Origin of the sequence: Thalassococcus lentus (assembly GCF_028023555.1) — a bacterium.
Taxonomy (GTDB): domain Bacteria; phylum Pseudomonadota; class Alphaproteobacteria; order Rhodobacterales; family Rhodobacteraceae; genus Thalassococcus_A; species Thalassococcus_A lentus.
Map to the genome: position 1 here is coordinate 847748 of NZ_JAQIOY010000001.1, position 56443 is coordinate 904190.

54 protein-coding genes and 1 tRNA gene (1 of these 55 only partly in view) are annotated in these 56443 nt (G+C 57.3%); 28 read left to right on the forward strand and 27 right to left on the reverse strand.

The genetic code is table 11. The annotated features are described in order from the left end of the window. Nucleotides 1-247: 247 nt before the first annotated feature. The 4 genes from PFY00_RS04165 to lgt all read right to left on the reverse strand — a co-directional run bounded on the left by PFY00_RS04165 (nucleotide 248) and on the right by lgt (nucleotide 3220). Entirely contained in the window at nucleotides 248-388 is a 141-nt protein-coding gene (locus tag PFY00_RS04165) for a hypothetical protein (RefSeq protein WP_271431241.1), read from the reverse strand. Between the two features lie 134 nt (nucleotides 389-522). Continuing rightward, nucleotides 523-1278, reverse strand: a complete 756-nt coding sequence (pgeF, locus tag PFY00_RS04170) for a peptidoglycan editing factor PgeF (protein ID WP_271431242.1) — start codon at nucleotides 1276-1278, stop codon at nucleotides 523-525. Next, nucleotides 1275-2339, reverse strand: coding sequence for a class I SAM-dependent methyltransferase (locus PFY00_RS04175; protein ID WP_271431243.1), 1065 nt, complete (start codon nucleotides 2337-2339; stop codon nucleotides 1275-1277). The genes pgeF and PFY00_RS04175 overlap by 4 nt, the downstream gene beginning before the upstream one ends. Beyond that, nucleotides 2336-3220 carry a prolipoprotein diacylglyceryl transferase gene (lgt, locus tag PFY00_RS04180; protein WP_271431244.1) on the reverse strand — a complete coding sequence of 295 codons (885 nt, stop codon included), beginning with the start codon at nucleotides 3218-3220 and terminating at the stop codon, nucleotides 2336-2338. The genes PFY00_RS04175 and lgt overlap by 4 nt, the downstream gene beginning before the upstream one ends. 92 nt (nucleotides 3221-3312) lie before the next feature. Between lgt and PFY00_RS04185 the strand changes: the two genes are divergently transcribed. Next, nucleotides 3313-3555 (forward strand): accessory factor UbiK family protein, encoded by a 243-nt coding sequence (locus PFY00_RS04185; protein WP_271431245.1) that lies wholly within the window; start codon nucleotides 3313-3315, stop codon nucleotides 3553-3555. A gap of 108 nt (nucleotides 3556-3663) precedes the next feature. On the opposite strand, the gene PFY00_RS04190 is transcribed toward PFY00_RS04185, so the two are convergent. Then, nucleotides 3664-4518, reverse strand: coding sequence for a CobW family GTP-binding protein (locus tag PFY00_RS04190; protein ID WP_271431246.1), 855 nt, complete (start codon nucleotides 4516-4518; stop codon nucleotides 3664-3666). Continuing rightward, nucleotides 4518-6143 carry an amidohydrolase gene (locus tag PFY00_RS04195; RefSeq protein ID WP_271431247.1) on the reverse strand — a complete coding sequence of 542 codons (1626 nt, stop codon included), beginning with the start codon at nucleotides 6141-6143 and terminating at the stop codon, nucleotides 4518-4520. Before PFY00_RS04195 ends, PFY00_RS04190 begins: the two co-directional genes overlap by 1 nt. Before the next feature lie 120 nt (nucleotides 6144-6263). Here PFY00_RS04195 and PFY00_RS04200 point away from each other — a divergent pair, with 120 nt between their 5' ends. From PFY00_RS04200 to PFY00_RS04225, 6 genes are all read left to right on the forward strand, one after another. Then, nucleotides 6264-7169 carry a LysR substrate-binding domain-containing protein gene (locus PFY00_RS04200; RefSeq protein WP_271431248.1) on the forward strand — a complete coding sequence of 302 codons (906 nt, stop codon included), beginning with the start codon at nucleotides 6264-6266 and terminating at the stop codon, nucleotides 7167-7169. A gap of 103 nt (nucleotides 7170-7272) precedes the next feature. Next, complete coding sequence (locus PFY00_RS04205; protein WP_271431249.1) at nucleotides 7273-8829, forward strand: ABC transporter substrate-binding protein; 1557 nt, start codon at nucleotides 7273-7275, stop codon at nucleotides 8827-8829. A 147-nt stretch (nucleotides 8830-8976) separates the two neighbouring features. Continuing rightward, nucleotides 8977-9951: an ABC transporter permease gene (locus PFY00_RS04210; RefSeq protein ID WP_271431250.1), complete on the forward strand. Its 975-nt coding sequence runs from the start codon at nucleotides 8977-8979 to the stop codon at nucleotides 9949-9951. Then, nucleotides 9948-10826 (forward strand): ABC transporter permease, encoded by an 879-nt coding sequence (locus PFY00_RS04215; protein ID WP_271431251.1) that lies wholly within the window; start codon nucleotides 9948-9950, stop codon nucleotides 10824-10826. Before PFY00_RS04210 ends, PFY00_RS04215 begins: the two co-directional genes overlap by 4 nt. Beyond that, nucleotides 10823-11791: an ABC transporter ATP-binding protein gene (locus PFY00_RS04220; protein ID WP_271431252.1), complete on the forward strand. Its 969-nt coding sequence runs from the start codon at nucleotides 10823-10825 to the stop codon at nucleotides 11789-11791. The genes PFY00_RS04215 and PFY00_RS04220 overlap by 4 nt, the downstream gene beginning before the upstream one ends. Then, nucleotides 11788-12756, forward strand: coding sequence for an ABC transporter ATP-binding protein (locus PFY00_RS04225; RefSeq protein WP_271431253.1), 969 nt, complete (start codon nucleotides 11788-11790; stop codon nucleotides 12754-12756). Before PFY00_RS04220 ends, PFY00_RS04225 begins: the two co-directional genes overlap by 4 nt. Before the next feature lie 12 nt (nucleotides 12757-12768). On the opposite strand, the gene PFY00_RS04230 is transcribed toward PFY00_RS04225, so the two are convergent. From PFY00_RS04230 to dapF, 5 genes are all read right to left on the reverse strand, one after another. Further along, nucleotides 12769-13461 (reverse strand): CDP-alcohol phosphatidyltransferase family protein, encoded by a 693-nt coding sequence (locus PFY00_RS04230; protein WP_271431254.1) that lies wholly within the window; start codon nucleotides 13459-13461, stop codon nucleotides 12769-12771. Between the two features lie 118 nt (nucleotides 13462-13579). After that, nucleotides 13580-14260: an FMN-binding negative transcriptional regulator gene (locus PFY00_RS04235; protein WP_333908191.1), complete on the reverse strand. Its 681-nt coding sequence runs from the start codon at nucleotides 14258-14260 to the stop codon at nucleotides 13580-13582. Between the two features lie 56 nt (nucleotides 14261-14316). Further along, nucleotides 14317-14745, reverse strand: a complete 429-nt coding sequence (locus tag PFY00_RS04240; protein ID WP_271431255.1) for a hypothetical protein — start codon at nucleotides 14743-14745, stop codon at nucleotides 14317-14319. A 53-nt stretch (nucleotides 14746-14798) separates the two neighbouring features. Beyond that, nucleotides 14799-16055, reverse strand: coding sequence for a tRNA (N(6)-L-threonylcarbamoyladenosine(37)-C(2))-methylthiotransferase MtaB (mtaB, locus tag PFY00_RS04245; protein ID WP_271431256.1), 1257 nt, complete (start codon nucleotides 16053-16055; stop codon nucleotides 14799-14801). Next, nucleotides 16052-16885, reverse strand: coding sequence for a diaminopimelate epimerase (gene dapF / locus PFY00_RS04250; RefSeq protein ID WP_271431257.1), 834 nt, complete (start codon nucleotides 16883-16885; stop codon nucleotides 16052-16054). The genes mtaB and dapF overlap by 4 nt, the downstream gene beginning before the upstream one ends. A 129-nt stretch (nucleotides 16886-17014) precedes the next feature. On the opposite strand from dapF, the gene PFY00_RS04255 reads away from it, so the two are divergent. Beyond that, nucleotides 17015-17090 (forward strand) — tRNA-Lys (locus PFY00_RS04255). A 404-nt stretch (nucleotides 17091-17494) separates the two neighbouring features. Next, complete coding sequence (locus PFY00_RS04260) at nucleotides 17495-18406, forward strand: dihydrodipicolinate synthase family protein (protein WP_271431258.1); 912 nt, start codon at nucleotides 17495-17497, stop codon at nucleotides 18404-18406. A 13-nt stretch (nucleotides 18407-18419) separates the two neighbouring features. Here the strand turns inward: PFY00_RS04260 and PFY00_RS04265 are convergent, their stop codons facing one another. The 4 genes from PFY00_RS04265 to PFY00_RS04280 form a co-directional block, all read right to left on the reverse strand. After that, nucleotides 18420-19634, reverse strand: coding sequence for a CaiB/BaiF CoA transferase family protein (locus PFY00_RS04265; RefSeq protein ID WP_271431259.1), 1215 nt, complete (start codon nucleotides 19632-19634; stop codon nucleotides 18420-18422). Beyond that, complete coding sequence (locus tag PFY00_RS04270) at nucleotides 19624-21141, reverse strand: tripartite tricarboxylate transporter permease (protein ID WP_271431260.1); 1518 nt, start codon at nucleotides 21139-21141, stop codon at nucleotides 19624-19626. Before PFY00_RS04270 ends, PFY00_RS04265 begins: the two co-directional genes overlap by 11 nt. Before the next feature lie 12 nt (nucleotides 21142-21153). Further along, on the reverse strand, nucleotides 21154-21636 hold the full coding sequence (locus tag PFY00_RS04275) for a tripartite tricarboxylate transporter TctB family protein (RefSeq protein ID WP_271431261.1): 483 nt from the start codon (nucleotides 21634-21636) through the stop codon (nucleotides 21154-21156). Nucleotides 21637-21712: 76 nt separating this feature from the next. Continuing rightward, nucleotides 21713-22693: a tripartite tricarboxylate transporter substrate binding protein gene (locus tag PFY00_RS04280; RefSeq protein WP_271431262.1), complete on the reverse strand. Its 981-nt coding sequence runs from the start codon at nucleotides 22691-22693 to the stop codon at nucleotides 21713-21715. Between the two features lie 107 nt (nucleotides 22694-22800). On the opposite strand from PFY00_RS04280, the gene PFY00_RS04285 reads away from it, so the two are divergent. The 3 genes from PFY00_RS04285 to PFY00_RS04295 are packed head-to-tail and all read left to right on the forward strand — an operon-like array spanning nucleotide 22801 to nucleotide 25819. Next, nucleotides 22801-23466, forward strand: a complete 666-nt coding sequence (locus PFY00_RS04285; protein ID WP_271431458.1) for a response regulator transcription factor — start codon at nucleotides 22801-22803, stop codon at nucleotides 23464-23466. Continuing rightward, nucleotides 23463-24839, forward strand: coding sequence for a sensor histidine kinase (locus PFY00_RS04290; RefSeq protein ID WP_271431263.1), 1377 nt, complete (start codon nucleotides 23463-23465; stop codon nucleotides 24837-24839). Before PFY00_RS04285 ends, PFY00_RS04290 begins: the two co-directional genes overlap by 4 nt. Then, entirely contained in the window at nucleotides 24809-25819 is a 1011-nt protein-coding gene (locus PFY00_RS04295) for an ABC transporter substrate-binding protein (RefSeq protein ID WP_271431264.1), read from the forward strand. Before PFY00_RS04290 ends, PFY00_RS04295 begins: the two co-directional genes overlap by 31 nt. Nucleotides 25820-25838: 19 nt before the next feature. On the opposite strand, the gene PFY00_RS04300 is transcribed toward PFY00_RS04295, so the two are convergent. After that, nucleotides 25839-26447 (reverse strand): protein-methionine-sulfoxide reductase heme-binding subunit MsrQ, encoded by a 609-nt coding sequence (locus PFY00_RS04300; protein ID WP_271431265.1) that lies wholly within the window; start codon nucleotides 26445-26447, stop codon nucleotides 25839-25841. Nucleotides 26448-26586: 139 nt separating this feature from the next. On the opposite strand from PFY00_RS04300, the gene PFY00_RS04305 reads away from it, so the two are divergent. Then, nucleotides 26587-26841 (forward strand): hypothetical protein, encoded by a 255-nt coding sequence (locus tag PFY00_RS04305; protein WP_271431266.1) that lies wholly within the window; start codon nucleotides 26587-26589, stop codon nucleotides 26839-26841. Between the two features lie 30 nt (nucleotides 26842-26871). On the opposite strand, the gene PFY00_RS04310 is transcribed toward PFY00_RS04305, so the two are convergent. The 3 genes from PFY00_RS04310 to PFY00_RS04320 all read right to left on the reverse strand — a co-directional run bounded on the left by PFY00_RS04310 (nucleotide 26872) and on the right by PFY00_RS04320 (nucleotide 30444). Further along, entirely contained in the window at nucleotides 26872-28188 is a 1317-nt protein-coding gene (locus tag PFY00_RS04310; RefSeq protein WP_271431267.1) for an O-antigen ligase domain-containing protein, read from the reverse strand. 2 nt (nucleotides 28189-28190) lie between these two features. Then, nucleotides 28191-29627 (reverse strand): GumC domain-containing protein, encoded by a 1437-nt coding sequence (locus tag PFY00_RS04315; protein ID WP_271431268.1) that lies wholly within the window; start codon nucleotides 29625-29627, stop codon nucleotides 28191-28193. 202 nt (nucleotides 29628-29829) lie between these two features. Next, nucleotides 29830-30444, reverse strand: coding sequence for a response regulator transcription factor (locus PFY00_RS04320; protein ID WP_271431269.1), 615 nt, complete (start codon nucleotides 30442-30444; stop codon nucleotides 29830-29832). A gap of 319 nt (nucleotides 30445-30763) precedes the next feature. Between PFY00_RS04320 and PFY00_RS04325 the strand changes: the two genes are divergently transcribed. From PFY00_RS04325 to PFY00_RS04335, 3 genes are all read left to right on the forward strand, one after another. Then, entirely contained in the window at nucleotides 30764-32155 is a 1392-nt protein-coding gene (locus PFY00_RS04325; RefSeq protein WP_271431270.1) for a WecB/TagA/CpsF family glycosyltransferase, read from the forward strand. Nucleotides 32156-32270: 115 nt separating this feature from the next. Next, entirely contained in the window at nucleotides 32271-32783 is a 513-nt protein-coding gene (locus PFY00_RS04330; RefSeq protein ID WP_271431271.1) for a molybdopterin-dependent oxidoreductase, read from the forward strand. After that, nucleotides 32780-35311 carry a PAS domain-containing hybrid sensor histidine kinase/response regulator gene (locus PFY00_RS04335; protein WP_271431272.1) on the forward strand — a complete coding sequence of 844 codons (2532 nt, stop codon included), beginning with the start codon at nucleotides 32780-32782 and terminating at the stop codon, nucleotides 35309-35311. The genes PFY00_RS04330 and PFY00_RS04335 overlap by 4 nt, the downstream gene beginning before the upstream one ends. 16 nt (nucleotides 35312-35327) lie before the next feature. On the opposite strand, the gene PFY00_RS04340 is transcribed toward PFY00_RS04335, so the two are convergent. Then, a complete protein-coding gene (locus PFY00_RS04340; protein WP_271431273.1) occupies nucleotides 35328-36548 on the reverse strand; it encodes a polysaccharide biosynthesis/export family protein in 1221 nt (406 codons plus the stop codon). Between the two features lie 216 nt (nucleotides 36549-36764). On the opposite strand from PFY00_RS04340, the gene PFY00_RS04345 reads away from it, so the two are divergent. From PFY00_RS04345 to kynU, 5 genes are all read left to right on the forward strand, one after another. Beyond that, nucleotides 36765-37970, forward strand: coding sequence for an oligosaccharide flippase family protein (locus tag PFY00_RS04345; RefSeq protein ID WP_271431459.1), 1206 nt, complete (start codon nucleotides 36765-36767; stop codon nucleotides 37968-37970). Between the two features lie 3 nt (nucleotides 37971-37973). Then, nucleotides 37974-38897 carry a glycosyltransferase family 2 protein gene (locus PFY00_RS04350; RefSeq protein WP_271431274.1) on the forward strand — a complete coding sequence of 308 codons (924 nt, stop codon included), beginning with the start codon at nucleotides 37974-37976 and terminating at the stop codon, nucleotides 38895-38897. Nucleotides 38898-38908: 11 nt separating this feature from the next. Continuing rightward, nucleotides 38909-39895 carry a glycosyltransferase family 2 protein gene (locus PFY00_RS04355; RefSeq protein WP_271431275.1) on the forward strand — a complete coding sequence of 329 codons (987 nt, stop codon included), beginning with the start codon at nucleotides 38909-38911 and terminating at the stop codon, nucleotides 39893-39895. Nucleotides 39896-39916: 21 nt separating this feature from the next. Next, nucleotides 39917-40963 (forward strand): glycosyltransferase family 4 protein, encoded by a 1047-nt coding sequence (locus PFY00_RS04360; protein ID WP_271431276.1) that lies wholly within the window; start codon nucleotides 39917-39919, stop codon nucleotides 40961-40963. Nucleotides 40964-41096: 133 nt separating this feature from the next. Then, nucleotides 41097-42284 (forward strand): kynureninase, encoded by a 1188-nt coding sequence (gene kynU, locus PFY00_RS04365; protein WP_271431277.1) that lies wholly within the window; start codon nucleotides 41097-41099, stop codon nucleotides 42282-42284. Between the two features lie 12 nt (nucleotides 42285-42296). Here kynU and PFY00_RS04370 read toward each other — a convergent pair whose 3' ends face one another. The 7 genes from PFY00_RS04370 to PFY00_RS04400 are packed head-to-tail and all read right to left on the reverse strand — an operon-like array spanning nucleotide 42297 to nucleotide 48058. Continuing rightward, on the reverse strand, nucleotides 42297-42677 hold the full coding sequence (locus PFY00_RS04370; protein WP_271431278.1) for a carboxymuconolactone decarboxylase family protein: 381 nt from the start codon (nucleotides 42675-42677) through the stop codon (nucleotides 42297-42299). A gap of 3 nt (nucleotides 42678-42680) precedes the next feature. Next, nucleotides 42681-44126 (reverse strand): aldehyde dehydrogenase family protein, encoded by a 1446-nt coding sequence (locus PFY00_RS04375; protein WP_271431279.1) that lies wholly within the window; start codon nucleotides 44124-44126, stop codon nucleotides 42681-42683. Next, nucleotides 44123-44866: a sulfotransferase-like domain-containing protein gene (locus PFY00_RS04380; protein ID WP_271431280.1), complete on the reverse strand. Its 744-nt coding sequence runs from the start codon at nucleotides 44864-44866 to the stop codon at nucleotides 44123-44125. The genes PFY00_RS04375 and PFY00_RS04380 overlap by 4 nt, the downstream gene beginning before the upstream one ends. Next, nucleotides 44859-45680, reverse strand: a complete 822-nt coding sequence (locus tag PFY00_RS04385) for a hypothetical protein (RefSeq protein WP_271431281.1) — start codon at nucleotides 45678-45680, stop codon at nucleotides 44859-44861. Before PFY00_RS04385 ends, PFY00_RS04380 begins: the two co-directional genes overlap by 8 nt. Then, nucleotides 45677-46093, reverse strand: coding sequence for a GFA family protein (locus tag PFY00_RS04390; protein ID WP_271431282.1), 417 nt, complete (start codon nucleotides 46091-46093; stop codon nucleotides 45677-45679). Before PFY00_RS04390 ends, PFY00_RS04385 begins: the two co-directional genes overlap by 4 nt. Beyond that, nucleotides 46086-47165 (reverse strand): aromatic ring-hydroxylating oxygenase subunit alpha, encoded by a 1080-nt coding sequence (locus tag PFY00_RS04395; RefSeq protein WP_408648443.1) that lies wholly within the window; start codon nucleotides 47163-47165, stop codon nucleotides 46086-46088. Before PFY00_RS04395 ends, PFY00_RS04390 begins: the two co-directional genes overlap by 8 nt. A 5-nt stretch (nucleotides 47166-47170) precedes the next feature. Beyond that, complete coding sequence (locus tag PFY00_RS04400; protein ID WP_271431284.1) at nucleotides 47171-48058, reverse strand: MurR/RpiR family transcriptional regulator; 888 nt, start codon at nucleotides 48056-48058, stop codon at nucleotides 47171-47173. A 65-nt stretch (nucleotides 48059-48123) separates the two neighbouring features. On the opposite strand from PFY00_RS04400, the gene PFY00_RS04405 reads away from it, so the two are divergent. The 7 genes in view from PFY00_RS04405 to PFY00_RS04435 are tightly spaced (at most 1 nt apart) and all read left to right on the forward strand, a layout consistent with a single transcriptional unit that may run on beyond the window. Next, nucleotides 48124-50574: an FAD-dependent oxidoreductase gene (locus PFY00_RS04405; RefSeq protein WP_271431285.1), complete on the forward strand. Its 2451-nt coding sequence runs from the start codon at nucleotides 48124-48126 to the stop codon at nucleotides 50572-50574. Then, complete coding sequence (locus PFY00_RS04410) at nucleotides 50571-51656, forward strand: alcohol dehydrogenase family protein (RefSeq protein WP_271431286.1); 1086 nt, start codon at nucleotides 50571-50573, stop codon at nucleotides 51654-51656. The genes PFY00_RS04405 and PFY00_RS04410 overlap by 4 nt, the downstream gene beginning before the upstream one ends. Next, complete coding sequence (locus PFY00_RS04415; RefSeq protein WP_271431287.1) at nucleotides 51653-52759, forward strand: mandelate racemase/muconate lactonizing enzyme family protein; 1107 nt, start codon at nucleotides 51653-51655, stop codon at nucleotides 52757-52759. Before PFY00_RS04410 ends, PFY00_RS04415 begins: the two co-directional genes overlap by 4 nt. Next, the gene (locus PFY00_RS04420; RefSeq protein WP_271431288.1) at nucleotides 52756-53865 is read left to right on the forward strand and encodes a mandelate racemase/muconate lactonizing enzyme family protein; all 1110 of its coding nucleotides are present in this window, start codon (nucleotides 52756-52758) and stop codon (nucleotides 53863-53865) included. The genes PFY00_RS04415 and PFY00_RS04420 overlap by 4 nt, the downstream gene beginning before the upstream one ends. After that, nucleotides 53862-54467, forward strand: coding sequence for a dimethylsulfonioproprionate lyase family protein (locus tag PFY00_RS04425; RefSeq protein WP_271431289.1), 606 nt, complete (start codon nucleotides 53862-53864; stop codon nucleotides 54465-54467). Before PFY00_RS04420 ends, PFY00_RS04425 begins: the two co-directional genes overlap by 4 nt. After that, nucleotides 54464-55567 carry a mandelate racemase/muconate lactonizing enzyme family protein gene (locus tag PFY00_RS04430; RefSeq protein ID WP_271431290.1) on the forward strand — a complete coding sequence of 368 codons (1104 nt, stop codon included), beginning with the start codon at nucleotides 54464-54466 and terminating at the stop codon, nucleotides 55565-55567. The genes PFY00_RS04425 and PFY00_RS04430 overlap by 4 nt, the downstream gene beginning before the upstream one ends. A gap of 1 nt (nucleotide 55568) precedes the next feature. Next, nucleotides 55569-56443, forward strand: the 5' portion of a protein-coding gene (locus PFY00_RS04435; protein ID WP_271431291.1) for an aspartate aminotransferase family protein. 415 nt of this gene lie beyond the right edge of the window; 875 of the gene's 1290 nt are visible here — the first part of the coding sequence; the start codon lies at nucleotides 55569-55571; the stop codon falls past the right edge of the window.

A 56443-nucleotide genomic window follows, 5' to 3' on the forward strand; every position in this document is an offset into this window, starting at 1 on the left:
GGTCACATCCGTGCTGGCCCCCACCAACAACGACGAAAGGACGATTGCGTGTCGTTGGGTCTATAAAGCCGGAATGCCTCTGCTACGTCAAAATTGATGTCAATTTTAGTAGTATCGAGGCCTCAATGATTTTGATTTTGGTAAATTGTTCACCAATGGAAAACGAAAACGCCACATTTGGGCAGATGGCCAAACGTGACGACTCGAATCGGAAGGCGTGTAATTGCCGTTTTGGTCTACCGTTCAATCAGGCTGTGCGGCGGACGGGCTGAGGGGCGCTGTCGCGCTTGGCAATGAATTCGGCCCGGCGTGCACCGCGCGCCCAAGGCATCGCTGGTGTCGACTGTTTCGCATTCTCAGTGATCGACTTGATGAAACGGGTTTTCATTGTTTTGCTCCTGCCCCGGCGCACTTGGCCGACATTCATGTTCTTTGATTGTGAATGTCGACTTCAAATAGGGCGCACTTGTGACAGAGCGGGGACAATACTGCGGAAAGGTGACGTTTGTTTTGGGGCGAGCGCTAAAGCCGGATGGTTGAAATCAGGCGGCCATAGTCGGCTTCTTTGGCATGCGTCGAACGTCGGTAGGAAAAGAACCTGTCTGGATCAGAATAGGTGCAATGGCGTGTCCATTCCGCGCTGACGCCGGCCTGTCGCAGGCAATGCAATCCAAAGGCCGGCAGATCAAATTGAACACGGTCGCCGGTGCCACCGGCAAAAAAGCGGCCGTTTTCGCCGTCGAGGTCCAGAAATGCCTCTAGGAATTCAGGGCCCACTTCATAGGCTCTTTGACTGATCGACGGCCCGATAACTGCATGAATGCTCTCCCGGTTCGCGCCGATCGCAACCATGGCGTCTACGGTTGCTTCCAAAACGCCCAATTGCGCGCCGCGCCAGCCTGCGTGGGCCGCACCGATCACGCCAGCGTCCCTGTCGGCGAACAGAACCGGCTGGCAGTCTGCCGTCAGGATCGCAAGCGCAATCCCCGGTGTCGCGGTTACGAGCGCGTCAGCCTTGGGGCGGTCGCCTACGATGGGCGCCGTTACGGTCACCACATCAGGCGAATGCACCTGATGAACCGTGACCAGATGATCGGGCGCGACTTCCATGGCTTCGGCAACCCGAGCACGGTTGATTGCAACCACATCGGTCTGATCTGATGAGCCCGGGCCGCAATTCAAACCCTGAAACACGCCAGAAGACGCGCCGCCGCGCCGCGTGAAAAAGCCGTGGCGTATGTCGCCCAGACTGTCAGCCGTGATGATTTCCAGTGTCATGGGTCGACTCCGGGTGGCAATGGGCTGTCCTTTGGAAACAGCGCGAGCGTCTTGAACAGCGAACCCATTTCCTGCGGATGCGTCAACCGTCGATGTGCTGCGATATGCGATTCAAGCGCGGTTCCGGCCAGATTTTTGGCGAGCGCCTGCGCACGCGCCGTGATGCCAAGACGTTCAAGGAACACGCCTTGTGTTGTCATGGCTGAATGCGCGGCGGGTTCTGCCGCCTTGGCAATGGCTTCGAAATCGACATGCGCTGTGAGATCGGCCTTTCCCGGCTCTTTGAACGGATCGGTTGGTTGATGCTGGTATAGCGCCTGAAACGTATCACCGATGGATCGCCAATCCCCATAGTCGATCATAAATGCGACGCCGCCCTGTGCAGCGATGTGCTGGCCAATCGCGGCTGCGATATTCTGCGCCGGTGCGCAGGTTTCGACGATTTGTCCCGTGGCGGTGTCTTCAAGCCGGTGGTCGAGGGCAGCATGCGGTGCGGCATCGGTCAGCCCGAGCGTCAGCGCGCCGTCCTTCACGCCAATGACCCGTTCGCGCCATCCATGATCATCTCGTTGAAACTGACGAATTGGAAGCGCGTCCAGAAATTCGTTGGCGACCAGAAACATGGGAAGATCTGGCAAATCCTGCAGGTCGGACACCCAGGTTGGTTTTTGCGCAGACAGCGTTTTTTCCTGAACCGCTCGCAAGGTCCCAGAGGCTTCGAGCAGGTAAAGGTGCAGCGCATCGTGAAAACCGGGCACGGCGGCCGTAACACGCAGAATGTCTGCCATGAGGGTGCCGTGACCGGGGCCCAACTCAGCCAAGACAAAGGGTGCGGGCCGGTCTTGGTCAAGCCAGCATTGCGCAAGCGCAAGCCCAATCATTTCACCGAACATCTGACTGATTTCCGGGGCAGTCGTGAAATCGCCAGACTGCCCGATCGGGTCTGAGGTGGTGTAGTAGCCATGCTCGGGATGCAGGAGACAGGCCGACATGTATTCAGCGATTGTCATCGGTCCTGTCCGGCTGATTTGCCGGATCAGAATGTCGTGCAGTGGAGTCATGGGTGTCTCTTGGCCCGCTGGATGAGCCATAGGCCAAACGCGATCATTGGCAGTGTGAGAATTTGACCCATGGTCAAACCATAGCCACCGATGTGCAGTGCCAGCCCCAAAGGATTGCCCTCGGTTACGAATTGCGCATCGGGTTGGCGAAAAAACTCCACAATGAACCGAGACAGGCCGTACCCAGCCATGAATGTGCCTGCCAGCGTGCCGGGTGCTTTGAACGCTGAACGAGAGGCGAGCCAAACCAGAACGATGAACAAAATCAGGCCTTCGAGCGCGGCCTCGTAGAGCTGTGATGGATGCCGCGCGCAGAGCTCTCCGACGGCTTGTCCGCAGGCCTGCGCGGATTGCCCGGGAAAGATGACCGCCCATGGCACATCGGTTGGGCGGCCCCAAAGCTCCGCGTTGACAAAATTCGCAAGCCGCCCCAACAGCAATCCGATCGGCGTTGCAAGCGCGAGCATGTCGGCGGTTTGCAGGACCGGCGCATTGGTTTTGCGGCATGTCCATAGCGCGGCGACGATGACCCCCAGAAGACCGCCGTGAAACGACATTCCCCCTGTCCAGATCATCGGAATTTCAAGCGGGTTCTGCAGGTAGTATCCCGGTTGATAGAACAAAACATAGCCGAGCCTGCCACCGAGGATGATTCCCAGTATGACAGCGGTCAACAGATCTTCGACCTGATCACGGGTCATGGGGGGCGTTTGGGTGGGCCAAAGATGAGGCCGGGACACCGTGGCCAACGCAATCCGCCAGCCGATGAGAATGCCTGCGATATAAGCCAGCGCATACCAGCGCAGGGCAAAGGTCAGACCAAAAAGCGAGATCGAGAAAATCTCGGGAGACAGATCGGGAAAGGGAATTACAGCGTGCATGCGTCCTGTTGCCTCTGCCAGAGCAGGGAAGTCAAGGTTGAGACTCGGGCAGCAAGGCCCCATATAGATATCAGGAAACGATGGAGCGACTTATGCAGACACGCAACAAGGTATTCGAGGACATCTCGCAGCTCATGACGAATGCCATGGGTGTCGCGCAGGGCGCCAAGGACGAAGCCGAAACGGCGATGAAGTCGCTGGTGGACCGTTGGTTGGCGGATCGTGATTTCGTGACCCGTGAGGAATTTGATGCGGTGCGCGCGATGGCCCAGAAAGCCCGTGAAGAGAATGAAGCGTTGAAGGCTCGCCTCGACGCACTTGAGGCGAAATCCTGAGAACGACGCTTGGCGCTCGCGCCCGTGGGGCGCGTCGCCCCACCCGCCGTCCCATGTATTGGGGCGCTGCCCCCGCCGCGGCTGCGCCGCTGCGCCCCCGGGATATTTTCAGCACAAAGAAGCTGTGAGCCAAGACTGCCAGACTGAAGGGTCGGACTGTTCTGCAAGTCCGATCCCTATGAGATGGGCCTTGGTCCTCTTCGCCGGTTTAATGTCGGTTTGAGATCCCACGCAGTGCACTTCCCAGCTTTTGCCGGAAGGGGCATCGACCCAGCCTTTGAGTCGGAAAAGGTTGTCTGGTCGCGCGTTCAGGACTGCCCGCAAGTCTGGCGCGGTCATGGACCGAGCGGGACATCCGCTCCAATTGGTATAGGCGGGATGGGGAATGGTTTTTCGGCTGGGTGTCGAGACCGGTCTTTGATCCAGCAGAAGCGGAGCCAAGGGGACCTGAGTTGCCAAGTTTTGCGTTGTCCGATCAGGCAGAAACGCCGGGGTCGTTGCGGATTTCGAGATCAGCAGCAATTGGGCGGCTTCGGCCTGGCCGCGGATCTGGGCGCCGATCTTTGCATCCTGGCTTAGGGCATCCCAAGTGAGGCCGTCGATAACCGTGGCGATGCCACCATAGGCCAGATCCGGTTCAGTCAGAGCGGCATTCGCGATTGCGGCGGGGTCGCCAATGCCAGAGGCCTCGATCAGCAAGTGGTCGGGACGGGCCGGTCTGTCCAGAACGTCGCCGATGGCCATGAACAGATCCGCGCCCATGGTGCAACAGACACATCCATTTGTAAGCGCAATGGTATCGTCTGTACGCGATTCCAAAAGCGCTGCGTCTATGTTTACCGCGCCGAAATCGTTCACCATGATCATGAGACGCTGCCCATGCGTTTCAGACAACAGCCGGTTCAGCACCGTTGTCTTGCCAGCGCCCAGATAGCCCCCGATCACCGTCAGTGGCAGGCGCATCACAACAGGTGAACCGTTCCGCCCAACACCGTTCCATGCACGGGGATGTCGCAAAGCGTTTCTGGTGTGGTTTGGGTTGGGTCTGCTCCAAGGACAGCGAAATCGGCGCGCTTGCGCGTTTCGATGCTGCCGATTTCGTGATCCATACCAAGGGTGAATGCAGCGCCCAAAGTGATTGCATAAAGCGCTTCTTGTACCGAAAGCCTTTGTGCTGCCCCCAGCGTCTGCCCGGACATTGTTTGGCGATTGACGGCGCACCAGGCAGTAAAGAGAGGTCCCATTGGTGTCACCGGTGCGTCGGAATGAATCGCCAGATTCACGCCCGCATCCAGTGCCGCGCGGCAGCCATCCATGGAGGCGGCCCGGTCCGGTCCGATGGTCTGGGCCACGTGCTGATCGCCGAAATACCAGATATGATTGGCGAAGAGATTGACGCACAAATCCAGTTCTCTGGCGCGGGCAAACTGAGGCGCGTCCATCATTTGGGCGTGTTGCAGAACATGTCGCAGGCCGGGGCGCGGGTGGGCTGCTTTGGCCTCGGCCAGAGCGTCCATGACCACTTCGGAGGCTTCGTCGCCATTGACGTGGATGTGCATGGGCAGACCCGCGCGCTGCATTTCAAGGCACAGAGCGTGGATCATATCGGGGGCTGTGTTCCAAATACCGTTGGGCTGTCCGCCGATATAGCCGGGCCAGCGTACCCGGGCCGTCCAACCCTGGATCGAGCCATCCGTCATCAGCTTGATCGCGCCAAGGCGCAGTTTTTCGGTTGACTGTTCGCGCAGGGCGAGGGCCTTTGCAGCATTTGCCTCTGGTGCTTCGGTGGTGCCCAGGGCCGGAACCAGCCGCAGCGGGAAATCGCGATCGGCAGTGATGCGATGCAGTAGACCGATGTCGGATTCTTCGATGGTGGAAAACAAATCTGTCGCTGTCGTAACGCCAACGCGCTGGCAAACCTTGGCATAGCTGCGAACTGCGTCCTCGCGCAGGCTAAGTGCCCGGAAGTCAACGCCAAGTCGCCGCATGACCGGGAACATCGCAGCCATTTCCTGAAGCTCGCCCGTAGGTTCGCCATCCGCGCCCATAACAACGCCTTCGACATTGGTGTGCGCGCCGTAACCGACAAGGTCGAGAGCGGCTGAATTGGCACAAAGCAAATGGAAGTTTGAGAACATCACCATGATTGGACGGTCTGCGCTGACCGCGTCGAGATGACGGCGGGACAGCCTTTCGTCGCTCAGAAATATAGGATCGAGGCCCCAGCCGACGAGCGGTTTGCCTTTGGGCAGTTTCGAATCTGCCTCGGTCAGCCGTTCCACCACGGCATCCAGGGTGTCGAGCCCACTCCAATGCTGGCCCTCGGGGTCTGTGCGGTCGTGATAGCCGACATAAGTGTAGTCCCAGATGGCACCGGCCATCATATGGGCGTGACCTTCGACAAACCCAGGCATTAACACCTTGTCTGCCAGTTCGTTGTTCAATGTGCCGCCGCCCCAAGGATCGGCGCATTCTGCATCTCCGACGGCAAGAATATAGCCGTCTCGTACTGCGACATGGGTCGCCTCGGGCTGATTTGGATCCATTGTGATGATTTTGCGAGCGGCAAAAACAGTGATGTCCGACATAGAGGCCTCCGGGGTTTCATCCCTAGGGTTAGACAAGGGTTGATAGTAGCAAAAATGCTTTTACTGTCAGCGTAAGCGACAAAAAATGTGAGATTGCGGTTGAATTTTACGCTCAAGCAAATGCGGTATCTCGTGACGGTTCTGCACAGAGGATCGATCGCACAAGCCGCCAAGGAATTAAATATATCTCAAAGTTCAATCGTTGCTGCGATTGATCTTATGGAGGCAGAGCTGGATCAACAGCTGTTCCGCCGAATTCCGGCGAAAGGACTGGTGGCGACGGATTTGGGCCATGCGGTTGGGGCAAGGATCGAAAGCTTTCTGGACGAAGCCAGAATTCTGGAATCGGATTTGATGAGTTTGACCGGCAGTCCGTCAGGCGTGTTGCGCATGGGCTGCTATGCGCCATCGGCACCCTATGTGTTGCCGCCGATTCTAAAGGCCATTCGCGCAGCCTATCCGCAAATCCGTGTCGATCTGCGCGAGGGTGACATGCAAAGTATCAACGAGATGCTGGCAGAGGGTGTGGTCGACGTTGCCTTGACTTACAAACGCGAAACGCCTGAACGGCAGCCGTTCGAAGCCATGTTCCGCGCGACACCCTGGGCTTTGATTCCGGCAACCGAACAGTTGGCGCAGGCCAAGACGGTCAGTCTGGCGGATTTGTCAAAAATGCCCATGATCCTTTTGGATCTTCCGGGCACGCGCCGATATTTCATGGGTCTATTTGATAACCGCGATCTGGCTGTTGATGTCGCTCATACGACGAAATCCAGCCTCGTGCTGAGGGGGCTGGTCGGGGCCGGGTTCGGGTTTTCGCTCTTGAATATTTGCGGGCCGACGGACCGAGACGGATCCGGTGGCTATGTTGCCCTTCCTGTCATCGATGCCGAAGACGCCCCCCGGTTTGGTTTAGCCTATTCCGCCAGTTCCGCCCGATCCAGTTTGGTGCAATCCGTCTTGCAAACCTGCAGGGAAGTTGGGCAGGCGGGCGCGTTTTCGCATCTAATCATGGCAGACAGCTAAGTTTATAAAATGTGGTGCACAGTATCAGAAAACACGGTTTTCTGTGTTTAGTGCCCCGGCTAGGCTTTGGATCAAGAGACAAGAGTCCAACCGGGAGAATCTGATGACCTACTTCAAGAGTATTCTAAGCGCTGCACTGTTGAGTGCGACGGCGCTGACCGCTCCGGCGGCCTTTGCTGATGGCGGAACCTTGGTGATTGCATCCACGCAGGTGCCACGTCACCTGAACGGATCGGTACAATCTGGTATTGCGACGGCAATTCCATCCACCCAGATTTTCGCATCGCCCCTGCGCTATGATGAAAACTGGGAACCGCAGCCTTATCTGGCGGAAAGCTGGGACGTGGCCGATGATGGTATGAGCGTCACACTGAACCTCGTAAAGGGTGCAACGTTCCACGACGGAGAGCCGGTCGAAGCCGAAGACGTCGCTTTCTCGATCATGAACACCAAGAACAATCACCCGTTCCAGTCGATGTTTGCACCGGTCGACACCATTGATACACCCGATGCGCACACCGTGGTGATCAATCTGAGCAAACCGCATCCCGCACTTTTGCTGGCCCTGTCTCCGGCTCTGGCGCCGGTGCTGCCCAAGCACATTTACGATGACGGCCAAGACCCAAAATCGCATCCGGCCAATTCGGCGCCGATCGGTTCGGGGCCCTTCATGCTCGAAGAATTCACGCCCGGCGAAGCCGTCATTCTGAAAAAGAATCCGAACTTCTTTATCGATGGCCGCCCGATGCTGGATGAAATCATCATCCGCATCATCAAAGACCCATCGGCCTTGCTGATCGCGATGGAAAACCAAGAGGCGGACATGTATCCGTTTATGGCAGGCAGCCAGGAAATCCGCCGTTTGGAAAAGGCTGAACATCTGGGTGTGACCTCTGACGGCTATGCGGCGGTCGGTCCGATCAACTGGCTGGCGTTTAACACCAAGTCGGAAAAGCTGAGCGATCCCAAGGTACGTCAGGCGATCGCCTACGCCGTCGACCGTGATTTCATCACGAAGGCCCTGCATCGCGGTGTTTCCAGCCCGCAGCGCGGCCCGATCATCGAAGGCTCGCCATTCTTTGACGAGAGCATTCCCGCCTATGATGTTAATCTCGACAAGGCCAATGCTCTTATGGCTGAAGCCGGGTTTGGCGACGGAATGGATCTGACGGTCGACTATATTCCGGGACCCAAAGAACAGCAGCAAAGCGTTGCAGAGTACCTCAAGTCACAGCTGAAAAAGATCGGCATCAATGTGACCGTACGTGCCGCGCCAGACTTCCCGACATGGGCCGGTCGCGTTAGCTCTTATGACTTTGAACTGACAATGGACGTGGTGTTCAACTGGGGTGATCCGGTGATCGGTGTGCACCGCACCTACCTGTCCGACAATATCCGCGAAGGCGTGATCTGGTCCAACACGCAGCAGTACAGCAACGCCAAGGTGGATGAGTTGCTGAACATGGCCGCTGTCGAACTGGACCCAGCCAAGCGCGCCGCGCTCTACGCTGAATTCCAGCAGTTGGTTGCAACCGACCTGCCTGTCTACTGGATCAACGCGCTGCCGTACCACACGGCCTATGACAAGCGGCTCCAGAACGTTCCTGTGGGCATCTGGGGCAGCATGCACCCAATGGATACCGTCCACTGGGGTGAGTAACACCAATTGCAGTTGGCCAGGGTTTGCACAGACCTTGGCCAACCGCACAGACTTTGGCCGTCCGCGCCTTAGCGAATGGCCCATGGATTTCAAGGCCTTCCGAAACCCGGCCTGAACTGACGACGTTTTCCAGCAAAGGCTGACTGTATGTCCGGCTTCCTGACACGGCGAATACTCTACGGGCTGATGCTAATGCTCGGGGTCGTTGTCCTTAACTTTCTGCTCATACGTCTCGCTCCGGGGGATCCGGCGGTGGTCATTGCCGGTGAAATGGGTGGTGCGACCGAAGAAATGCTGGAAAGCATTCGTGAGGAATACGGTCTCAATGAGCCGGTTCTGGTGCAGTTGGGCATTTATCTGGGCAATGTGATCCGGGGTGATCTGGGCGAGAGTTTCTTTTTCAACCAGCCTGTCGCGGGCCTGATTGCGCAAAGGATAGGGCCGACGATCCTGCTGGTCATCACCGCCCAACTCTTGTCAATTCTGCTGGGTGTTTTCCTTGGGGTTTTGGCCGCGCGCAAACCGGGCGGATTGATGAGCGCCTTTGTCTCTGTCTTTGCGACGATCGGCTATGCCGTTCCCGTCTTTTGGACGGGGATCATGTTGATCATCCTGTTTGCATCGGTCTTTCCGATTTTCCCTGTCGAAGGCATGGCCAGCGTCAAGCTGCGGGATGCGCCGTGGTATGTTCAATGGGCCGACATCGCGCACCATCTGATCCTGCCTGCCTTTACCCTCGCGATCATTTATCTGGCGCAATACGCTCGGCTATCCCGCGCCTCGATGCTCGAGGTGCTGGGATCCGACTACATCAGAACAGCACGGGCCAAGGGTGCCGCAGAACGCACCGTTTTGTTCCGCCATGCCCTGCGGAACGCCGCCTTGCCAATCCTGACGGTTGCCGGACTGCAGTTCGGCAACCTGATTTCCGGTGCCTTGCTTGTCGAAACGGTTTTCAATTGGCCGGGGATGGGGCGATTGGCCTTCGACAGCATTCTGAGGCGGGACTATCCGACGATCATGGGGGTTCTGTTCTTTGCCTCGGCAATGGTCGTCGTGGCCAATATTCTGACCGACCTCAGCTATCGACTGGCTGATCCACGGCTGAGAGGGCGAACATGAGCGGGCTCGAAAACGACAACACGCTGGTGGCGGAAAGCCCGGCACGCGAAGCATGGCGCATGTTCCGGCGCAACATCCCGGCATTGGTCGGGCTCGCCATTCTGACTGTGATCGTTGTGCTGACGCTGTATGGAACCCTGATCTACTCAGGCGATCCCTATGAAATCGTCTGGGCCCCGCACGAGCCACCCGGGGTTACGCCCGAGTTTCCTTTGGGGACGGATTACCTGGGCCGCAATATCGTCGCGGGGATTCTGGCAGGCGGTGGCCCGACCCTTGCTGTGGGGGCTGCCGCGGCGGCGATCACCATGGTCATTGGCATCAGCCTCGGGGCATTGGCCGGGTATTTCGGAGGCTGGGTCGATAATCTGCTGATGCGGATCACCGAGTTTTTTCAGGTGTTGCCTGCATTGCTGTTCGCAATGGTTCTGGTGACACTCTTCAGCCCGTCCTTGTGGACCATCGCGATAGCTATTGGTGTGGTCAGCTGGCCGCAAACAGCGCGCCTGACACGAGCTGAGTTTCTCAAGATCAAAGAGCTCGAATACGTAACCGCGGCACGGGCCATCGGGGCCAAGAATGGCCGGATCATGTGGCGTGTGATCCTGCCCAACGCAGCACCGCCGCTGATTGTGTCCGCAACCCTGACGATCGGCGTCGCTATTCTGTTCGAAGCGGGTTTGTCTTTTCTTGGTCTTGGCGACCCCAATGTCATGAGCTGGGGGCTGATGATCGGTGCAAACCGCGAATATATCCTCGACGCGTGGTGGCCTGTGACCTTCCCGGGCCTCGCGATTTTTCTGACGGTGTTTTCGGTCAGCTTGATCGGCGACGGCCTGAACGACGCCTTTAATCCAAAGCTGAGGGAACGATGAGCCTGCTGGAGATAGAAGACCTGCGGGTGACGTTCAGCACGCGCCATGGGGTTGTGACCGCGCTGGACGGCGTGTCGCTGTCGCTCGAAGCCGGTGAAACACTGGCCGTGGTGGGTGAAAGCGGATGCGGCAAGTCTATTACCGCGCTTTCGACCATGGGATTGATCCCTATGCCCCCGGGCCGCATCGCAGGTGGTGCAATAAGGCTGGCCGGAGAAGACCTGACGCGCGCCAGCGATGCCCGGCTTCGGGCCATGCGCGGTGCAGAAATCGCCATGATCTTTCAGGAGCCCATGACCAGCCTCAACCCGGTATTCACCGTTGGGCACCAAATCGCCGAGGCCATTCTTTTGCATCAGACCGTCAGCCGGGACCAAGCATGGCGCGATGCTGTTGCCCTGCTGGACCGTGTTGGCATTCCCAGCCCTGATGCTCGGGCGCGGGACTATCCCCATCAACTGTCTGGGGGCATGCGCCAAAGGGTGATGATCGCAATGGCTGTGTCTTGTCGCCCCAAGGTGCTGATCGCGGATGAGCCGACGACCGCGTTGGATGTCACCGTACAGGCGCAGATTTTTGATCTGCTCAACGAAATTCAGCATGATTTTGGTGCCGCCGTTCTGTTGATTACACATGACATGGGCGCTGTGTCGGAAATGGCAGATCGCGTGGCAGTCATGTATGCAGGCCGTGTGATCGAGACAGGGCAGGCGGATGATGTGCTCGATCATTCGCGCCATCCCTATACACAGGGTTTGATCGATTGCATTCCCTCGGTCGATCACGGCGGGGCCTTGCGCGAAATTCCCGGAGTTGTGCCGCCACTCCATTTGCTCGGTGCAGGATGCGCCTTTGCAGAGCGCTGTGATCATGCCCGTGATCAATGCCGGTCGGCCAAACCTGACCTGCGCGAAACTGGGGGGCATCTTGCAGCCTGCCATGGCGCTGCGGAGGGTTGGCTATGACCGCTTTGCTGGATGTGCGAAACCTGAGTGTTGAGTTTTCACTGCCTCGGCCCGCTCCGTTCCAACCGCGCCCTGTTCTAAGGGCTGTGCGGGGCGTGTCGTTTACGCTGATGCCGGGGCGGTCCCTTGGGATCGTGGGTGAATCCGGTTCTGGAAAAACCACGACGGCCATGGCCGCTATTCGGCTGGAAGAGGCCGCGGGCGGGCAGGTACTGTTCCAGGGCGACGATCTGCTGACGCTCAGCCCCGAGGACATGCGTCAGCGGCGACGCGACATTCAGTTGATTTTCCAAGACCCCTATTCGTCATTGAACCCGCGTGCTCGGGTGGGTGACATCGTTCGCGAGCCATTGGATTTGTTGCAGGTCGGCACCGAAGCTGAGCGCCGTGACACTGTTCGGGAATTGTTTGAAAAGGTCGGGCTGCGACCTGATCAGCTGAGTCTTTTCCCGCACCAGTTTTCCGGTGGCCAGAGGCAGCGCATTTCAATTGCGCGTGCCTTGGCCCCCGGTCCAAAACTGTTGGTCTGCGACGAACCCGTCAGCGCCTTGGACGTGGCCATTCAGGCGCAGATATTGAATCTGCTGGCGCGATTGCAGGATGAAATGGGGCTGTCATACCTGTTTATCAGTCATGATCTTGGTGTGGTGCGCCATGTCTGTCAGGACGTTGCGGTAATGTATCTGGGGCAGATCGTCGAACTGGCCTCGTCCGAGGCAATGTTTGCAGCGCCGCAGCACCCGTACACACAGGCCCTGCTCGCGGCGGCACCTTCGATGACACGGCGCAAGTCGCGGGGCTTTACCCGGCCGATGAAACTCAAGGGTGATCCTCCCAGCCCGATCAATCCGCCAACGGGCTGCGCCTTTGCCGAGCGTTGCCCCAAGGCGCAAAGCCTGTGCCGGGAAACGGCTCCGGTCTTGGCTGGTGATGCGCACCAGACGGCGTGTCATTTTCCGGGGTAAGGGGCAGGGATTTCAGGGTTTGGCAGGGATCAGTTGCTGCATCACACCTACGACGACCAAATAGATTGACGTGGCCACCAAACCCCAATGGGCCCAGCTGTCGGGATGGAAATCCACCCATGCGGCCCAGCCTGCAAAGAATGTCCACGCAAGCGCAATCGGCAGTGACAACCAACGCCAGCGTTCGGTCCGGACCGGGTGAATGAACTTGAGTGGCAAGAACATGGCCCATGCAAGCGCGGCAACCAATCCGAGTGAAACCCAGAAATTCGGTTCAATCGCAAAGAGCACCAGTACCAGCATGTTCCAACATCCGGGGAAGCCATGAAACGAATTGTCCGACGTCTTCATGCGGGTGTCGGCAAAATACATTGCACTGGCAAAGGTGATGACGATGATCGCAAACCACCCGGTCCAGCCGGGCAGCAGCCCCGATTGGAACAGGGCGAAAGCTGGAATGAAGACGTAGGTCAAATAGTCGATGATCAAATCCAGCAGGACACCATCAAAGCGCGGCGCATAGGTTTTCACATCGTATTTCCGGGCCAATGGGCCGTCGATGCCATCAACGGCAAAAGCGACCACGAGCCACAGGAACATGATGGACCACTGCTCCTGCGCTGCAGCGAGCAACGCAAGCATGGCAAAGACTGCACCGGTGGCTGTGAGGAGGTGTACGAAGAGCGCGCGCATTTGCATTGTCATGGGACTGTCATGGACGAAATGCGCACAGGTTGCAATTGCACTGGAAGAACAGGCTTACCTTAAGTCAGAAAACGATAACCCAAACACAATCGGGTTGCCCGGAAAACGCGGTGCCGCTTCAGCCATCTACGCCGTTCTTGGGCGGGTCAGTCATCAATCTCGCCAAGGCGTCCAGTTCCATGCCGTGACCTTCGCCAATGCGCTGAGCCGCGCGTAGGCGCACGTCATCCGGTTTGTTCTGGTTCAGTTTCCAGGTGCTTTGCATGTCGTGAATTTCAAATCGAAACGGCAAAATCATCCGCATCATTCTGTCACGAACCTCTGCATCCATTTTGTCGAGCGTCCAAGGTGTTTTGTTCAGCCCCGCTTCGAAACCGGCGCTTTGGACTACCAGTGTTTGTTCCATCTCTTTTGCTGGCAGTGCATGCAATGTGCCGATCAAGTGTACCGCGACATAGTTCCATGTGGGCACCTGATCCGGCACTTCGTACCAGTCCGGAGAAACGTATCCGTCTGGCCCGCTGACGGCGATCGTGGCCGGAATGCCGTCTTGAACAACGCGGCAAATCGGGTTGGAGCGCACAAGGTGCAACCGCGCGTAGGTGGCGTTGGCAGAAAGCAGGAACGGAACATGCGACAACAAGGGTGTTGTATCAGACGAGATCGCAAGAATGCCAAAGCCGCGTGATCGGGCGAACTCGAGACTTCTTGTTGCTTCGGCTTTTCTGAAAATCGGATTGGGGTGCATCACAAGTTCCAAGACAAATGGATCGTGTTGCTTTTTGCCGAAGCCGATCATCGGCTGTCACGCAAAACATTGTATCGATACGAAACGCGTTGGCGATTGATTAGCGCTCAGGCGCGCGCGACGTTCTTTTTCCGCTGGCTCCACACCGCGAAGGTTTTGGCGTTAACCGCATCCAACACAATGTACACCGCTGCAGCCCAAGGGAAGGTCATGACGAATTCAACAGATGCACCCAGAAAATCCGTTGTTCCTTTGGTCGAGTAGAGACCAACGAGCAATCCGACGAATAGCATTCCCGAAATACGAACGCGCTGGCGTTCGGGCGAGTTGCAAAGATTGAACACCCTCTCAAGCAGCAGCCTGCCTGGAAGGACAATTACCATCATCAAGGCGACCACTTTGTCCTCGTGGTTGAGGACTTCGGGGGAACGGATGGCAAGCCACATAATCAAGCACAAATAACATGCCGCCGTTACCAACCCGATGGCAGTCAGGTAGGAATAAAGCCGTCTGGCTTCCGTCTCTTTGCGTGTCATACGAATGGCGTAGACCCGAACCAAGGCAACATTATGACAAAATTTTTGCGGTTTCAGGCCGCGGTCAACTGACCGTTTTCGAAACCCTGAACCTGGGTCCGAACGATGGTGCCAACGGTTTGAGGGGCGTTAAAGCGCACTTCGGCGAATTGTTCAGTTCTTCCCATATCAACCGACTCCATCAAAACCGCATGTTGCCTGCCCACTTGCGACTGCAAATGTTTGAGCACCGCGGCAGATCCTGCAGCCCGCAGTTTTGCAGCACGCGCCTTGATCGTATTGCCGTCGACCTTGTTGGGGATTTTCGCCGCAGGTGTTCCGGGACGGGCAGAATACGGGAAGACATGCAGCCAGGTCAGATCGCAATCTGCCACAAGGCGCAGTGAGTTTTCGAAATGCGCGTCAGTTTCGGTCGGAAAGCCTGCGATAATGTCCGCGCCAAAGGTCATGTCCGGACGCAGCTTGCGCGCTTCTTCGCAGAACGCGATCGCGTCATCACGCAGATGCCGACGTTTCATCCGTTTCAAAATCAGGTCGTCACCATGCTGAAGCGAGAGGTGCAGATGTGGCATAAGCCGTTGTTCCGTGGCGATTGCCATCATCAGGTTTTCGTCAGCTTCTATGCTGTCGATCGAACTGATGCGCAGGCGTGGAACGTCGGTGAGGCGCAATATGCGCATCACAAGATCGCCCAGCCGCGGTTCGCCGGGCAAGTCAGCACCCCAGGACGTCAGATCGACGCCGGTAAGAACCACCTCGTTATAGCCCTCTTGGACAAGCCGTTTGATCTGATCGACAACGACCCCGGCGGGAACCGAGCGCGAGTTGCCCCGGCCATAGGGAATAATGCAAAAAGTGCAGCGGTGATCACAGCCGTTCTGGACTTGGACATAAGCGCGGCTTCTGGAGCCAAAGCCATCAATCAGATGCGCGGCTGTTTCGGTCACTGACATGATGTCATTGACTTGAATCCGTTCGGTCTGGCCGATGAAATCTGCACCTAGCCCCTGCCAGGTCTCGGGGGCCATTTTCTCGGTATTGCCGATCACGGCATCGACTTCGTCCATGGCTGCGAAACTGTCAGGATCGATCTGCGCAGCGCAGCCGGTCACAATGACCTGAGACGACGGGTTTTCACGCCGCAGCCGGCGAATTTCCTTGCGGGCCTTTGAAACCGCCTCATTCGTGACGGCGCAGGTGTTCACGATCACGGCGTCTTTGACGCCAGCCTCTTCGGCCAGACGTTTCATCGCTTCGGTTTCATAGGCGTTGAGCCTGCAACCCAGTGTAGTGAAGCGAGGCGCGCTCATATCTGATCGAGCCAATCGGCTGTCAGGACGCCGTTAAAGACATGAGACGTGCGCCCTGTCATCCAGACACCATCGTCACGCCAATCGATGTCCAATGTGCCGCCATCAAGATCGATCCGTACATGGCGACCGGTCAGGCCACGCCTTGCCGCAGCCACCGCGGTCGCGCAGGATGAAGAACCCGATGCAAGCGTTACACCGACGCCCCGTTCCCAGACGCGCATGCGAATGTGATCTTTTGCAATCACACTGGCGACCTGCACATTGGTCCTCTCAGGGTAGAGCGGATGGTGTTCGTAACGCGGGCCAAAGTGCTCTAGCGCGACGGCCTCGGCGTCATCGACAAAGAAGGTGCAGTGCGGATTGCCCATGCCCGTGGCCGTTGGTGCGCCTTCAATCGGTAGCTCCAGCGTATCCATTTCCTCGGCCAGCGGGATTTCGCGCCAGGTCAGCTGAGGGTGACCCATGTTGACCGAGGTCACACCGTCGCCTCTGTCTTCAACGAAAAGCGTGCCGCGATCCGTCGTGAGTTCCAAGGCGGATTGGCCGCTTTCATCCATGAGAAAGCGCCCGATACAACGTGTTGCATTTCCGCAAGCGCCAGATGTGGTGCCGTCGGAATTGTAGAATGTGAGATGCGCGTCCCCGGTTCCCCGGTTTTCGATCAGCGCGAGTTGGTCAAACCCCACGCCGCGATTCCGATCCGCCAACGCAATGGCCAGCGAAGGGGTTACATCAAAGCGCCGCGCACGGCCGTCCAGCACGACAAAGTCGTTTCCAAGCCCATGCATTTTCATGAAAGGCACTGAGGGTGTGTTCGCATGCGTCATGCGGGCGCATATACGCTTGTTAAAGGCCCCTTTCCAGTGCCGCCGGACGTCGCAGTTCACATCAATCGGAAATTTGCCAATTTTAAGGGTTGACCCTGTGCCGCGCAGTTTCTAGATACGCCGCCTAGTGGGCCGTTAGCTCAGTTGGTAGAGCAACTGACTTTTAATCAGTGGGTCGCAGGTTCGAACCCTGCACGGCTCACCACTGATCTCCAATAAAATCGTGTGTTCTTAAGGCCTTGGCCTATTTGCTGTCCGATGCGCATTGGTTGCAGGCGCGGGGTGGCACAAGTTTGCCAGCGAATCCGGATGTATGCCTGCGTGAAGCAGGCCAGCCGACGAACGGCTGGTCGCATGATTCCGGACAATTTGGCGCTGTGTCGATCACGTTGCCCTTGCTGTGGCGACGTCAAAGAGAATCGCTGAACAATTCGGCAAGGGCGCTCTGGATCCGCCTGATATCGAAGGTGAATGAATCGCCGGCCGGCAGCTTGGTTTGGAAAATGGAAAGACGTGCATCGCAACCGGATAAGGATTCCTTTCGGTCGATACTTGGTTAGAGTGTGATCATCAAAATGATGCGCACCTGATCCAAGAACGGACACGACAATGAAACCCTATTCCGGCATTTGGCCCGTCGCCCCTACTGCATTCAATGATGATGGAACTCTAGATCTGGAGGGATCTGCGCGTGTGCTCGATTGCATGATCGATCAGGGCTCGGATGGCATTTGTATCTTGGCCAACTATTCCGAACAGTTTTTGCTAAGCGATTCCGAACGCTACGATCTGACGAAAATGTCGGTCGAGCATGTGGCGGGGCGCGTGCCGTTGATTGTGACAATCAGCCATTTCGCAACCGACATTGTTGTTGGGCGCGCCAATGAGGCCAAGCAAATGGGGGCGGACATTGTCATGATGATGGCGCCGTATCACGGTGCTTTGCTCAAGGGCACTGCGGAGCAAACTTATGAACAATTTGCCAAAGTAGGCGAGGTTGGTCTGCCTATAATGCTACAAGATGCGCCGCTGTCCGGGGTGGAACTGAGCGTGCCGCTGCTGGCCAAAATGGCGCGCGAGATTGAAATGCTGAAACTGTTCAAGATCGAAAGCGTCGGAACGGCTGCCAAGCTTCGGGCACTTTTGGCCGAAGCGGATGCACATATCGACGGACCTTTCGATGGCGAAGAGGGGATCACGCTGATGGCGGATCTGGATGCGGGGGCAACAGGCACAATGACTTCGGCAACCATTACCGATCAGATCAAACCGGTTGTCGCTCACTTTTTGAACGGGGACCGACAAGCGGCGTTGGATGCCTATGCCCGTGTGCTGCCAGCAATCAATCACGAGAACCGCCAATGCGGGTTCAGGGCAGCTAAAGAAACCATGAAAGCGGGCGGCGTTATTCACTCGGCGTTTTGCCGGCACCCCATTCCGGCCTTGCCAGATTGGACGCGTGACCAATTGTTTGAATTGATCCGCCCGCTTGATCCAATTGCATTGCGTTGGGGCCACTAGGACATTTGGGTGTTCAGATAACACCCGAGGATTTCAGCGCGGCAATCTCGTCATCGCTCAGTCCGAGCTCAGCCCAAATGTGATCGTTGTCTTTCCCAAGATCGGGGGGCGGCGTGTCCGGCGCTGGGCGTTCGCCATCTACGACGATGGGGCTGGCGGTGATCGGCAGCGTCTCGTCACTGGTTGTGACCGTTGCGATGAACCCGCGCTCTACCATTTGCCGGTCGGTCAGGGCGTCCGGAACTGTCAGAACCGGCCCTGCGGGAACACCAAGGGCGTTCAGTTCACTGACCCAATGTTCGGCCGGTTTTGTGCGCAGACTTTGTTCCAGCGCGCACCGCAGCGCATCCCGGTTGCGTTTGCGATCTTCGCGGGTGCGATAGTCCGGATGATCCAGCAGCTCTTCGCGACCTAAATGACGGGCAAGGCTTTGCCATTGCGCTTCGCGATTGGCGGCGATGTTCAGGGGGCGATCAGCCGCCATAAAGGTTCCTGAAGGAGCTGAGGTTGTGTTCTCGTTGCCATGCGGGGCAGGGGGGACGCCGCCGATAAGATGGTTCGAGACAACCCAACCCATCGAGGACAACACAGCATCCGTCATGGAGATATCCAAAAATGCCCCCCGAGGTTTCGCATTCAGCGCCGCTGAAATCGCGAAAGCGGCGGTCATTCCGCCGGTCGTGTCTGCCAAGGGATAGCCGACACGATAGGGGGCCGTATCCGACGCCCCGGTGATCGACATCACGCCAGAAACACCCTGCACGATCTGGTCATAGGCCGGATCGTTTGCGCGCGGCCCTTCCTGCCCAAAGCCGCTGATGGCGCAATAGATCAGTTCGGGTTGGGACCGTTTGAGCGTGTCGTAATCCAGCTCCAGGCGTTTCATAACGCCGGGCCGGAAATTTTCGACAAGAACATCGGCGGTAGCCACCAGTTTTTTCAGCAGCGTCTTGCCATGGGCTGACTTCAGGTCCAGCGTGACTGATTTTTTCCCGGCATTCTGCGCCAGAAAACTGATGCCCATACCCGCCGCGTTGCGAGCCGGGTCAGCACCAAGTTCGCGGGCCAGATCCCCTGACCCGGGGCGTTCGACCTTGATAACTTCAGCGCCCAGCAAAGCCAGCTGATAGCAGCAATATGGCCCGGCGAGCACGTTGGTCAGATCCAGCACACGGATGCCGGAAAGCGGCGCAGATCTACTCTGCGCCGCCCTCTGATCAGTCGCCATCGGCGACACCTTTCTGGCGGGCCTTGGCACGGCGCGCGCGATAGCTGGGCACGATCACCAGCAGTCCGGCTATCACCAGAAGACCCAGTGTCATCGGACGGTCCAGAACAAACCCGATCCCGTCATAGAGCTGCATGGAGCGGGCAAAGTTGTCTTCCAGCATCCGCCCCAGAATGAAGCCGATCAAAAGTGGTGCCAGCGGATAATCTGCAAATCTCAGGATGGTCGCGCAGACGCCCATACCAACGAGGATCAAGAGTTCCGTCGCATTGTTCTGACCGATGTAGCTGCCCATCAGCGTAAAGAACAAAATGAATGGGATCAGGAACGTTCTTGGGATCGTGAGCACTTTGGCGATGTAGGGGATAAGCGGCAGGTTCAGGATCAGCAGAACGAGGTTGCCAATATACATCGAAATGATCACGGCCCAGAAAATCTGTGGCTCGTCCAACATGAGGCGCGGACCGGGCGTTACGTTCAGGGCAATCAAGGCACCAAGCAGGATCGCGGTTGTACCGGACCCGGGAATGCCGAGTGTCAGAAGCGGCACAAAGGATCCAGTGCAGGCAGCGTTGTTTGCGCTTTCGGGGGCTGCCAATCCTTTGACCGACCCTTTTCCGAATTCCGCCTGTTCTTCCTTGCTGGCGATATTGCGTTCTACCGCGTAGCCCAGAAACGAAGCGATCGTGGCGCCGGCGCCGGGCAAAACCCCGATAAAGAAGCCTTGCACGGATTGGCGGCCAATCACCGGGGCGATCTTGCGACCTTCTTCGCGGGTGATGCGAAGATTTTCGATCTTTCCGTTGCCGCCCCCTTGTGCCGAACGTGCCGGATTCAGCACCAGAAAGATTGCCTCGGGCAGGGCGAACATAGCCATGGCCAAAGTGATGAATGAGAACCCGGACTGCAGATCCATCATTCCCATGGTGAACCGCGGCATGTTGAACAGCGCACCTTCGCCGACGGTGGCCATGATCAGCCCGAGCAGCGTCATCAAGACGGCCTTGGCAACGTTGCCGGTTCCGGCAAAGGCCGCGATAGCCGACAGGCCCACGACCATGAGGGCGAAGTATTCGGCGGAATGGAACAGCAGCGCCACGGTCGACAGCATTGGCGCAAAGACCATCAGTAGGATCGCACCAATTGTGCCACCGCAAAACGACGCGATTGCAGCGATTGTCAGCGCTTTGCCAGCCTGGCCCTTTCGGGCCATCGGGTATCCGTCAAAACTGGTGGCGACGGTTCCCGCCACACCGGGTGCATTCAGCAAAATGGATGAGGTCGAGCCACCAAAGATTGCGCCATAGTAGACCCCGGCCAACAGGATCAGGGCAGCCGATGGATCACCGATCGTGATTGCAACCGGGATCATGATTGCAATGATCGACATTGGCCCAAGGCCGGGCAGCATGCCGATGAAGGTGCCTATCAGGCAGCCTGCAATCACCATGATAAGGTTTTGAAGTGAAAAGGCGGCTCCGAGGCCGATGAGAAGTCCTTCAATCATTGTCCAAACTCCTCAGAAAAAGAACGGCAAGGGACGCAGGAAAATGCCAAGAACCTCTTCGACGAGGTACCAGACAAATCCCGTGGCGACGCAGGCGACGGGGATCAGGATGTGCAGCTTGCGCTCACCCAAAACGACGGCTCCGATGATCAGAAATCCGGATGTGGCCAGCAAGAAACCGGCGGGACGCAACAGCAAGGCATAGGCCACCATCAGTCCGAGCAACGTCAGGGCCGGGATCAGTTCGTAATCGCCAAGTCTGCGATAATCGATGTCCGGCTCCTTGTCGGAGTCCGGCGCTTTTTCGAGCCCCAGAACAATAATCAACGAGGCCGCTATCGCCATGATGGACAGAACCTTGGGAAAGGTGCTGGGCCAGATCGGATTTCGCTGCATGAATGGTGGTAGCAACTGGTCCATCGTAAAAAACGCAGCATAGGCGTAGACCACGGACACACACAGTATGACAAAGGCAATCCAACGATCGAGTGCCATTCTTTCCCCTCCCTGAATAAAATCGGCGGCCGCATTTTTATCTCGCGGCCGCCGACGGTGTCGTACAGTCGTGACCTTAGAGGAAGCCGAGCTTCTTCATCAGATCACCGATGACCTTTTCCTGGCCCTCGAGGAAGGTTTTGAAGTCATCGCCTGGGTTGTGGATGTTGACCCAGCCGTTGCGGGACCGAACGGCTTCCCACTCTTCTGTTTCATACATCTTGGCGATGGCATCCTGGTACATTGCCAGCTTGTCATCTGGCAGACCCGGCGCACCAAAGAAGCCACGCCAGTTCACAAAGGTCGTGTCGATCCCCTGCTCTTTCATGGTTGGGGCGTCTGCAAATGCATCCACGCGCTCGTCCGAGGTCACGCCAATGATTTTGACTTCGCCGGCCTCGGCCAGTGCGACCGCTTCGGAGAAGCCGGTGGACAGAGCTTTGATTTCACCCGACAGCAACGCTGCCATGGCTTTGCCGCCAGCGTCGTAGGGGATGTACTTGACGTTCAGCGCGTCTTTGCCCGCAGCTTCCATGACCATCGCTGCCACGAGGTGATCCATACCACCGGGAACCGAACCGCCGCCGATGGCTGTGCCGTTGGCGTCTGCATCGTAGGCTGCGATCAGGTCAGCCATCGAATTGATCGGGCTGTCTGCGTTGACCACAAGAGCGGCGTAGTCGCCGATTGTGCCGGACACCAGTGTCAGGTCACGGAAGTTATGTGGGAAAACACCGGTCAGCGAACGGATCACGATCGGAGTCGAGTTTACCATCAGGGTGTCGTGCAGGCTGTCAGCGTTTTCGATCAGATAGCCGATTGCCTTGCCGCCACCGCCGCCGGACATGTTTTCATAGGATGCCGAACCCACCAGACCGGCGTTTGTCAGCGCCTCACCGGTGCCGCGTGCGGTGCCGTCCCAACCACCACCGGCGCCGCCGGGGATCAGAAAGTGAATCTTGTCGAGTACCTTGTGGCCATCGGCCAGTGCAGGTCCGGACATGGCGAAGGCTGCCACAGCAGCAAGAAGGGCGCGGCGGCCCATTGCAATAGTCATAGATTATTCCTCCCATTTGGCGGCATGGTGTATGCGCGCCCGTGCCGAATGGTGTGCATAAAGAACCTGACACGAAGCTGACATGGATGACGAAGGAACCCGAGCGCATGCGGTTTTTACTGGTCGAAGATAACGCGCCTCTTGCAACGGCCGTGGTTGATCGTCTCAGTCTGGACGGGCATGTGGTGGATCATGCAGCAGATCTTGAGACAGCCAAGGATTTTTCAGCCACAACGTCTTACGATATGATTTTGTTGGATATTATGCTGCCTGACGGAGATGGCAGCCATTTTCTGGCGCACCAAAGACGTAAGCAAAGCAGGACGCCGATCATTGTGTTGACCGCGCGTTCCGAAGTGTCCGACAGGATCAGTCTGCTCGATCTGGGTGCCGACGATTACATGGTCAAACCAATCGATTTTGCCGAGCTGGAGGCCCGCTGCCGGGCAGTGATGCGACGCCGTGGCGGCGATGTCAGCAACCAGAAAGTCTTGGGCAAGCTGCGATTCGATTCTGGCACCGGGGTCCTGAATATACGTGGCTTGGACATCCAGTTGCGCACCCGCGAGCTGCGATTGTTCGAGGTTTTCATCAACGCGCCTGGAAAAATCTTCTCGAAATCGGCCTTGGTCGACCGGCTGTTTTCCTATGACGATGATGTCTCGGAAAACGCGATCGAAGTGTATGTCGGCCGCCTGCGCAAACACCTGAGTGGTTCTGACGTGGGGATCGTCACCGTTCGCGGGCTTGGCTACAAGCTGGAACAATCATGACACAGCCGGTTTTGTCAGGCTCGATCCAGCGCAGGCTTTTGATTTTGCTTTTCTGTGCATCTGCCTTGTTGGCGGTGCTTTTGTACTTCGTGGTTCAGTCTGTGGCCCGCCAGGTGGCACAACAAAGTCAGGACAATATTTTGGCGGCCTCGGCGCTTTCGGTGATCGACAGCGCCCGCAGTGTTGATGGCGAAGTGATCGTTGATCTGCCCTATTCGGCCTTGTCCATGCTGGACAGCGTCACCGATGAGAGGGTCTTTTACGTCGTTCGTTTTGGTGAAGACGTCCTGACTGGCTATGCCGAGCTTCCGCGTCCCCCGCTGAGCAAGGCCCGTCAAACGGCCTATATGTCCGCCGATTTTCTGGGTGAAGAGGTTCGTATCGCGTCGGTCAGCCGATCGTTTTCGGCTGATTTAGGCCGCGACCGGCTAGAGGTTAGCGTTGCACAGACATTGTCGGGCCAAAGGCAGACACTGGCGCGATCCTCCAGATTGGCGCTCGGGGTTGGTGCCGGGTTTTTCGCACTGGCGGCGGTTCTGGCTTGGCTGACTGCTCGCGCCACCATTCGACCACTCGACAGGCTAGCGGCGTCGGTGTCGCGTCGGGGCCCAACCGATTTGCGGCCTGTCACGGCGGCCGTTCCACAGGAAATGGCGCCCTTGGTGACGTCTTTGAACGGTTTCATGTCCCGATTGGAGGCATCCCTGAACCGGTCGGAAGATTTCATTGCAGAGGCCGCGCACCGTGTCAGAACACCATTGGCCGTTGTGCGAACCAAGGCTGAAATCATCCAGCGCCACATCCGGAAGCCGGAAAACAAAGCCGCCATGCGCGAAATGATCGGAGCGATTGATGAAAGCTCCCGAACCGCTGGTCAGTTGTTGGACCACGCCATGGTTTCCTTTCGACTGGACAGTCTCGCGCAGGAAAAGGTGGATCTGGCCTCTTTGGTCAATGACATGGTCGAACGGCTTCGCCCGGTTGCAGAAATCGCCGAAATCGACCTTGTGATTGTGCGATCTGATCCAGCCTCTATCCAAGGAGATGGCATCCTTTTGCAAAATGCCCTGCGCAATCTTTTGGACAATGCGATCAAATACAGCCCTGCAGACACCCGCGTTGAAATTCGACTGACCAAGGGCGACACCGGAATAAGCCTTCAGGTTTGTGACGAAGGCCGCGGGTTCCCCAAAACCGGTGATGCGGATTTGGCAGAACGGTTTACGCGGGGGGACAATGTGCACGGCATCGTCGGATCAGGCCTTGGGCTAACCATTGCACGGGACGTCGCGACGGCCCATGGCGGTCGACTAATTTTGGAAAACAATGCAGGAGGCGGCGCATGCGCAAGCTTGTTTTTTCCCTCGTCCTGATCCTTGTTGCGGCGCGGGTTGCGGCGTTTGAAATCGAAGATCATTCCACCTTTGGCCCCAAGCAGGCGCCAGAGGTTCTGCGCATTCTGTCAACGACGGATACGGCGATCTTTTCACCGATGATCCAAAGCTATCTGGCCAATAATCCAGACACCTTTATCGACTACACGGTTGCCAGTTCGACCGAAGTTATGGGCGCAGTTCTGCAGCAGTCGCAGCCGTTCGATCTGGTTATTTCCAGTGCCATGGACCTGCAGACTAAGCTTGCCAACGACGGATACGTGCAAAAACATGTCTCCGGCGTGACAGGCGCGCTGCCGGTTTGGGCGAAATGGAACGACATGGTGTTTGCCTTCACGCAGGAACCCGCAGCAATCGTAATTTCCGAAGCGGCATTTCAGGGTTTGGACATGCCGCGTAGCCGAGAAGATCTGATCACCGCGATGCGCCGCAATCCTGAACGCTTTCGCGGCAGAGTCGGCACGTATGATGTGCGGCAGTCTGGTTTGGGATATCTTTTTGCCACGCAGGAAAGCAGGGTTTCGGAAACCTATTGGCGACTGACCGAAGTCATGGGCAGTCTAGGGGCACGGCTTTATTGCTGTTCTTCGCAAATGATCGACGACGTGGCTTCGGGCGAATTGGCTGTCGCGTATAATGTGTTGGGCAGCTATGCGTTCCAGCGCAGCGATTTGGATGGAATACGAATTGTCCTGCCATCTGATTTCACAACGGTCATGTTGAGATCTGTGGTGGTGCCCAAGACCGCGCCTTCGCCTGAACTTGCCGGTCGTTTTGCGGATCACATGCTGGAGCAGGCCCACAGCAACAGCGGTAATTTTGACATCAGGCGCTGGTTGGGGCCATCAGACGGTGCAGCCCTGAGCCGCATCAATCTGGGGCCAGGACTGCTTGTTTATCTCGACGCATTAAAACGGCGGGCGTTTCAAAAGGAATGGACCAACGCAATTTTGCAGTGATCCATCCGGCGGCAGGTGTTCAGGCCGCTGCCCGGGCAATTCGCCGATTGCGATTGGAAATGAAGCGATAAATCTCGAGAAGCGTCAGCGGCAGGAAATGCACCATTGCCGGACCGATCCCGCCCCAGTCATGCAAGGCCGCCCAATGGACCAGTGTCAAAACAGCTGCGGCATAGACCCAACGTTGCAGCGATTTCCATGCTGGGCCCAGTTTGCGCACCCAGCCGTCTGTTGATGTGACGGCCAAAGGAACGAAGATGAGAAAGGCAATCCAGCCTGTCCAGATATACAGCTTGGAAAGCTCGCCACCCGTAAATGCAACGGCGCCTTCGTCGATCAGGTAGAGCACTGTATGCAAGGCTGCGTATCCAAATGCGGCAACGCCCAGATACCGTCTGCGCTTCATTAGCCAGCGGGGGCCGCGCCAACCTTTGAGAAGCATCGTCAATGGTGTGATCATCATTGTGATGATCATGAAACGGGCAGCGAATTCGCCGGACGGATGCAAAAGCTCATGGATCGTTTTTGCATCGCCGCTTGCCAGCCCCATGATCATCGGGATGGCCGGAATGCTCAACAAAGCCCAAAACGTGAAGGGGTGATCCCAAATTGATTTGATCTGTTTCATCTGAATGTTCCTTTCGCTGTGTTGTTAAACGCAACACAGTCGCCAATCCGTCGCACAAACCGCTAAAAACTTTGCAGGCTTACGGTTTTTTTGCCACGGCACCGCGTATAGTCGTTTTGTCCAGTATTCCGCGATCAGGTTGAGCAGGATCTCACCGGTCTGGCCCGGAAATTCGGCCTTCCCTATTGCAGCGGTTTTGGCTGTGTGGGCGGGCTTGGGTATTCGTGATTTACCAAAAGAAGGCAGCGGCGACGATCTTAAGACCTGTCGATTGGTGCGCGTGCGGCCGGAATGGAACTTACCTGTTCTCGGTGTCTTGATGAACCGGCCAGACGGCGGCCCGCAAATGATGCTGACCTGCCGATTGATCGACTATGCGACCGCTCATCATTGATGAGACCAACACGCACTGACAGGACATGAATCAGGCGAACTGCGCCTTTGGTTCATTCAACGTCAGTTCGTGGCTGGGCGTGGTGGCGCATTCCCGTGCGTGAATGCCAAGGCAAACCAATGCCGGCCAGAGAAGGTAAGCTTCGATTTCGATGTTCTCACCGAAAGACAGAAGCACGAGAACCATACAAATACCCAAGGGCAGGCGGCCACGCGGCCCTGCCGCGGCATCCCAAAGCGCGAGCCCCGTTTGCCACAGCAGAGGAACCAGAAAGGCAAGAAACCCAACCAGCCCTTTGACGAACAGCAGGCCAAACCAGGTGTGGTGGCTGCCGATTGGCATATATTCGACCAGATGCGGGCCCGGCTGGACGGTGCCATGACCGAACCAGACGGCTTCTTCTTCCCAGCGCTCTTTGGCAATTCTTTGCAGTGTTGCGCGCACGCGGGTGCTGTCGGCGCGGGCCGCTTTGAACCCCTCGATACCGGCCCCAATGGACTGAGCCAGCCAAGGCCCGGTTATCGCCAGCGAGGCCGTCAAGCCGGACAGCGCAGCCCAGGCCCAACTGCGCAGGACCAAAGGCATCAGACGTGGCCCGATGGTACAGGCTACCAAGCCAACCAGCCCCATTCTGGATTTGGAGGCAAGGATCATCAAAGTGCCCGCAGCGACGCCCGCGGCGCGCCAGCGGTTGTCTTTTTCTTCCAGTGCGAACAACACCATCGTCACGCCCAACAAGGCTGCAAAGGGCGACCATGGTGCATAGAATTGCCACCGGGGTGTCCAGGATGCAGGGTCAAACGTAAACAGGTAGACAGAAAAGTACTCTGGCCCTGGTCCGCCAACCGCCTTGAGCGGAGATGTGAAAATGCGTTCTGGCAATCCGACGTAGGGCGCGATCAAAAGCACTGGCGCAATGCAAAGCGTCCAGAACCCCAAACGGCATTGTGCCCGGATCAGGATTTCACGGCGGATCGGCAGGACAGCACCAATCAAAGGAAACAGCGCCAGAAGCGCCCAGCCCTTTGCCCATCCGATCGAGGATTTGATTGTCTTTTTCAGACCCAAGCCCCAGTCCAGATGACCGATCCAAAGCGCGACCAGCATGACCAGCATGCCGATCATCCATCCCCAGATCACAGGTGGGATCGAGCCAGTGGCTCTCAAGTCGTCACGGATCGCAGGGCCAAGGTAGAGCGACAAGACCACCAGTCCTGCCATCAACCATGCCAGAACCGGTCCGACAACATACAACGCGCCGACGGCATAGAACGGCCAGGTCCAGACAATCGTCTTCCAGACCATCGCTTCAGCAGGGTTTTGAGGGCTGATTGGCGCGGAAGTCATGATTAGCGTTTCTTCGCGTTCAGTAGGATTTCAATCAGCCAGCTTCGGATCCACCCAAGGGACAGTGCGAACAGCAGCATGAAGGTTGCTGCGCCGCCTGCGGCCAAGGCCAGTTTCTTGCGCGGGGCGGATTGCTCTTCAGGGAAGGTCGGGTCTTCGAGGACCTGAACCAAGGGATAAGATGCATAGACATCGGTTTTCTTGGATTGCGTGCGCGCGATGGCAGAGGCAAAGACCGCTTCGGCGACGTTGAAGTCGCGTTGCAGATCTTCCAGCCGGGCAGCCTTGGGGGCCAACCGGTTCAAACGCGCGGTTTGCAGTTGGAACAGGGCGCGCATTTCTTCAAGCTCGGCCAGCAGTCCAACCCGCTCGGACTCTTGACGAACCAACTCGGTCAAAAGCGCGGCGCGACCGCCATCAACAGACCGTTCCAGAGCGCTGGCATCGCCGGTCAATTCTGCTGCGCGTGTAGCGGCTTTTGTCCGGGCTGACTCCATGGCCGCTGCGGCCTTTTCAACTTTAGGGTGGCGATCGCCATAGTTGGCGCGGGCCTGCGCCAGCTCTGCTGCCGCGTCGGCCATTGCTTCGACCAGAGCGATATAGGACGTGTCGCCATTGAGACGCAGAATGCGGGAGGCCGTATCCGCATCAGCCCCAAGACGATCTTCAAGCCGCTGAACAGATGCGACCTTGCTTTCGTATTCGGAGTTTGCTGTGTCGATGCGTGCTTGCAGTTCGTCGGCTTCATCGACCTGACGATTGTATTGCTCTGCCGAATGCAATCCTGTTTCAGAACGCAGCTGTTCGATTTCCAACCGTGTCGCGGATACGGAATCCCGATAGTCGCGGATTGCGCTTAAGCTGCCGTCCTCACGACTGTTCAACTCGTCGCCGCGCAGGCGGTCGATTTCGTCAAAAAAGGCGGCCAGAAGAGCAGCATTGCGGGACTGCGCTGCGACCGGGTCGGACGCCGTCAGTTTAACGTGAATGAAGGCCGTTTGATCGACGAGTTGCACGCGCGGCTTGCCAAACTCCTTGGCCGTGATGCCGAGGCGCCCCGCCGCGTCTTTTATCACGCGATCAGCCGCGAGAAGGCGTTTGTATGTTTCGGTGGGGCTGACAGAGTTGCTGGCAAAGGCCGAGCTTGCGTGGCTGGATGCCTGACCAATGTTTGCAAGGTTCACAGAGGAGGCAGATCCAGAGCCGGGCAGGATCAAAGACATGTGGCTGTCAAATGCCGGGGCGGCTGTTTTCAGATAGGTATTGATTGGGGTCCATATAATCGTGAGTCCCAAAATGCAGAACCAGACATAGCGGGGCAGCCGACGTACGTCGCGGGTCGATCCACCACGAAATGCGCGCCGCAACGCTTGCTGCGCGTTCATGTTCGACTTGAAACTCGACCGCAGATCGTTCGGCGAAATATCTTGCATAGTCATCCGGGTTCTCCTTCGCGAACAGAGATAAAGGAGTTTGAGCCGGACGTGTTATGCGCAGGAGGTATGGGGATTCGGGCGTTTGCCCCAAAAACTATCCCTTGGGACAGTTCGGGGGCAAAAAACATTGGTTTTCAGAAAAGAATAGCGGCCACGCTGTCCCAAAACAGCGTGCCTCTATCGATACACAATACCCGGAGTTCGTCTAAAAAAGACCAGCGTCGCGCGCGACAATCGCGGCCTGGGTGCGGTTGTTCACGTCGAGTTTGCGATACAGCGTTTTCATATGAAGTTTGATTGTCGGCTCTGTCAGGTCCAGATCCCGGGCGATTTCCTTGTTGGATTTGCCCTCGGTCAGGCCCTGTAGCACTTCCAGTTCGCGCTTCGTCAAACCTTTGGCCATTGGGTGGGATTCGGTCGAATCCGGCGCAGTCATGAAATCAATGGGGGCAAACTGTTCGCCCATAGCCATGAATTTGATCGCATTCACAAGAGACTTTGCAGGCAGGGTTTTAGGCACGAAACCCGCAGCCCCCATGCTGAGCGCCTGTTCCGCAATCTCTTTGGTCGCTTGACCGGAAATCAACGCGACGCGCTGGCCGCCGTTCATTTCCAAAGCCTTTGCCAGACTGTCGAGACCGTTCATTCCAGGCATCTTGTAGTCGAGAAGCACAAGATTGTACGCCTCGTCTTCATTGATCCTGATGCAGGCTTCGTCAAAACTGGACGCGCTGCTTAGCTCAATACCCTCTTCTGCCCCTAGAAAGGCAATAAGAGTATCGCGGAGCAGGTCGTGGTCATCGGCTATCAATACCCGCATCTTCAAAATTCACCTCTGGTAGTCTTTGCAACAAAGCATACGCCATTTTTTCAATATGCATGAAGGTAAAGTTCCATTTTAGGGAGAAATTGGGTCAAGAATGGGTGCATCGCGCTACACCAACGGATAGCGCGATCTGAACGACCGGGTAAGGCGCGCTTCCTCTGGGCGTCTGTGGATAACCTTCCGAGCCTATATCGCGCCTATGCGCCGTTCGGCTCACCGATGCGTAAGTCACTAGTACGGAGGCGAAATTGCGGGAATCGGGTGCTATGGCGCACCTCTAGGGCAACGAAATCACATGCCTTGGAGCCCCCACATGCAACACCAGCTGCCAACACACTTCCGGAACGCCGTTCCAGCCTTTGACAAGCCGCACTATGAGTTGCCTACGCGCAACGTTCTCGGTTTGCCCGTTGTCGACACAACGTCCGAGCAGGCAGTCGAAGCTTTGTTGTCAGGTGCTGCACGCAGCGTCTACTTCCTGAACGCACATTGCGCGAACCTACGCGCCAAGGATCGCGAATATGCTTCTGCTCTTGCGCGTGCGGATGCAATCCTTCCTGATGGGATCGGTGTTGAGCTGGCGGCCAGAATGTCGGGTGGGGGCCTGACTGAAAACCTGAACGGCACCGATTTCACTCCTGCTTTGCTCCACGCGGCGTCGCGCCGCGGCATGTCGGTTTTCCTCTTTGGTGCTCGCCCGGGTACGGCTGAACAGGCCGCCAACAAGCTGGCCACCCAAATCCCGGGCCTGCGGATTGCAGGTACGCTGGATGGATATGCTGGCGCAGCAGACGAACAGAACGCCATTGACGTGATCAACGCGTCTGGTGCCGACATTGTTCTTGTCGCGATGGGTGTTCCCCTGCAGGAAATGTGGATCGACAGGAATCTGCCTGACCTGAACGCACGGCTTGTTCTGGGTGTCGGCGCACTCTTTGATTTTCTCGCTGGAAACGTCGTCCGGGCCCCTGAATGGGTTCGCAAAGCAAAATCCGAATGGGTGTGGCGACTGATGCAAGAACCACGCCGTTTGGCCAAACGTTACCTTATCGGAAACGGCACCTTCCTGGCACGGGCTGCAGTTCATGCGGTTCAGGAAAAGTCCAATGGCGCTGTTGCCAAACGCGCCATGGATTTTGTCCTGAGTGGTGCGCTGGTTCTGATGCTCGCTCCGATCCTGTTGTTCGTCGCCGCCCTGATCCGTCTTGAGAGCAAAGGACCCGCGATGTTCCGGCAGGAACGCGTTGGCCGCAATGGCGAAACCTTTACGATCTTCAAGTTTCGGACGATGCATACGGACGCCGAGGAACGCCTGGCGGCCATTCGCGCCCAGTCAGATCGCGACGGTATCTGCTTCAAAGCGCGTCACGATCCTCGGGTAACCCGTGTTGGCCGTTGGCTGCGCCGCTACTCTGTGGATGAACTGCCGCAGATCCTGAACGTTCTGAAGGGTGACATGTCGCTTGTTGGTCCGCGCCCGGCTCTGCCACGTGAAGTTGCAGCCTACCCTGGCGTTGCCATGGAACGTCTGGATGCCCGTCCCGGGATCACCGGCCTTTGGCAAGTGTCTGGTCGTGCCGACATCGGGTTCGACAAAATGGTGGACATGGATGTGGCCTATGTCCGGTCCCGCAGTGTTCTGCTCGACGTGATGCTTTTGGCGCTGACCGCACGCGCTGTAATCTCAGGGCGGGGTGCCTACTAAAAATGTAGAATAGATAGGAGGGGCTATCCGAATGGGTAGGCCCTTCATCCCGATGGCCAAGTGCGAACTCCCGATCTGTGTGAAATGGTGCAGGCAATCAAAAAGGAGGCATGACATGACATTTCACCGTCTGGCAATTGCGCTGACGTTCGCCTTTGCAACGTTTGCTGCGCCGCTCTATTCTGACACGTTGCCGAAACCGACAGGTCCTGTGATCTTGACCATTTCAGGTGAGATCGAAAACACCAATGTCGACGGCACCGCACAGTTTGATCGTGTCATGCTCCGTGCCCTTGATAACGCTGAAATCGTAACCGAAACGATTTGGACGCCGGCCACCCATACGTTTACAGGTGTGCGTCTTGAGACCCTCTTGGAGCATGTTGGCGCAAAAGGTGGGTTGATCAAAGCAACCGCTATCAATGACTACACCGTAGAGATCCCGACCTCTGATGCGACGGCAGGTGGGCCGATTGTGGCTTTTGCCATGGACGGCCAGCAGATGTCGCGCCGCGACAAAGGTCCACTTTGGGTAATCTACCCGTTCTCATCTTCCAGTGACTATAGAACAGAAGTGATTTATTCACGTAGCATATGGCAGCTGGATCGAATGACCATCGAAGAATGATTCAGGCCCTTTCGAATAGGCGAGAGGGCGACGCTTCGCTGTGGCGCCGTGGCCGGATCCTGTTAACAGGGATCGGGCTGCTTTGCGTTGTATCCATTGTTTTTCTGGTTTCTGAGATTGTTCAGGAGCTGCGGTTCCTGAACTCTGCCAGTTCCGACAATGTCCATTGGGTACTTTCACAGTCCGAAGTTGAGCTTCTGGAATTTGAAAACGCTGTTATAGCGGCGCAGCAAGACAGTAGCCAAAGACAGCTTGATTTCCTCGTTGTGGAATTTGACGTTTTCTACAGCCGTATGACAACGCTTGCCGTCGGCTCTCTTTATACGGATTTGCGGGCGATCAACGAATTCGGTCAGCCGATCGCAGAGATCCGGGCGAAACTTGAAAACATGATCCCGGTGATCGATGGCAGCGCTGACCAGTTGCGCCAAGGGTTGCCTTTGCTGCATCAGGAGGCCAACGAAATCAGGCCGTTGCTGCGTCGTGCATCGACAACGGGGCTACAATATTTCGCTGAGTTGTCAGACCGCAGCCGGGCGTCAGTGTCCTGGACTTTGCTTCGATTGGCCTTGATCACGGTTGCACTGCTAATGGCTCTGGTCATTTTGCTAGGACATACGCGCCGGGTCAGCAAAGAGACAGAAAACCATGGATACGAACTGGCCGATGCTTATGCGCGCCTGAATACCATTTTGGAAACCTCGCTGGATGCGGTGGTCGTATCCGATCTGGACGGTCGGATTCTCAACTTTAATTCTGCGGCTGAACGCATTTTTCAGCACTCTTTCGATGACGTGGTTGGAAAAAATATCGGTGAGATCATTATTCCGGATCACCTGAAGCCCGCTCATGATGCGGGAATGAAACGAATGCGTGAAACCGGCGAACAGAAGGTTGTCGGGCATGGCCGCGTCCGTCTCGAGGCGAAGCGCAAGAATGGCGAAGTGTTCCCTGTCGAACTCGCGCTGGAAAAAGCGCAGGCCGACGACGACGAACTCGTGGTCGCGTTCCTGCGTGACATTTCTCATCGCGTTGCCTCTGAAAACGAGTTGGTCGAGGCAAGAGACAAGGCATTGGCGGGTGAAAAGGCCAAGGCAGAATTTTTGGCGATGATGACGCATGAAATCCGTACACCTTTGAACGGGCTGTTGGGGAACCTTGCGTTGCTGGAAAAGACCCATTTGTCCAAAGGGCAGGACCGCTATGTGCGAAATATGGGTCTGTCGGGCGAAACGCTCATGCATCATGTTGATGCGGTTCTCGACGTGGCACGTTTTGAATCTGGAACTTCTACGTCCAAAGAAGAAGTTGTTCATCTTGGCCAACTGGTTCAGGGAATTGTGGACGCGCAGGCCAGCGCCGCCGAAGCCAACGGCAATCACATCCAGTGGGGTTGGTTGGATGAACCGCTGGAATGGGTCCGCATCGATGCGTCTCGTTTGCAGCAAGTTTTGCTGAATCTCGTCGGTAATGCGATCAAATTCACACACGACGGTAGAATCTCAATTGAAATGGAACAATCGAGGCTGACCGGCGAGGAACGCGCGCTTGAAATGCGAGTGATCGATTCCGGTATTGGGATCTCAGACGAGAACCAAGAGCGCATCTTTGATGATTTCCAAACCATCGATGACGCGAATGTTGCCGGCGTTTCCGGCACCGGACTTGGGCTCGGCATTGCGCGTCGATTCATCGAAGCAATGGGCGGCGAAATTGGCGTCGAAAGCACGCCCGGAGAGGGAAGTGTATTTTGGCTGCGCATTCCTGTCGCGCCCGAAACTGGTCCCAAAGTCAGTCACATCCCGGAGCAGCCAGTCCAGGTTGTTCCCTGTGATCTGCTTTTGGTGGAAGACAACGAAATCAATCTTGAAGTCGCGCGGGAAATGCTGGTCAGCCATGGTCATACCGTGACGGTCGCGCGTGATGGTGAAGAGGCTGTCGAGACGGCCAATACTCGGCGCTTTGACCTGATCCTGATGGATATTCGCATGCCAAAGCTGGACGGATTGGGCGCCACTCGCCTGATCCGCGAAGGCGGCGGTGTAAATCATGATGCCCCGATCATTGCTTTTTCAGCGAACGTACTGCCGGAAGCCAAAGACCGGTTTACCGCGGCTGGTATGACAGGTTTCTTGCCGAAGCCGCTGAACGAAAACGAACTGCGTCAGGTTTTGGCAAAGTTTGGCCCCGGGGCTGATCATTCACACACCACAGACAAACCAAAGGTGGAAAAGCCAATGGAACACGCCGTAGAACTGAGCCCGTTGGAAAAACTCAAGCATCGTCACATTGACGAAACGCGCGACTTGTTCGACTGGCTGGCAAGCGCTCCTTCGGATCACAACGAAATCGCAGAGCGTGCCCACAAGGTTGCGGGCAGCGCGGCGGCCTTTGGTCAGTCTGGACTGCGCGAAGCGCTGGTTGCTGTTGAAATGGCCGCCGAAGCGGGCGACGGCAGCGCGCTGGATAGCGCCTTGGAATCCGCGCGCAAGGCGTGGCAAGACGCGCCAGAGCCAACATTGGCCTGACGCGCCTTTCTAAGTTTTAAGGCAGGACGGCCGCGGCGCCTGCGACTGCACCAATGACACGCGCGGCTTCTGCGAGGTTCGTGATGCGGCTGTCATAGCAAGCGATGGCGTCACCCGGCAGCAGGTACGGGTCATAGTCATCCCGATCTGCGCGGCGAAGCATTTCTTCGATGTTGCGTTCGATCACAATCGAAACACCAGTCATCGGATCGCGGGTGAACAGGATCGCCCACCGGTGTGCGCTGCTCGCCTTGGCGCCACCAACACAGTTGGTATCGACGACAGCTTGCATAAAGCGCGCGCCGTAAGGAACCTCTCTTACATCACGCCCAATGGCGGATGGCGCATTTGCCAGCGCAGTCTGTGTGAGGTTGGACAAATACAGCGAGATGCCGGGCGGGCTGACGGGCCCGGGACGCATCAAGTCATCCTGAAAGCACAGTCGCGAGGGAACTACGATTTCATCGCCGGTCAGCAGAATGATATCTGTTGCGTGACGCCCTTCAAAAACGCCGCGCATATCCAGAACATATTTTTTTCCGCCACGGTGGAGTTCTACGGCAGACAGATCTGCATCAGGCCGGACGCCGCCCACCGATCGCAGCGCGACGGAAAGGTTGCGCGCTTCGGTCGAAGCACCCAGAGCTTGCTGTCGCATGATGTCTATGTCGGTTGCGGACCGGCCACCGATGACGATGGAATGTGGTTCGAACACAGCACCGGACACCGCGACGTTCACCCTCGCGAAGTCGGCAAGGCGCAACGAAATTCTGGGTCGTTCGTCGTAGAAACCTTCGCGGACCAAAAGCCGGGCCACTTCTGCTTGAACGTCTTCTGGTTGGCGTCCCTGCGCAGTGATCGCCGGGAGGAACGGCAACTTCAGTTTGCCGTCACGGGAAATCACGTATTGCCCGTTGAAGGTTTCGTCATCGGCAACCCGCACGTCCACCAGATCATCACGGGACAGACGTTCGCCCAGCAAAATGGACGGCACACGCGGCCCGGCTTTGCCGAAACCTTTGCCACCAGCGAACGGGCGGCACTTTTCAGCGTTCATCTGCGCGGAAAAGAGAAACTCCCCCGATCCGTCAATTGGTGCCAAGTCACGGTATTGTGCCTGATATGCGCCGCCGCTTTCGACAGGCGCAATATTCTCGGGCGTTGGCGCAGGTGTGCAGCCAACGACAAATGCGAAGCCCAATACCGAGCCCAGCAATCTGTTATTTACCAAGAACATGAGTACCCTCGCTTAGCCACCCCCAGGTGATAAGCAAACTCAGTCGTCTGTTTAATCGGACGACTGGATAAATGCGATACCCGATTGGATATAAGTTCAATCATTCGCGGTCTGTTGCCCTCCTGCCGCGTCCGAGACGTGAAGTACCCGGGGCAGGTATCAATGGTTCCAAGTTGAAAAGGAACCTGAACCGTGTCGAAACCCGCTGCTTCCATGATGAGCCACCTGCTGGCTTATGGCGCATCCGAGATCGCGACCAAGCTTTCGCGCTTGTTCGTTGTGGTCGCTGTTGCGCGGACACTGGATGTGGCTGAAATCGGTATCGCGGCGGCTGCGCTTGCGACGGGTGACCTGCTTAAGTCATTGACGGAAAACGGAGTCGGCCAACGCATCATCGCAGCTCGCGAAGAAGAGCTCGATGCGACGTGCAACCGGGCACATGGCCTGTTCTGGATCTGGTGCACTGGATTGTTCGTCATTCAGGTGGCGATTGCTGGTGCGGTCTACGCTGTCACAGGAAACGTGACGCTGGCTGCATTGATCCTTGTGCTGGCAGGTGAATATCTCTTTATGCCGGGCGGCCTTGTGCAAACCGGCCTAGCGCTGCGGAATGGCAAGCTCAAGCAAACGGCGGCAATTGCCGGCGGGCAGGCTGTCATGGCCAACCTGATGTCGGTCGTTCTGGCGATCGTCTGGCCATCTGCGCTGGCGCTGGTTCTTCCGCGCCTGCTGACTGCGCCGTTCTGGCTGATCGCGATGCGCCGTTTGCATCCTTGGACTGCAAAGCCAAGCGCTGGTAAATCCGCGATCATGCCGTTTGTACGCTTTGGTTGGCCCGTTCTGGGCACCGAAGTTGTCAAAACTGCTCGTCTGCACGCAGACAAACTGATCATCGGCGCGCTGCTTGGACCTGAACTTTTGGGCATGTACTTCATGGCCTTCAACGCTGGTCTGAGCCTTGCCACTTCCTTCTCTACAGCTTTCGCTGCCGTACTGTTCCCTCATCTGTGCGCCAGCGATGACCGGTCTGCCGCTATGCGGCAGGGTCTGGCCGTCTCAATCGGACTTGTTGCTCCCGCCGTTGTTCTTCAGTCGCTTCTGGCACCTTGGTATGTGCCGTGGCTGCTCGGGGACGGTTGGGACGGTCTTGCAGAACCTGTGTCTATTCTGTGCCTCGTTGCCATCCCCACAATGCTTTGGACCGCGACAGCCGGTTGGCTGCGGGCCGAAAACCGCCCCATCCGGGAACTGCGCGGCACGGCAATTCTGACTGTTGCCACGATCACCAGCACAGTGATCGCCGCACCCTACGGATTGGTCGCAATCGCTTGGGGATACCTGGCCATCTCCTGCGTCACGATGCTGCTGCTGTCGCGCCCGGTGCTTCAAATCGCCCTTTTCAACAATCGTGTGAGTGTTTGAACAATGCCACTGATTTCTATCATCATCCCCGTCTACAATGCTGCCGAAACTCTGCCCGCGACAATCGCCTCTTTGCAGTCTCAGACCCTGACAGGTTGGGAAGCAATTCTGGTTGATGACGGTTCAACAGATGCCAGCCGCGAGATCGCCAGCAAACTGGCGAGCGAAGATGCCCGCATTCGCCTCGTTCGCAATCCAGGCAAAGGGCCGAGCGCAGCGCGCAACTATGGTGCTTTGAAAGAAGCACGTGCGCCGATTGTCGCCTTCTGTGATGCTGATGATCTGTGGGAGGCGCGCAAGCTGCGCGAAGTCGCCGACAACCTTCTAAACCTTGAGGCAGATGCAGTTTACGGCCGCATCGGATTTTTCAACGATGACCCAAGTGTGGTGCGGACACGCTCGACCGTACCGGCCGGTGCCGTGACTGTTCCTCAGCTGATGGGTGAAAACCCCGTTTGCACCATGTCCAACCTGTCAATCTGGCGTGAGACCTTCCGTGATGTTGGCGGTTTTCGCGAAGACATGGTTCACAACGAAGATCTGGAATTTCTGATCCGTCTCGTCGGTCGGGGCAATAGCCTCAAAGGTATCAACTCTGACCACGTGTTGTACCGGCTGAGCCAAGGCGGCTTGTCCGCTGATTTGGACGCCATGCGTGCTGGTCGCGTTGAAGCATTGGTCACTGCGCAACAGCATGGGTTTGCTCCGAACCCACGCGGCGAAGCTGTGTACATGCGCTATCTCGCGCGCCGGGCTTTGCGCTTGGGAGCGCCAGCTCAGACTGTGCGCGAACTTGTGGCCGAAGGATGCCGGAACAGCGCGACGGCCTTTTTGCTGCCTTTGCGTCGCGGCGGAATGATCGCAATGGCCGCACTGTGCCTTCCTGTCCTGCCTCAATCGGCACGCCAATTCCTCTTCTCTAACTAAGGAACGTACCCATGCCTTATGCCACTATCGTAGTTCCTGCTTACAACGCGACATCGACGTTGCCCCAGACTCTCAAGTCATTGGTTTCGCAAACTTTTCGCGATCTGGAAATCGTTGTTGTAGACGATGGATCAATTGATGCGACCGCGCAGGTTACAAATGAATTCGCCATGCGCGACGATCGCATTCGGCTTGTCCGCCAATTCAACCGCGGGCTCGCAGGCGCGCGGAATAGCGGCATCGCCGCGGCCAAAGGTATGGTCATTGGGTTTTGCGATGCTGATGACATCTGGATGCCGGAAAAGCTGGCAACTCATGTGGCGCATCTGCAGGACAATCCCGAAGTGGGTCTCAGCTATTCCGGTTCGGCGATGATCGACAACGACGGCCAGCGCATCGGGCATGCACAGCGACCAAAGTTGCGTGGCGTCACCGCCGCACATGTTTTCAAACGCAATCCGATTGGTAACGGGTCGGCCCTTGTTGCGCGCCGCGAGGCTCTGGAAGCGTTGACATGGCGCCCGGCGACCGAGCTGCACCGCGATTGGGTCTTTGATGAAACCTTCCGCCAGTCTGAAGACATTGAATGCTGGTTGCGTCTGTGCCTGTCCACGGATTGGCTTGTCGAGGGTGTTCCCGGTCTTCTGACTGAATACCGCGTGAACCCGGATGGGTTGTCGGCAAACGTCAATGCACAGTTGGCGTCTTGGGAACGGATGGTCAGCAAGCTTCGTGCATTGGCCCCTGAGTTCTTTGCCGAACACGAAGGTGCGGCGCGTGCCTATCAGTTGCGCTATCTCGCACGCCGCGCTGTGAGCAGCGGCGATGGCCACGCGGCACGTGACCTTGTCTCGCGTGCGTTCAACCAGTCCCGAACACCGCTGCTCGAAGAACCAATCCGCAGTGTGACCACCTTTGTGGCCGCTCATTTGACAGCGCGTTTCGGTGATGCACCGATCCGCATTGCCCGTTCGTTGCTCCGTGCCGTTCGTTCCTGATTCAAGAAAGTGACAATCCAAATGACCAAGCTTCCCCAAATCCTTCATCTTGTTGACGACGCAACGCCGGGCGGTGTGACCCGTGTTCTGGAACACATTCGGACATGTCCGATGATGGCCGATGCCGGTGAACACATCGTGCAAACGGTATCACCCAGAGGCCGCTTGCCACACTGCAACGCCGACATGATTGTCTCGCATCTCAGCATGAATTGGCGCCGTCTTCCTGCTTTGATCACTTTTCGCGCCCGTCATGCGGGTACCCCTTTGGTGCATGTGGAGCACAGCTACACCGAGGCGTTCACCATTCTGAACGTCAAATCCAAGCTGCGTTTCTTTACCATGTTGCGCACCGCCTATGCGCTTTTTGACACCGTTGTCGCCGTCAGCGCCGAGCAAGGCGCGTGGCTGAAGCGCCGTCGTCTTGTGTCTGAGCAGACCTTGCGCGTGATTGCGCCGGTCGTTCCGCTGGATCAGTTCCGCGCCTTGAAGGCCCCGACTGGCAAACCGCGTGTCATCGGAGCCATCGGACGGCTGCATCGTCAAAAGGGTTTTGATGTTCTGTTGCAGGCGTTCCGGTCGCTTCCTGATCGTGACATTGCGTTGCATGTCTATGGTGTGGGTCCTGAAGAGGAAGCGTTGCGCGAGATTGCGAATGGTGATCCGCGCATTTGTTTCTATGGCTATTGTGACCGACCCGAGATTGTCATGAATGCGATAGACGTGGTCGCCATGCCATCACGCTGGGAAGCATTTGGTCTTGTCGCGCTCGAAGCCCGGGCTGCCGGACGGGGACTTGTGTGCACCGACATGGACGGTCTTTCCATGAGCGGTGGGGATGATGCCCGTTTTGTCAGAGGTCACAATATTCGCGACTGGACAAAAGTTCTGCAAGAAACGCTGGCTCAGGATGTGAATGCGGTTGCACCGGATCGGGTCGCTGGATGCGAAGCCGCATTTGCCGAGAACTGGCAGGGATTGATCGAGCACCATTTGCCGCAACAGTCCGTGCGCATCCGCAAAACCAAGAACGGCGCGGCTGGTTTGGCGGTCGTTTCCGCAAACTAAGTCGGTCTTCGACCTGCTTCCGCCTTTTCCGGGCTTTCCTGCTCAACTTTTGCCCGGCCTGTCCCGGCCCGCGTGCTTGCGCGGGCCGGGACCTTGCTCCAAAGAGGGATTGAACACTCACAGGAGCCCTTGCATGTCCTTGCCGCGCAAAGATCTTTTCGACCTGCCTGAGGGCGTCATCTATCTGGATGGAAACTCGCTTGGCCCGCTGCCAAAATCAGCGTCCGATGCTGTGCAACGCGTGGTGCAGGATCAATGGGGCCAGCAACTGATCCGCGGATGGAATCTTTGCGGCTGGATGGATCAGCCATCGCGGGTTGGTGATCGGGTCGGTGCTTTGATCGGCGCAGAGCCCGGATCGGTGGTGATGGGTGACACGCTTTCGATCAAGGTCTTTCAGGCATTGGCCGCTGCACTGCAAATGCGCCCTGACCGGCGCGTGATCCTGTCTGACACAGGGAACTTCCCAACAGATCTTTATATGGCCGAAGGTTTGATCGCGTTGAAGAACGCTGGGTATCAGCTGAAAACTGTTGCACCAGAAGACGTCGCAGACAGCATCGACGCAAGTGTCGCGGTGGTCATGCTGACCGAGGTCGATTACCGGACTGGTCGCAAACATGAGATGTCGGCAATCACGCGTGCAGCGCATGAGGCTGGTGCTGTGATGATCTGGGATCTTGCCCACAGTGCAGGCGCGCTCGAAGTGAAGCTGAAAGAATCCGGCTGCGAATTTGCCGTTGGATGTACATACAAATACCTCAACGGTGGCCCGGGCGCGCCGGCCTTTATCTATGTGCGCCCTGATTTGGCGCCAGACATTCAGCCGGCTTTGGCAGGATGGCTGGGCCATGACGCCCCCTTTGCCTTTGAGCCGAATTACAGGGCTGGCCTTGGGATTGAACGCATGCGTGTGGGCACGCCGCCTGTTCTGCAAATGGCCGCGCTCGAGGCCGCACTGGATGCTTGGGATGGGGTTGATATGGCAGAATTGCGCAGCGCGTCGGTTGCCTTGTCTGATCTGTTCATTGCCGAAGTCGAAAAGCGTTGCCCGATGCTGCGATTGATCAGCCCGCGGGATGGAGCGCGGCGCGGCTCGCAGGTGTCCTTCGCTTTCGACAATGGCTATGCAGCGATGCAAGCCATCATCGATCGCGGCGTTATTGGTGATTTCCGCGCGCCGGATGTCATGCGATTTGGATTCACGCCGCTGTATATCGACGAAACCGATGTTCTGGCGGCTGCCGATATCATCGAAGAGGTAATGCGCGGCGATCTATGGGATCGCCCTGAGTACCACCAGAAATCCAGAGTGACCTGAAAAGGCTTATGTTCAGCCTTCTTCGAGGACCTTGCGCGCAACGCGGAAGCATTCCAAGGCTTGCGGTACGCCGCAATAGATACCGACCACGTGGATAATCGCGCGGATTTCTTCGGGCGAAACACCGTTGTTGATTGCCCCACGGCAGTGGATTTCCCATTCGTGCATTTTGCCCAGTGCGCCGATCATTGACAGATTCATCATGGATCGCGTCTTGGCATCAATGACGTCGTCCCCCCAGCCAAAGCCCCAGCACCAAGCTGTCATGGCTTCCTGAAAGGGGCGGGTGAAATCATCTGCCGCAGCGAGGTTCTTTTCCACATACTCTGCGCCAAGGGTTGCCTTGCGTTGCTCCAGACCCTTCAGAAACAGGTCCTCATCAAAAGTGCTCATGCCTTAGCCTTTCAGTTTGATCGCGACGTTCTTGGTCTGAACGTAGTTCCAAAGAGCCTCGCGCCCCTTTTCTCTTCCGTAGCCCGATTGTCCGTATCCGCCGAACGGCGTTTCCACACCACCTGCATACCATTCGTTGACAAAAACCTGCCCGGCCCGAATTTTGCGGGCAGCCGTGGTAGCGCGGTCGAGGTCCGAGGTGAATACGCCGCCGACCAGACCATAAGGTGTGCCATTGGCGATTTCGATGGCCTGTTCATCTTCGGAAAAGCGCAGCACTGAAAGGACAGGGCCAAAGACCTCTTGCTGTGCAATGTCCATATCGGGCGTCACGTCTGTCAGAACCGTTGGCTCAAGAAATGCCCCCGGCCGGTTCAGCTTGTGACCACCAGTGACAGCTTTGGCCCCTTGGGCAACGGCCCGGGCGACCATCGCCTCTGCGCGGTCGCGTTGAGCGTCCGAAACCATGGCGCCCATCGTCGAACCAAACTCGGGCTGTTCCATTCCGGGAAGCACTTTCAAACCGTTCGCAACGCCTGCAATGCGTTCGACCAATTGATCGTGAACACTGTCATGCACGATGACGCGGCTCATGGCAGAGCAGACCTGCCCCGCGTTGAAAAAGATGCCCCAGCGCACGTCGTTTTCAAACGCCGCCAGATCAGCATCGCTGTGCACGATGGCCGCGGATTTCCCACCCAGTTCCAGAACGCAGGGCACTACGTTTTGTGCCGCTGCTGTCGCAATTGCGATCCCGGTCTGAACAGAACCGGTAAAGACGATTTGATTTACGTCAGGATGCGCGGTCAACGCCGCGCCTGCGGTGTGGCCCAATCCACAAAGAATGTTCACTGCCCCGGACGGCAGTCCGACAGCCTCGGCTGCCTGGGCGAACCATGCATTCGACAAAGGTGTCAGTTCAGGTGTCTTGATCACACAGGCATTGCCAGTGGCCAGCGCCGCCGACAGCGATCTGGCGGTCATTTCGATTGGGTAGTTCCATGGGATGATCTGCGCCGACACGCCAAAAGGTTCGTACGTCGTGAAGTCGAAATAGCCACGGCCCAGAGGGATGGAACGACCTTCGACGGTTTCAGCCTGATTGCCGTAGTATTCAAAATACCGCGCAGCGCCTTCGATCTCGATCCGAGATTCCCACAGCGGTTTGCCCTGTTCCTGTGTCAGGATCGGGGCGATTTCATCGATCTGCTCCAGAAGATAGCGCCCCATGGCTTGAACCATGCGCCCTCTCTCGACGGGGCGTAGATCACTTAGCGCTCCGGATTGGTGTACACGTTTGGCGGCCAAGACCGCGCGATCTACGTCTGCTGCGTCAGCCAGTGCATGCTGCGCCAGATGTTCGCCGGTTCCGGGGTTGGTGACATCGATACGGCCAGCGCCGCCGTCTACAAAGGCGCCGTCGATGTAGTTCTGCCAATAGTCTTTCATGTGGGTCTCAATCGATGCTGATACAGGTGAGCGTAATGGGGTTGCATACGCCGATGAACCCGCCGCACCCGTTCTGGTGCGTCATCAATTTCGATATAGCGTCGTTTTTGAGGCTTCAGACCATCTGACATTGCCAAATTGGCGTGAAACGATCCCCCATCCCACCAGCTGTGCGCCGAAGGATCGCCTCCGGGTTCCCATGACAGGGCCTCAGGCAAATATGGAATGTCGACGGCCTCGCAGAACGCGGCAGTCATGGCTGCGGGGTTTTCCAGAAGGTCATCACTGTCGATCACGGGAGGGGCTGCGCCCTGTAAGGCGGATAGCAGATCAAAGAGCGCGCGTTGTTCCGGGAAACCCACCTCCAACTCGTCAAAATCCGGCCATTTCGCATACATGGAACTGATGGTTTTTGCCGGGTCCCGGATCAGGAAGGCATGGGTGAAATTCGCTAGAAAGTCCGGCGTCCACATGTGGTTGATGTAATGTGGAAAGTCTTTGATGAAGACCGGCCCGCGCTGGGCGCGGGTTTTTATGTCGTCCCAGACGCTTTCTATGGTCAGGCCGGGTGTTGTTTTTTCACCAGCCCTAAAGCGCGGCCAAAGTGGGTCTTCACCCTGATACCACGCTTCGCCAAAAGGTTCGTGCAGGCAATCGAGATCGCCACGTTGGCGCATCATCCATTCAAAGGCGGTGGATGTGGATCGTGGCACGGCCCAAAGCGCGACAATTTTATGCATGAAGGCTCTCCAGAAGCTGGCTTTGCGGTGTCGTTGGGGCGATGCCAAGGTCTTTCATGATCCGCCAATACAATGCGGTGTCATGTCCGATGACAGGCTTCCCAAGTCGGGCTTCCAGATTGCGGGCCAAATGTAGCGGACGCTGAGGCAGTCCGTTCGGACCGCTTCTGAAATTGCACATGCCGTTGATCAGATATGCATCTGCCTTGGGCGCTTGCTCGGCGACATATTCGAAACTTTTGTCGAAGAGCGCACCGTCAAAAATCCATCGTTTTTCGTTAACGGCCTCTTGGCTCTGGAACCAGCCCTGATCCACGAAGTTCCCGGCCCACAGTACGTCAAAGCCGGCCTCTTTCAGAAAACCCGCTGTGCCCTGCCACCATTCGGGCCAGTGATAGGCAGCGTTGAGCGCAACTTTTTCCACATTCATGGCACGCAGCGCTTCGATCATGGCGTAGCCAGCCATGTGAAACCGCGTTTGATATTTGTCGGACAGGGCTTCGCAATGGCGGCGTATCCCTTCTACGCCCAGACCGCTGGCATGCACCCAGTTCGACCCGACCTGTCCACATACATCAACGCCATTGCGCGACATGCAGTGCACGAAATCTTCGAGTATCCCAAAGTTCTGTTTCCGTTGATCCAGTCCGTGAACGTAGTCAGGAACGTGCAGCATCCAGCCGTGCACGCCGACCGTTTCAGGACACATGCGCAGGAAGTCAGAGGGTGCTGCATCAAAATCAAAGGGTGGGCAGGTAAATCCGACCTGATGCGGGAAAAGCTTTTGCTCGGGCGTCCAGTACGACGGCATCATGTCGGATCTCCTTCTGCATCAGCCGAGGCTTGATGCTTTGGCAGCCCATCTTTGATTGCGACCCACTGTAGGCGTTCAGCCCAGTGATAGTGCGCTTCGGGGATGAACGCCGAGGCATCGTCGAGAGTTGCTGCGTAGAGATGCGTTTCTTCCGGCCATTGATCGCTTTGGTAAGTCATATGGGTTCCGCACGCGGGGCAGAATTGCCGCCGTACGCTGCCGCCGCTTGAAAACACATCGCTCAGTTGCCCGTTCCATGCCACGGCTTGGCGTTCGAGCCCGAAAAAGGCGTTCATGGGCGCTGAGGTGGCCCGGCGACAGCTTTCGCAATGACAGATGCCTGCCCATAGAATTGACCCCTTGGCATGCCAAGTGACTTTGCCGCAGGAACACCGTCCGCTCAGTTCAGCCATCGATTGCCTCTCTCATCCAGCGCTGCAAATGCATGATCGAATGTTCAGAATTCACGCCACACCCCGGATCAACAACCAGAGGTCCCGGCACGTAGCCACGGGATTTCAGGCCCCGCTGCACGGATTCTACCAGATGAATATCTTCTTCGACTGTCGTGGCGCGGTCTTGTTGCGCCATCCTGCGAACGGTTTCGTCATCAAAGCCGCCAACCGAATACCACCCGCGCCAAACCACAACATGGTCTGCGTCCACGGCACGCCAGTGATAGGTGTTCAGCAGGTTGCCGGGATAGACCTGAAAGGAAAACATCGGCCAGAGAAACCAACTGGAATATTTGTCGTTGTTTTCAAAACCGCTGTGAATGTCATAGGTCATTTGAGATAGATCGTTGCACTCGGTCGTGTGACGCAGGCAATGACCCTGAGGCTGGATGTCATAGGTTTCGGGACGAACCACACCGGTGGCAAAGGTCGGATGGTTTAGGCTGCAATGGTAGCATTCGGAATAGTTCTCGACCGAAACTTTCCAATTGCAGTTCTCGGGAATTTCCACCCATTCGAGCGGTTTGAGATCGGCCCAATTGGGCACGAAGCTCTCCAATTCCGCGCGCGCACCGGGGAACCAGTCATCCATTGGGGCTGCGTTGGAATCCAGGTTCACAAAGACAAAGCCGAGAAACACTTCGGTCCGGATTTCGGTCAGGCAAATTTGCGATTTGTCGAATCCGGGCACCGATTTGGAGTTGGGCGCCGCCCGCAGCGCACCCGTCAACTCGTAGGTCCAGGCGTGATAGGGGCAAACCACTACCCGCGTTGACCCTTCACCGCTGACAAGCTGGTGAGCCCGATGCTGGCAGACATTGTAGAATGTTCGGATCGTGCCATCGCGCCCTTTGATTGAAAACAGGCTTTCATCGCCAAGATCGAAGGCAACGTAATCACCTGGGTTTTCCAATTGGCTGCTGTGGCAGGCGAACTGCCAAGTGTTTGCCAACAGACCGGCTTTTTCGATCTCAAAGACCTTGGGATCAGTGTAATATCGCGCCTCAAGCGATCTCAGAGGCTTGGACATGTCGTTCATTCAGGATCCTCCGCATAGATGCCGAGTTGGTGCCTGCGCCGATGAAACTTTTCGACCCGTGTCACGATTTCATCACTGGCGACGGCGATGACAAAACTGAGCAGCGTTTCCAACAATGCGACCGTTGAAACCGACGATGGGAAAAACTGCGGTGTGTCTGCGGCAACGACAAAGGCATGATCCGCAGCCCGGATGATTGGGCTGGCTGGGCTGTCTGATATGCCAATGATCGTCATACCCTGTTCGCGCGCGACTTCGACCGCTTCAATCACCTCGGTTCGATATGGCCTGCAGGTCATGGCGATCAGCACGTCGCTTTGGTTGGCCCAGGCCAGATCATCAATCGCGGTTGAACCAGGCCGTGGGATTGCATGGAATTGCGTCATCCCTGTCGAGGCCAGATAGGTGAAATTGCGCGCGTTCGCGTTGTTCACCCCAACGCCTAGTGTATAGACATGACGGCTGTTCCAGACTGCCTCGGCCGCAGCCTGCATGGCGTCGGCATCGATCGCAGCAAATGTATCTTCGAGATTGCGGATTGCACCTTCGGCCATATCGGCAAATAGGCCGCCCAGATCCCCGGACTTGCGAATATCCTGTAGCCATCTGGCCCGATCAGGAAAGCTGGCAGCGCCGTTGCGGATCGCTTCGCGGAAAGGCGCGCGAAAGTCCTCGTAACCTTCAAAGCCGACCTGCCTGGCCATTCTCACAAAGGTGTTGGGTTTGACCTTGGCGGCCTGCGCGATCTCCCGCACGGTAGAGACGCCCACGTCATGCGGGTTTTCCAGAACATAGGTGGCTGCCTTGCGGGCCTCGGGTGTGAGATCGCCGAGTTCGTCAGCGAGTCGTTCGAGAATGGAATTTGATACAGTTGTGTCATTCATGATTGACGATGGTACATTTGTCCTACTAGCGTGTCGAGCGAAAACGCAAACCGAAAGGATTCGTTGTGGTGGCTGAATTTCCGACGCAGGCGCGTGTGGTGATTGTGGGCGGTGGCGTCATGGGGGTGGGCCTGGCCTATCATCTTGGCCACGAAGGCTGGGGCGCTGATACAGTCCTTTTGGAAAAGGCTGAGCTGACTTCGGGCAGCACCTGGCACGCAGCGGGGCAGATCACGCATTCAACGTCCAGTTTTGGATTGGGAAAATGCGTCGACTACAACATTGGGCTCTACTCCGGTGCCTTGGAGGCAGAGACCGGTCAGGCGGTCACTTGGCATGGTTGTGGCTCCTTTCGGCTGGCCTATACCGAAGACGAAATGGACTGGTTGCGGCACACGCTTTCCGTCGGGCGTGCGTTGGGGTTCAATATCGAACTGGTTGGGCCGGACCGGATCGCCGAGTTGCATCCGTTTTACAATCTCGATGGTGTACTGGGCGCTTTGCACACGCCTGATGATGGCCATGTGGACCCGACCAATGTGACCATGTCCATGGCCGCTGGTGCCCGTCAGAAAGGGGTGCGGATTTTCCGCAATTGTCGCGCGACGAACATCACGCAGGCTACCAATGGTGAGTGGATCGTCGAAACGGCGCGCGGCACCATAACCTGCGAACATGTGGTGAATGCAGGCGGAACATATGCGCGCCAAATGGGGGAATGGTCGGGTCTTCAATTGCCCATGACTTCCATGACGCACCATTATTTCGTCACCGAACCCGTGCCGGAGTTCGAAGCGCTGGATCGGGAACTGCCTGTCATACGCGATGACAAGAAAGTCTCGGGTTACATCCGCATGGAGCAAAAGCGCGGGTTGATCGGAATCTACGAGAAAGAGAACCCGAACTCGGTCTGGCACGATCATTGTCCGTGGGACTACGAAAACTGGCTGTTTGATGCCGACTATGATCGGGTGATGCCCTATCTCGAAGAGAGCCTGAATCGGATGCCGATCTTTTCCGAACTGGGTATTCAGCGCGAGGTGCATGGCGCGATCAGTCATCCCCCGGACGGCAACCCGTTGATCGGCCCCGCGCCGGGTGTGCGCAACTATTGGTGTTGCTGCGGCACGCAGATCGGTATCGGTTGGGGGCCGGGTCTGACCCGCGAACTTGCCCGTTGGATGGTGCACGGATCCGCAGACATCTCCATGCGCGACTACGACCCACGCCGCTTTGGTGGCTACGCGACAAAGGAGTGGCAGGTCATCAAAGCCGAAGAGGACTACTGCCTTCGCCACGAGATCCCGTTTCCACATTTCAACAGGCTGGCCGGGCGACCGATCAAACCTTCTCCGCTGCACGATGTCTTGAAGTCCAAAGGCGCGGTACACGAAGAGGTCTACGGTTTTGAGCGCCCCAGGTTCTTTGCCAGAGGGATCGCGCAGGAGGACCACTATTCGTTCAACAGAACGCCAGTGGATGACATGGTCGCTGCCGAGGTGCGCGCCGTGCGTGAACGGGTTGGTTTGATTGATGTGACGGCTTTCACCAAGGTCGAAGTGGCAGGGCCAGACGCCTATGCCTTGCTGGACCGCTTAGTTGCCAATCGAATGCCACAGAAAAACGGGTCTATTACCTTGACCCACATGCTCAACCGGCGTGGGCGTATTGAGTTAGAGACAACGATTGTTCGGATGGCAGATGACCGGTTCTATCTGGTTTGCGCAGCCTTTTTTGAACAACGTCTGCTAGACCATCTTGCGCAGCATCGAGCCGGCGAAGATGTACAGGTCACGGCGCTGTCAGAAGCCTGGTCCGCTCTGGCGCTCAACGGCCCGAAGGCCCGGGATGTGCTGGGCGCGTGCACTGATGCAGACCTGTCCAATGCCGGTTTCCGCTGGTTGTCCGCGCAACAGATTTCTGTTGCCGGTCATCAGGTCTGGGCGATGCGCGTGTCTTACGCCGGTGAATTGGGTTGGGAACTGCATATGCCCAATGCGGCCTGCCTTGATGTCTACAACGCGCTGTGGGCAGCAGGTGAGCCGCACGGCATTGCGGACTACGGCAGCTTCGCAATGAATGTGCTGCGCATGGAAAAGGGCTTCAAGGGTGCAGGCGAGTTGACCAACGAAGTCACGCTGGCCGAGGCTGATGTCCTTCGATTTGCCCGTCAAGATAAAGCGTTCCTTGGTTCAGCTGAGACCTTCAATACTGAAATGCCCTGGGTCTGTGCGTATCTGGAAATAGAACCTGACGGGATCGCTGACGGTCACGGCGGTGAAGCCGTTTTGCAGGGCGGTCACGTGGTCGGCTCGACGGCTTCGGTGGCTTATGGGCATACGGTCGAAAAGATATTGGCCTTTGCCTATGTCAAACCCAGCGCTGCGCAGGCCGGGACGATTCTTGAGGTTTTGATCCATGGCAAACCGCGTGCGGCCCGCGTTTTGTCAGAGCCAGCATATGATCCTCAAAGCCTGTTGCCGCGAACGGATGCGGTGCAGGAGGCGGCAGAATGAGTGGTGCCCAACCAACAATGGGTGCCATGGTTACGATGGGCCATGGCGATCTGGACCAAATGGTCTGGCATGACGCATGGCCGCGACCGGCCCCCGCTGCCGGAGAGGTGTTGATCAAGGTTGGCGCGTGCGGGTTGAACAACACTGACGTGAATACCCGGTCTGGCTGGTACTCAAAGGCAGTCACCGCTCCGACGACAGGCGGGGCGTTCGAGGCCGTGAATGAAGAGGATCCAACCTGGGGCGGCGCACCGATTTCCTTTCCGCGGATACAGGGTGCCGACGTTTGCGGTGAGATCGTTGGCGTCGGTGCCGGGGTGAACCCGGGCCGTATCGGAGAACGCGTCATCACGGACAATTGGCTCAGGGATCCGGACGACCCCCAGGACATGAACAAGACCGGCTATTTCGGGTCAGAGCGGGATGGTGGATTTGCCGAGTTCACAACGATCCCCGCCCAGAACGCCATTGCGATCCAGTCGGAGCTGAGCGATGCCGAGCTTGCCACGTTCTCTTGTTCCTACTCAACGGCCGAGGGCATGTTGAGCCGGGCCAACGTCACCAAAGATGACACCGTTTTGGTGCCGGGTGCGTCGGGCGGCGTTGGTGGTGCGCTGGTCCAACTGGCCAAGAGGCGCGGCGCACGTGTCATCGCAATGGCATCCAAGCCAAAACATCCCGAGGTTGCCCGGCTGGGACCGGATCGGATTCTGCCAAGGGACCCGGATGACTTGCGCAGCGCGCTTGGCGACGAGAAGGTCACCGTTGTTGCGGATATCGTAGGCGGCTCATACTGGCCAACCCTGATCGATGTCCTGGAAAGGGGTGGGCGCTACACGTGTTCCGGCGCGATCGCCGGGCCGATGGTCAATCTTGATCTGCGTACTTTCTATTTGCGCGATCTGACCTTTACCGGTTCGACGATAATCGCGCCCGATGTGACACGCAACTTGGTCAAATATATCGAAGCCGGTGAGATCCAGCCAGCACTGGCCGCCACCTATGGTCTGCGCGATCTGCGCGACGCACAGGCGGCCTTCATCGCGAAAGAACACACTGGCAATATCGTGGTACTCCCGTGAAAATCACCCGCATCCGCATCTTCAAGACAGATTTGCCCTACGTTGGTGGGGCCTATGTCTGGGGGGCGGGCAACGCAATTGAGACGGCCAAGGCAAGCGTCGTTGTCATAGATACAGACGCAGGTCTGCAAGGCTGTGGTGAATTCACCCCTTGTGGCGAAAACTACATGGTCGCCCATTCCGAGGGTGTCGAAGCCTTTGCCCGGCTGGCGGCGCCTGTTTTGCTGGGTGAAGACCCCCGACAAGTGGCCCGGATTGAGCGGATCATGGATCATGTGGTTCAGGGGCATGGCTATGCCAAAGCCCCGTTTGATGCGGCCTGCTGGGATATTCTCGGACAGGCCTGCGGGCAACCAGTGTGGATGCTGCTCGGCGGCAAATTGACAGACGGAGCGCCGATGTACCGGGTTGCGCCACAAAAGGCGACGCAGGACACCCTGGCCGAAATGCAGCGCTATCGCGCAGAGGGTTATCGACAGTTTCAGATCAAGGTTGGTAGTGATTGGGCTTCGGATATTGACCGGATTCATGCGGGGGTTGCCTTGCTAGAGCCGGGAGAGAAAGCCATGGCAGACGCCAATCAAGGATGGCGTGTGGACAATGCGATCCGCGTGGCAAGGGCAACGCCGGAACTGGACTTTATCCTAGAGCAGCCTTGTAGAACCTACGAAGAATGCCAGCAGGTTCGCCGGGTGGCCCAGCAACCTATGAAACTTGATGAATGCGTGTCGGGCATGGCGGCCGCGCAACGTATCGTGGCGGACCGGGGTGCCGAAATTTGCTGTCTCAAGATTTCCAACTTGGGGGGGCTGTCAAAGGCACGCCGGGTCAGGGAATTTCTGATCGAAAATCGCATCGCCGTTGTCAGCGAAGACAGCTGGGGCGGAGAGATTGCCACGGCTGCTGTGGCTCATTTTGCGACCTCCACACCGGAGGAGTATCTGCAGAACACGACGGATTTGATGAACTACAATACTGCTTCGACCGGGATCGGCGGCGCGGTAGCGAAAGACGGCAAGTTGTATGCGCCGGACGTGCCCGGGATGGGCGTCGTTGCGGATTTCGAGAGTCTTGGCACCCCAATAGCGGAGTATGCGCTATGAAGATTACACGTGTGTCTGTTTTTCAAACGGATTTGCCGCTGGAGCATCGCTATTGGTTGTCTGGCGGTCGTCTGAAGTTTGAATGCCTTGATGCAACAATCGTCAAAGTCGAGACCGACGCTGGCATCACGGGGTGGGGCGAAGGTACGCCATGGGGGCATACATATGTTCCCGCGCATGGGCCGGGTATCCGGGCCGGGATCGAAACCATGGCACCCTTCATCATCGGGCTTGACCCGCGCCGGGTGCTGGATGTGGAGCGGGCGATGGACCTTGCCTTGCCGGGCCACCTATATGCCAAGAGCCCGATCGACATGGCTTGCTGGGATATTGCGGGGCAGGCTGCGGGCCAGCCGATCGCCGACTTGATGGGCGGCGGATCCCGCACACCGCGGCCCATTGCATCCTCTGTTGGGGCCAAGACAGTTGACGAAACCCGCGCGGTGATCGACCGCTATCGCCAGCGCGGTTATATCGCCCATTCCGTCAAGATCGGCGGAGACGTCAAGCGTGACATCGAACGCATCCGGGATGTCGAGTCCCTGCGCAATCCCGGCGACATCGTTCTTTACGATGTGAACCGTGGATGGACGCGTCAGCAGGCTCTTCGCGTGATGAGCGCCGTGGAAGACCTCAATGTTATGGTGGAGCAGCCCTGCGAGACGCTTGATGATATCGCAGCGATTTCAAACAAGCATGCCAGCCCGGTTTCGGTCGATGAAAGTCTTGTAACATTGCAGGATGCCGCCCGGATTGCCCGCGAAGGCATTGCTGAAATCTTTGGTATCAAGCTCAATCGTGTTGGCGGGCTGACAAAGGCGGCGCGTATGCGTGACATCGCCTTGGCGCACGGAATAGACATGTTCGTCATGGCTACAGGCGGGTCTGTCTTGGCTGATACAGAGGCGCTGCATCTGGCGGCGACGATCCCGGACGACAATTGTTATGCGGTTTGGGCCTGTCAGGACATGATCACAGCTGAGATTGCTGGTGGGCGTGGACCGCGCAACATTGACGGGCATTTGCATCTACCCGAAGCGCCGGGTCTGGGTGTTCATCCCGACGAAGACACTTTGGGCGATCCTGTCGGGGTCTATGCAGCGTGACGCTGGCGACGGCAAAATCCGGGGCATGTCCCGAGCAACGGGTGCGCGACTTGCTTGCGGAACTGGTGCGGACTGCGGATGCCGCAGGGGACTTGGACCTGTGCCTATCTTCTTTCGAATGGTGCGCCGAAGAACCCAGATATCTGCCAGCCTGCCGGCAGATCGAGGGGGCAACCGGTGTCACGCCTGTCATCGACGCGCTGAAGGACGCTGTGGGTTTTCTGCGTTGGCAACAAACATATGGGCTTCAGGATGGCATGTCACAGGGGTGGCTTGATGACTACGGCTGGGCGCATCTGGTGTCGCCCGACGGTCCAATCGTTTCCGCTTCCCTGCGCATCGCCATAGCGATTTGGGGCGCTGGCTATACTTATCCGGCCCATGCGCATGGGCCCAAAGAAACCTATGTGATCCTGTCAGGCGATGCCGTGTTTGACAGCGCGGGCCGCCCCAAGCGCCGGGTTGGTCCGGGGGATTTGGTACATCACGCCCCTTGGCAAACCCATGGCTTTGCCGTTGGCGACACACCCTTGATCGTTGGCACGATCTGGCAAGGCGAGGGTTTGCTGCAAAAGTCACGATTGGAGGGTCCGGACAGATGAAGATCAAGAAGCTGTCATTGTGGTCCGTCGCGCTGACCAGTCACGAAACTTACTACATGGCCGAAGGCAAGACCTGCGCCACTGTCGAAAGCCATGTGCTCTGTCTGGAAACGGACAATGGTTTTAGAGGTTGGGGTGAAGTCTGTCCGATCCCGCACTATCTGCCGGCTTTTGCCAAGGGTGTTCCAAGCGCAGTTGCAGAAATGGCCCCTGAGATCCTGGGTATAACCCCATTGGGGGTGGATGCTCCGATGCGCAAGCTGGATGGTTTTCTGGTTGGGCACGCACATGCCAAATCAATTGTGGATATGGCTTTGTGGGATCTATTCGGAAAGGCAGTGGACTTGCCGCTCTATGCGCTGCTGGGCGGTCGTACGCACCGGGACATGCCGATTTATCATTCCATTACTTGCGTTGACCCCGACGACATGGCGCGGATGGCCAAAGAAGCCTATGCGACCGGAATTCGGCAGTTTCAGGTCAAACTGGGCGCCGATGCCGATTGGCAGACGGATGCAGAACGGTTGATCAAAGTGCGCGATGCCGTGGGGCCCGGCCCTTTGGTCTACGGTGATTGGAATTGCGGCGCGACCAAGCTGCAAGCAACCCGGACCGGGCGGGCCGTTCAACATCTGGATGTCATGTTGGAGCAGCCCTGCAAAACGCTGGAAGATTGCGCAGCCGTTCGGCTCGCAACGGGATTGCCGATGAAAATAGACGAATGCGCCTACGATCAGGCCAGCCTGATGCGGGCCGCTGAGTTGGGCTGTCTGGATGCAGTTGCGCTCAAACTGTCAAAGTTTGGCGGTCTTTCTGCCATGCGCCGGGCGCGGGATCTGACTGTGCATCTTGGCGCAGAGATTTGCGCGGAATGCACCTGGGGATCCGATATTGTTATGGCCGCCTCGTTGCACTTTGCGGCTTCGACACCGCAGGGCGCGTTGTTGAATGTCTGTGACCTGTCGCACTACGTGGCACCCCGGATCGGACCGATGGCTCCTGTTCGCAAGGATGGTCGCATCGCGCCGCCTGAAGGGGCGGGTTTGGGGGTTGAACCTGACATGTCTGTGCTTGGTCAACCAATTCTGGAGATTTCGTGACATGCAGAAGTTACTGACGCAATCGGAATGGATTGAGCGCGCACAGGCTGTGTTGCCGGCGGGTGGGTTTGGCAATTTTGATCCGGGCATCATCATTGCGCGCGGACAGGGTAGCCGTGTCTGGGACGAAAATGACCGGGAATATGTCGACTACCTGATTGGCTCTGGCCCCATGCTGCTGGGTCACGGGCACCCGGAAGTCATGGAGGCTGTTCTCGAGCAACTGCCAAAAGGCATGACCTTTTTCGCCAACAACAGCAAAGGCATTGAACTGGCCGAAGCCATCGTGGATGCGGTGGCTTGCTGCGAACAGGTTCGGTTTGTTGCGTCCGGCGGCGAAGCTGACATGTACGCCATGCGGTTGGCGCGGGCCTACACGGGGCGGACCAAAATCCTGAAGTTCGAAGGCGGCTATCATGGCATGAGCGCTGAGGCTCAGATGAGCCTTGCACCCAATGCACGGGTGAACTTTCCCCAAGCAGTTCCTGACAGCGCGGGTATCCCCCAAGGCGTGGCCGATCAAATGTTGATCGCGCCGTACAATGATCTGGCGGCTGTCGAAATGCTGCTGGCGGAAAACCCGGATGTCGCAGCGATCATAGTCGAGCCTTTGCAACGCATCATTCCTGCGTTGCCCGGATATTTGCAGGGGCTTCGCAGACTGTGCACCCGGAATGGGGTTTTGTTGATATTCGATGAAATCGTGACAGGATTTCGATTGGCCTATGGCGGGGCGCAGGAGCGATATGGCGTGACGCCGGATATCTGCACATTGGGCAAGATCATTGGCGGTGGATTTCCATTGGCGGCGCTGGGCGCCAGCGCGGAAATCATGAAGCACTTCGACAAGTCTGTTGTCGGCGCTGCTGATTGGCT

Coding starts and splice junctions, on each gene's coding strand:
- PFY00_RS04260 (WP_271431258.1), top strand. CDS start 17,495: ATGAAACCCTATTCCGGCATTTGGCCCGTCGCCCCTACTGCATTCAAT.
- PFY00_RS04265 (WP_271431259.1), bottom strand. CDS start 19,634: ATGGCGACTGATCAGAGGGCGGCGCAGAGTAGATCTGCGCCGCTTTCC.
- kynU (WP_271431277.1), top strand. CDS start 41,097: ATGTCCTTGCCGCGCAAAGATCTTTTCGACCTGCCTGAGGGCGTCATC.
- PFY00_RS04320 (WP_271431269.1), bottom strand. CDS start 30,444: ATGCGGGTATTGATAGCCGATGACCACGACCTGCTCCGCGATACTCTT.
- PFY00_RS04235 (WP_333908191.1), bottom strand. CDS start 14,260: ATGATCGGCTTCGGCAAAAAGCAACACGATCCATTTGTCTTGGAACTT.
- PFY00_RS04410 (WP_271431286.1), top strand. CDS start 50,571: ATGAGTGGTGCCCAACCAACAATGGGTGCCATGGTTACGATGGGCCAT.
- PFY00_RS04205 (WP_271431249.1), top strand. CDS start 7,273: ATGACCTACTTCAAGAGTATTCTAAGCGCTGCACTGTTGAGTGCGACG.
- PFY00_RS04390 (WP_271431282.1), bottom strand. CDS start 46,093: ATGGCTGAACTGAGCGGACGGTGTTCCTGCGGCAAAGTCACTTGGCAT.
- PFY00_RS04210 (WP_271431250.1), top strand. CDS start 8,977: ATGTCCGGCTTCCTGACACGGCGAATACTCTACGGGCTGATGCTAATG.
- PFY00_RS04240 (WP_271431255.1), bottom strand. CDS start 14,745: ATGACACGCAAAGAGACGGAAGCCAGACGGCTTTATTCCTACCTGACT.
- pgeF (WP_271431242.1), bottom strand. CDS start 1,278: ATGACACTGGAAATCATCACGGCTGACAGTCTGGGCGACATACGCCAC.
- PFY00_RS04285 (WP_271431458.1), top strand. CDS start 22,801: ATGCGGTTTTTACTGGTCGAAGATAACGCGCCTCTTGCAACGGCCGTG.
- PFY00_RS04400 (WP_271431284.1), bottom strand. CDS start 48,058: ATGAATGACACAACTGTATCAAATTCCATTCTCGAACGACTCGCTGAC.
- dapF (WP_271431257.1), bottom strand. CDS start 16,885: ATGACGCATGCGAACACACCCTCAGTGCCTTTCATGAAAATGCATGGG.
- PFY00_RS04300 (WP_271431265.1), bottom strand. CDS start 26,447: ATGAAACAGATCAAATCAATTTGGGATCACCCCTTCACGTTTTGGGCT.
- PFY00_RS04270 (WP_271431260.1), bottom strand. CDS start 21,141: ATGATTGAAGGACTTCTCATCGGCCTCGGAGCCGCCTTTTCACTTCAA.
- PFY00_RS04335 (WP_271431272.1), top strand. CDS start 32,780: ATGATTCAGGCCCTTTCGAATAGGCGAGAGGGCGACGCTTCGCTGTGG.
- PFY00_RS04340 (WP_271431273.1), bottom strand. CDS start 36,548: ATGTTCTTGGTAAATAACAGATTGCTGGGCTCGGTATTGGGCTTCGCA.
- lgt (WP_271431244.1), bottom strand. CDS start 3,220: ATGCACGCTGTAATTCCCTTTCCCGATCTGTCTCCCGAGATTTTCTCG.
- PFY00_RS04230 (WP_271431254.1), bottom strand. CDS start 13,461: ATGACAATGCAAATGCGCGCGCTCTTCGTACACCTCCTCACAGCCACC.
- PFY00_RS04370 (WP_271431278.1), bottom strand. CDS start 42,677: ATGAGCACTTTTGATGAGGACCTGTTTCTGAAGGGTCTGGAGCAACGC.
- PFY00_RS04310 (WP_271431267.1), bottom strand. CDS start 28,188: ATGACTTCCGCGCCAATCAGCCCTCAAAACCCTGCTGAAGCGATGGTC.
- PFY00_RS04355 (WP_271431275.1), top strand. CDS start 38,909: ATGCCTTATGCCACTATCGTAGTTCCTGCTTACAACGCGACATCGACG.
- PFY00_RS04345 (WP_271431459.1), top strand. CDS start 36,765: ATGAGCCACCTGCTGGCTTATGGCGCATCCGAGATCGCGACCAAGCTT.
- PFY00_RS04385 (WP_271431281.1), bottom strand. CDS start 45,680: ATGATGCCGTCGTACTGGACGCCCGAGCAAAAGCTTTTCCCGCATCAG.
- PFY00_RS04185 (WP_271431245.1), top strand. CDS start 3,313: ATGCAGACACGCAACAAGGTATTCGAGGACATCTCGCAGCTCATGACG.
- PFY00_RS04190 (WP_271431246.1), bottom strand. CDS start 4,518: ATGCGCCTGCCACTGACGGTGATCGGGGGCTATCTGGGCGCTGGCAAG.
- PFY00_RS04280 (WP_271431262.1), bottom strand. CDS start 22,693: ATGACTATTGCAATGGGCCGCCGCGCCCTTCTTGCTGCTGTGGCAGCC.
- PFY00_RS04360 (WP_271431276.1), top strand. CDS start 39,917: ATGACCAAGCTTCCCCAAATCCTTCATCTTGTTGACGACGCAACGCCG.
- PFY00_RS04420 (WP_271431288.1), top strand. CDS start 52,756: ATGAAGATTACACGTGTGTCTGTTTTTCAAACGGATTTGCCGCTGGAG.
- PFY00_RS04430 (WP_271431290.1), top strand. CDS start 54,464: ATGAAGATCAAGAAGCTGTCATTGTGGTCCGTCGCGCTGACCAGTCAC.
- PFY00_RS04200 (WP_271431248.1), top strand. CDS start 6,264: ATGCGGTATCTCGTGACGGTTCTGCACAGAGGATCGATCGCACAAGCC.
- PFY00_RS04325 (WP_271431270.1), top strand. CDS start 30,764: ATGCAACACCAGCTGCCAACACACTTCCGGAACGCCGTTCCAGCCTTT.
- PFY00_RS04290 (WP_271431263.1), top strand. CDS start 23,463: ATGACACAGCCGGTTTTGTCAGGCTCGATCCAGCGCAGGCTTTTGATT.
- PFY00_RS04220 (WP_271431252.1), top strand. CDS start 10,823: ATGAGCCTGCTGGAGATAGAAGACCTGCGGGTGACGTTCAGCACGCGC.
- PFY00_RS04175 (WP_271431243.1), bottom strand. CDS start 2,339: ATGACTCCACTGCACGACATTCTGATCCGGCAAATCAGCCGGACAGGA.
- PFY00_RS04275 (WP_271431261.1), bottom strand. CDS start 21,636: ATGGCACTCGATCGTTGGATTGCCTTTGTCATACTGTGTGTGTCCGTG.
- PFY00_RS04330 (WP_271431271.1), top strand. CDS start 32,271: ATGACATTTCACCGTCTGGCAATTGCGCTGACGTTCGCCTTTGCAACG.
- PFY00_RS04195 (WP_271431247.1), bottom strand. CDS start 6,143: ATGTCGGACATCACTGTTTTTGCCGCTCGCAAAATCATCACAATGGAT.
- PFY00_RS04395 (WP_408648443.1), bottom strand. CDS start 47,165: ATGTCCAAGCCTCTGAGATCGCTTGAGGCGCGATATTACACTGATCCC.
- mtaB (WP_271431256.1), bottom strand. CDS start 16,055: ATGAGCGCGCCTCGCTTCACTACACTGGGTTGCAGGCTCAACGCCTAT.
- PFY00_RS04315 (WP_271431268.1), bottom strand. CDS start 29,627: ATGACTATGCAAGATATTTCGCCGAACGATCTGCGGTCGAGTTTCAAG.
- PFY00_RS04225 (WP_271431253.1), top strand. CDS start 11,788: ATGACCGCTTTGCTGGATGTGCGAAACCTGAGTGTTGAGTTTTCACTG.
- PFY00_RS04215 (WP_271431251.1), top strand. CDS start 9,948: ATGAGCGGGCTCGAAAACGACAACACGCTGGTGGCGGAAAGCCCGGCA.
- PFY00_RS04350 (WP_271431274.1), top strand. CDS start 37,974: ATGCCACTGATTTCTATCATCATCCCCGTCTACAATGCTGCCGAAACT.
- PFY00_RS04380 (WP_271431280.1), bottom strand. CDS start 44,866: ATGCATAAAATTGTCGCGCTTTGGGCCGTGCCACGATCCACATCCACC.
- PFY00_RS04165 (WP_271431241.1), bottom strand. CDS start 388: ATGAAAACCCGTTTCATCAAGTCGATCACTGAGAATGCGAAACAGTCG.
- PFY00_RS04375 (WP_271431279.1), bottom strand. CDS start 44,126: ATGAAAGACTATTGGCAGAACTACATCGACGGCGCCTTTGTAGACGGC.
- PFY00_RS04295 (WP_271431264.1), top strand. CDS start 24,809: ATGCGCAAGCTTGTTTTTTCCCTCGTCCTGATCCTTGTTGCGGCGCGG.